Consider the following 56314-nt stretch of genomic DNA (forward strand, 5'->3'; position numbering starts at 1 on the left):
CTGGTTTAGGGTGGCACCTGCCTTGAGCCGAACAGCAGGCTGGCGGGGCAAGCATTCTTTGAGGCTGCCGGGGGACATCGCCTGGCCCTTGTATTCAATAAGAGGAGGACACCCGCATGACCACCCTGACCCGTGCCGACTGGGAACAACGCGCCAAGGATCTGAAGATCGAAGGCCGTGCTTACATCAATGGCGAATACACCGCCGCAGCCTCCGGTGACACCTTCGAATGCATCAGCCCGGTCGACGGCCGTCTGCTGGGCAAGGTAGCCAGCTGTGACGCCGCCGACGCCCAGCGCGCCGTGGAAAACGCCCGCGCTACCTTCAATTCCGGTGTCTGGTCGCGCCTGGCGCCGGCCAAGCGCAAGTCGGCCATGATCCGTTTCGCCGCGCTGCTCAAGGAAAATGCCGAAGAGCTGGCGCTGCTTGAAACCCTGGACATGGGCAAGCCAATCAGCGATTCCCTCAATGTTGACGTGGCCGGCGCAGCCAATGCCCTGAGCTGGAGCGGCGAGGCCATCGACAAGATCTACGACGAAGTTGCAGCAACGCCACACAATCAGCTGGGCCTGGTGACCCGCGAGCCTGTCGGCGTCGTGGCGGCCATTGTGCCGTGGAACTTCCCGCTGATGATGGCCTGCTGGAAGCTGGGGCCAGCGCTGTCCACCGGTAACTCGGTGATCCTCAAACCGTCCGAAAAGTCTCCGCTGACTGCCATCCGTATCGCTGCACTGGCGGTGGAAGCCGGTATTCCAAAAGGCGTGTTCAACGTGCTGCCGGGCTATGGCCATACCGTGGGCAATGCGCTGGCGTTGCACATGGACGTCGACACCCTGGTGTTCACCGGCTCTACCAAGATCGCCAAGCAGCTGTTGATCCGCTCCGGCGAATCGAATATGAAGCGCGTATGGCTGGAGGCTGGCGGCAAGAGCCCGAACATCGTGTTTGCCGACGCCCCGGACCTGCAGGCCGCCGCCGAATCTGCCGCTGGCGCCATTGCCTTCAACCAGGGTGAGGTCTGCACTGCCGGTTCGCGTCTGCTCGTGGAGCGCTCCATCAAAGACAAATTCCTGCCGCTGGTGATCGAAGCCCTCAAAGGCTGGAAGCCAGGCAACCCGCTGGACCCGGCCACCAATGTGGGCGCCCTGGTGGACACCCAGCAGATGAATACCGTGCTGTCCTACATTGAAGCCGGCCACACCGACGGTGCCAAATTGGTGGCGGGCGGCAAGCGCACCCTGGAAGAAACCGGCGGTACCTACGTGGAGCCGACGATTTTCGACGGTGTGACCAACGCCATGAAAATCGCCCAGGAAGAGATCTTCGGTCCAGTCCTTTCGGTGATCACCTTCGACAGTGCCGAAGAAGCGGTCGCCATTGCCAACGACACCATCTACGGCCTGGCCGCAGCGGTGTGGACAGCGGATATCTCCAAGGCGCACCTGACTGCCAAGGCCCTGCGTGCTGGTAGCGTGTGGGTCAACCAGTACGACGGTGGCGATATGACCGCGCCGTTCGGTGGCTTCAAGCAGTCGGGCAATGGCCGCGACAAGTCGCTGCATGCGTTCGACAAGTACACCGAGCTGAAATCGACCTGGATCAAGCTGTAACTTTCAGGGCTCACCGCAGGTAAAAATGTGGGAGCGGGCTTGCTCGCGAATGCGGTGTATCAGTACCAGATGAGCTGGCTGATCCACCGCGTTCGCGAGCAAGCCCGCTCCCACACTGTTTTGTGTGTTCTTAAAGTTATCCACAGGAGCGTGGAAATGCGTTGGGCGACTTATTTCGCCGTGTTGGCCTCGGTCCTCAGTGTGGGCCTGGCCTTGGGCGTCAGCATGCCGCTGGTGTCTCTGCGTCTGGAAGGCTGGGGCTATGGCAGTTTTGCCATTGGCGTGATGGCCGCCATGCCCGCATTTGGTGTGTTGCTGGGGGCAAAGCTCTCCAGCCGCTTGGCTGCGTGGCTGGGCACTGCCAATCTGATGCGTTTGTGTCTGTGGGGTGGCGCGGTGTCCATCGGCTTGCTGGCGATTCTGCCCAGCTACCCGGTGTGGCTGGTGCTGCGCTTGATGATCGGGGTAATCCTGACCATCGTGTTTGTCCTGGGCGAAAGCTGGATCAACCAGTTGGTGGTGGAGCAGTGGCGCGGCAGGCTGGTGGCGTTGTATGGGTGCAGTTATGCCCTGAGCCAACTGTCGGGCCCGTTGCTGTTGGGGGTGATCGGCACCGACCATGACTATGGTTTCTGGGTTGGCGTGGCGTTGTTGGTGGTGGCACCGATTCTGTTGTTGGGCCGCTCCGGTGCGCCCACCGCCGATGCCTTCAGCGTCACGTTTGCTGATCTGTGGCGCTTCTGCCTGAGCCTGCCGGCGATTGCCTGGGCGGTAGCGCTCTTTGCGGCGTTCGAAGCGATGATTCTGACGCTGCTACCGGTGTATTGCCTGCAACAGGGCTTCAACGCCGAGGTCGCCTTGGCCATGGTCAGCACAGTGGTGGTCGGCGACGCGCTTTTGCAATTGCCCATTGGCGCACTGGCGGACTACCTGCCGCGACGCATGTTGTTCTTGGGGTGTGCCGTGCTGTTGCTGGTGTCGAGCCTGGCAATTCCACTGGTATTGCATACGCCGCTGATCTGGCCGGTGTGGGTATTGTTCGGCGCCAGTGCCGGCGGGTTGTTCACGCTGTCGTTGATCCTTATTGGAGAGCGTTACCGAGACGATGCGTTGGTGCGCGCCAATGCACATGTGGCGCAACTGTGGGGGATTGGCTGCTTGATCGGGCCGTTGGTGGCCGGTGCAGGTAGCCAGTGGGTCAGCGGGCATGCACTACCGTTTCTGATGGCGGCCGGTGCGTTGGGCTTGGTGGCGTTGTTGCTGCGCCAAGGCGCATTTGGGGCTGCACAGCCAGCCTGAGTTTGGAATACAGCCAGAAATGTGGGAGGTGTGGTTCTTAGAGCATGCGTTCCAGGCCTACGCTAGTGGCAAACCATGCGTTGAACCTGCGCCACCAGCTCCCCGGCTCGCGGTCCAGGGTGTGCAGTTGGCCGTCATCCTCGGTTACCCACACCACCTGGCCATCCTGCAATTTCGCCTCATAACTCAACGCCGGTGCCATGCCCTGCAACGCCAGGTTGCGCACATGCTCCGCCAGCTCCGGGCTGTCCACCAGTACGCCGACTTCGGTGTTCCACAGGACGGAGCGCGGGTCGAAGTTGAACGAACCGATAAACGACTTTTCCCGATCAAAGATCATGGCCTTGCTGTGCAGGCTGGAGTCCGAGCCGCGAAAGGTGCCGCGTCGAAACAGATGAGGGCCGCTGCCACCGCCGCCATCGCCCGGTTGGCGACGCAGCTCATAGAGTTTCACTCCATGTTCCAGCAACGCCTTGCGATACGGCGCGTAGCCACCGTGCACGGCCGGTACGTCGGTAGCCTCCAGGGAGTTGGTCAGCAGGCTCACCGACACCCCCGCGTCAGCGCGGCCCGTGAGGTACACCAGCCCCGGCTCTCCGGGCACGAAGTACGCCGAGACCATCATCAGCTCGCGGCTTACCCCTTCCAGCTGCGGCGCCAGTTGGGTGGTGAGCAGCAGCCTGGGGTCCGGCTCGGCCGTGGCCAGCACCTTGCTCGGTGCGTCCCACAAGGCCTGGTTCCAGGCCCAGATCAACTCGCGGCGCCAGATGTGCATGCGCGGTTGGGTCTGGTAGGTGCGCAAGCGGTTGTACAGCGCATGATTCTGCTGGCGCGATTCGGCCAGCGACGCTTGCAAGCGCTCGCGCACGGCGGTCAGGTCGCCTTTGGATGGGCTGATGGACACAAAGTCATCAATCGGCTTGCTCAGGGCACTGTTCCAGTACTGGTCAAAGCTGTGCCCGAGTTGCTCGGCCACCGGGCCCACGCTGAGCATGTCGATGTCGGTGAAGTTCAGGCTGGGCTCGGCGTCGAAATACTCATCCCCCAGGTTGCGCCCGCCCACGATGGCCACGCTGTTGTCTGCCAGCCACAGCTTGTTGTGCATGCGCCGATGTTGCAGCGACAGGTTGAACAAACGGCCCATGGCTCGGGTAACGCCGGTACTGCGGCCCAGGTGCAGCGGGTTGAACAGGCGGATTTCGATCTGGGGGTGGGCGGCAAGGGTGGCGATTATTTGATCGAGGCCGTCGCTGGTGGTGTCGTCCAGCAGGATGCGTACCCGCACGCCACGGTCGGCGGCCTTGAGCAGTTCATCCACCAGCATGCGCGTGCTGATGCCGTCGTGGACGATGTAGTACTGCAAGTCGAGGCTGGTCTGGGCGTTGCGGATCAGCTCGGCACGGGCCATGAAGGCCTCGCTGCTGTTGGGCAGCAGGCGAAAGCCGGAGCGACCCTGGTAGGGCGCGGCCTGGGCCTGGATCGAGCGGCCGAAGGACGATTGCGCAGCGGGCAGGGCGTCGCTGGGGATGCGCGGTGTACTCACCGTCGCGCAGCCGCCCAGCGCCAGGGCTCCCAACAGGAAAAACGGTAATAGCCGTTGCATCATCAAGGGAGTCGCTTCCAGATCAGGGCGGTTGTCGGCATATGACGGCTATTTCCCGCGAAAGGTCAGTCCAGCGTGTCGGCCAGTATCTTGATGGCGGCGGCACCGACCTTGCGCACGGCTTCTTCAATCTGTGGGGTTGGCTTGGCAGCGTAGTTCATGCGCAGGCAATTACGGTACTTGCCCGAAGCAGAAAAGATGCTGCCCACCGCCACCTGGACCCCTTGCCCCACCAAGACCCGATTGAGCTTAAGCGTGTCAAAGCCTTCGGGCAGCTCGATCCAGAGCATAAAGCTGCCTTGGGGCCGACTGGCGCGGGTGCCCGCCGGGAAATAGCGGCTGACCCAATCAAGCATCAGGTCGCGATTGCGTTGGTATTGGGTGCGCATCCGCCGCAAATGCGGTTCGAAGTGCCCGCCTTTGAGAAATTCGGCAATCGCAATCTGCGGCTGCGTGGCGGTGGAGCCGGTGCTGATGTATTTCATGTGCAGCACGCGTTCAAGGTAACGGCCCGGTGCAACCCAGCCAATGCGCAGGCCCGGCGCAAGCGTTTTCGAGAACGAACTGCACAGCAGCACACGGCCGTCTTCGTCAAAGGACTTGATGGTGCGCGGGCGTGGGTAGCTGTAGGCCAATTCGCCATACACATCGTCTTCAATGACTGCCACGTCAAAGCGCTGGGCCAGGGTGAGCAGCGCCCGCTTGCGCGCCTCCGGCATGATGTAGCCCAAGGGGTTGTTGCAGTTGGGGGTCAGTTGGATGACCTTGATGGGCCACTGTTCCAGCGCCAGTTCCAACGCTTCGAGGCTGATACCGGTGATGGGGTCGGTGGGGATTTCCAGGGCCTTCATGCCCAGGCCCTTGAGGGTCTGCATGGCCCCGTGAAAGCTGGGGGAGTCTACTGCGACGATATCGCCGGGATCGCAGATGGCATGGATGCTGGCGGACAGCGCCTCATGGCAGCCCGTGGTGATCACGATGTCTTCGGCGGTCAGTTGGCAGCCGGAATCCAGTGACAGTCGGGCGATTTGTTCGCGTAATTCCATACAGCCGAGGATGTTGTCGTAATACAGACCGGGCAGGTCCTGGCGGCGGCTCACACGGGCCAGGCTGCGCAGCAGGGGTTTGAGGGTGGGTGACAGCACATCCGGCATGCCGCGCCCCATCTGTATGACATCTTTGCGCGGCACCGCGCGAATCAGCTCCAGCACCTGGTCCCATTGGGAGATTTCCACCGGTCGCTGCGCCGGGCGACCCACTTCCGGCAAGGCCGGCAACTCACGGCCCACGGGCACGAAGTAGCCGGATTTGGGCTTGGGCATCGCCAGGCCGTTGTCTTCCAGCAACCGATACGCCTGCTGCACGGTACTCAGGCTGACCCCATGCTCGACGCTGAGCGCCCGTACCGAAGGCAGTCGGTCGCCAGGGCGATAGAAGCCTTGTTCGATGCGGGTGCCCAGCAAGTCGGCGAGGTTGACGTATAGGGTCATGGCGGCCACTCCCAGGGGACCAGTACAGATAGGTGGAAAATACAGGATTCAGCCATCCAAAGGCAGTATCTGTATGGATTTAATAAAAGTAGGGTGAATCTGTAATGGTTTGCCCGGCGGGCCCATTCTTGTCACTCAAGGCAACACGCCACTGAGGGGCAGCAAAATGAAGGGCATGAGCGATGTGCGGCTGGCGGTATACCGCCAGGAACTGGAAGTACGGCAGGAGCGCGCAGTCTCTGCGCCGACCGATAGCCGCTGGGGGCTGTTCTGGCGCCGTCGCCACACGCGCAAAGCCTTGTTGGAGCTGACCTGCGAACAGCTTAAGGATGTGGGGCTGACCGCTGAAGAGGCGCGCCAGGAAGGGTCGAAACCCTTCTGGCGCAGCTGATTCATACCAGTTCTTTGAGTCGGTGCCAGAGCATCCCCAGCGCCAGCAACGGCGAGCGCAAGTGCTTGCCGCCGGGGAAGGTGATGTGCGGCACCTGGGCAAACAGGTCGAAGCGCCCCTGTTGCTGGCCGCTGATGGCCTCGGCCAGCAGCTTGCCCGCCAGGTGTGTGGCGTTGAGGCCGTGGCCTGCGTAGGCCTGGGCGTAGTACACGTTGGAGTGGTCGGCCAGTCGGCCAATCTGCGGCAGCCGGTTGGCGCCGATGCCGATCATGCCGCCCCACTGGTAGTCGAGCTTCACGTCGGCCAATTGCGGGAAAACCTTGAGCATCTTGGGCCGCATATAGGCGCCGATGTCCTGGGGATCACGCCCGGAGTAATGGCACGCACCGCCGAACAGCAGGCGCTTGTCTGCAGACAGCCGGAAGTAATCCACCGTTACCCGCTGGTCACACACTGCCATGTTCTGCGGCAACAGGCTGGCTGCCTGGGCGTGGCTCAACGGCTCGGTGGCGATGATGTAGCTGCCGGCGGGCAGCACCTTGCCGCCCAGTTGTGGGTTGAGGCCATTGAGGTAGGCGTTGCAGGCCAGTACCAATGTCTTGGCACGCACACTGCCTTTGGCGGTATGCACCTTGACCTCGGGGCCATAGTCGATGCGGGTGACTTCGGACTGCTCGAACAGCTTCACGCCCAGTTGCTGCGCGACGGCCGCTTCGCCGAGGGCCAGGTTGAGCGGATGCAGGTGGCCGGACCCCATGTCGATCATGCCGCCCACGTAGCGCTCGGAGCCGATCACGCTGCTCATCTCACCCGCTTGCAACAGGCGCACCTCATGGCGATAGCCGAGGCTGCGCAATTCTTCGGCGTCTTCGGCCAGGCCTTGCAGGTCGCGGGGCTTGTTGGCGAGGTCGCAGTAGCCCCAGGTCAAGTCGCAGGGGATCTGGAAGCGCTCGACGCGCTCGCGCACAATCTCAACGGCTTCCAGGCCCATCAGCTTCATCTGGCGCACGCCGTCGGTGCCGATGACGTTGGCGAACTGGTCCAGCCCATGGCCGACGCCGCGAATCAACTGGCCGCCATTGCGCCCGCTGGCGCCCCAGCCGACCTTGCGGGCCTCCAGCAACACCACGCTAAAGCCGCGCTCAGCCAGCTCCAAAGCCGTATTGAGCCCCGAATACCCGCCGCCAATCACGCACACATCGGCAATCACTTCGCCGCTCAACACCGGGTAATCGGGTTGCGGCACGCTGCTGGCGGCGTAGTAGGAAGTGGTGTGCCGGGCGCTGGCAGTCATGGGGAGCATCCCTGTTTGGAAAATTTGACGCAGGATACAGCGGTCGGACGAAGCTGTCTCACCGGGGGCTTTTGCGGCAGAATCCACGCCTATTCGCCGTTCGGTACCTGTGTCGATGAGTTGCAACAGCCAGAAAATCAGCACACTGCGCAGGCAGATCCCTTCGTTCGAGTGTGTTCCCGGCTGCCACGACTGCTGTGGGCCGGTGACCACCTCGCCCGAGGAAATGTCGCGCCTGCCGCGCAAGACCGCCGCCGAACAGGACGCAGCCATGGACGAGCTGAACTGTGTGCACCTGGGGCCCAACGGCTGCACCGTGTATGACGAGCGGCCGTTGATCTGCCGGTTGTTCGGTACCACCAAGACCTTGCCATGCCCCAATGGGCGCCGCCCGGTGGAGCTGATTCACCCGCGGGTGGAGAAGCAGATCCATGAGTACATGGCCAGTACCCGGCAGGTATTGGTCTAACAGGTGTACTCGGTTTAAATGTGGGAGCGGACTTGCTCCCACATTTGACCGCGTTGTGCCCTCAGTCCGGGATCGGGAGGTTCAGGCTCTCTTTCACCTCTTCCATCACGATATAGCTCTTGGATTCGCGCACATGGGGCAGCTTTAGCAGAATGTCGCCGAGCAATTTGCGGTACGACGCCATCTCCGAAATACGCGCTTTGACCAGGTAATCGAAATCCCCCGACACCAGGTGGCACTCCAGCACATGGGGTAACTTCAGCACCGCGCGGCGGAACTCCTCGAAGGTGTCGCCAGACTTGTAATCCAGGCTGATCTCGACAAATACCAGCAAACTCCCCTTCAAATGCTGGGGATTGAGCCGTGCGTTGTAGCCCATGATGATCCCCTCGCGCTCCAGCCGACGCACGCGCTCGGTGCACGGCGTGGTCGACAGCCCGACCTTTTCGCCCAACTCCGTGAACGAAATTCGCCCGTCGGTTTGCAGGATGCGCAGGATGTTACGGTCGATCTTGTCCAGCTCCCGCTTGGTCTGGGTGTTGGTACGCATAGGGGATACGCCTCTGTGAAAAGGGTTTTTGCCGAGAATTGTCGCCAAATATAGGCACTTATATAGTGAAATGCACTGGCAATAGTTTTTTACACTGCGCCCATCATTGCTCGAATAACACACGTCAGCGGTCAAGCCCGCGATGAGGATCTAAAAATGCGCGTTCTGGTATTGGGTAGCGGTGTCATTGGGGTGACCAGTGCCTACTATTTGGCGCGGGCCGGGTTTGAAGTGGTCGTGGTGGACCGTCAGCCTGCCGCTGCCATGGAAACCAGTTTCGCCAACGCAGGGCAGGTGTCCCCAGGCTACGCTTCGCCTTGGGCCGCGCCGGGCGTGCCGCTCAAGGCCATCAAGTGGCTGCTGCAACGCCATGCGCCATTGGCCATCAAGGCCACCGCCGATATCGATCAATACCTGTGGATGGCGCAGATGCTGCGCAACTGCACCGCCAGCCGCTATGCCGTGAACAAAGAGCGCATGGTGCGCCTGTCCGAATACAGCCGCGACTGTCTCGACGAACTGCGCGCCGAGACCGGCATTGCCTATGAAGGCCGCAGCCTCGGGACGACCCAGCTGTTCCGCACCCAGGCCCAGCTTGATGGTGCCGCCAAGGATATCGCCGTGCTGAAAGAGTCCGGCGTGCCCTTTGAACTGCTCGACCGCGCCGGCATTGCCCGGGTTGAACCGGCCCTGGCCAGCGTCACCGATATCCTCGCCGGTGCCCTGCGCCTGCCGAATGACCAGACTGGCGACTGCCAGATGTTCACCACGCGCCTGGCCGACATGTGCAAGCAACTGGGCGTGGAGTTCCGTTTCGAGCAAGACATCCAGCGCCTCGACTACGCCGGTGAGCGCATCAATGGCGTATGGATCGACGGCACGCTGGAAACCGCCGACCGCTACGTGCTGGCCCTCGGCAGCTACTCGCCGAAGCTGCTCAAGCCGCTGGGGATCAAGGCGCCGGTGTACCCGCTCAAGGGTTACTCGCTGACCGTGCCGATCACCAACCCGGCAATGGCTCCAACCTCGACCATTCTCGACGAGACCTACAAGGTCGCGATCACCCGTTTCGACAACCGCATCCGCGTCGGCGGCATGGCTGAAATAGCCGGTTTTGACCTGTCGCTCAACCCGCGCCGACGCGAAACCCTGGAGATGATCGTCAACGACCTTTATCCTCAGGGCGGCGATTTGAGCGAGGCCACATTCTGGACCGGGTTACGCCCGACCACACCTGACGGCACGCCGATTGTCGGTGCCACCCCGTTCAAGAACCTGTTCCTGAACACCGGCCATGGCACCCTCGGTTGGACCATGGCCTGTGGCTCCGGTCGCTTGCTGGCCGACCTGATGGCGAAGAAAACGCCGCAGATCAGCGCCGCAGGCCTCGATATTTCCCGTTACGGCAACCCTCAGGAGTCTGCAAGACATGTCAATCCAGCGCCAGCTCACCAATGAGCGCATGAGCCAGATCGTAGTCCACAGCGGTACCGTGTATCTGGCAGGGCAAGTCGGCGACGACATGAGCGCCGGGATTGAACAACAGACCCGTGAAACCCTGGCCAATATCGAGCGATTGCTGGACCTGGCCGGCACCGACAAGAGCAGGTTGCTGTCGGTGACCATTTACCTCAAGGACATCGACGCCGACTTTGCCGGTATGAACGCGGTGTGGGACAAGTGGTTGCCCAAAGGCGTCGCTCCGGCCCGTGCCACGGTTGAAGCCAAGCTGTGCGAACCGCAAATCCTGGTAGAGCTGTCCGTGGTGGCTGCGCTGCCTTAAACAACGATCCTCTCCCGGTGCCGAGCTGTCTGTCGGTACCGGTTTTTTTCACCTTGCCGCCTAGAAGCCTGCCGCCATGCGTCCTGCCCGTGCCCTGATCGACCTCCAAGCCCTGCGCCACAACTACCAACTGGCCCGTGAAGTGACCGGGGCCAAGGCCCTTGCCGTGGTCAAGGCCGATGCCTATGGCCATGGGGCCGTGCGCGTGGCCCAGGCGTTGGAGGCTGAGGCTGACGGTTTTGCCGTGGCCTGTATCGAGGAAGCGCTGGAATTGCGCGCCGCCGGTATCCGTGCGCCCGTGCTGCTGTTGGAAGGTTTCTTTGAGGCCGACGAACTGCCGCTGATCATCGAGCATGATTTGTGGTGCGTAGTGCATTCGCTGTGGCAGTTGGAGGCCATCGAGCAGGCCAGGCTGAGCAAGCCGCTGACCGTCTGGCTCAAGCTCGATTCGGGCATGCACCGTGTTGGCCTGCATCCCAAGGATTACCAAGAGGCCTACCAGCGGCTGCTGGCCAGCGGCAAAGTGGCCAAGATCGTGTTGATGAGCCACTTCGCCCGCGCCGATGAACTCGATTGCGTACGTAGCGAGGAACAAGTGGCGGTATTCGAAGCGGCGCGCCAAGGCCTATCGGCCGAAGTGAGCCTGCGCAACTCGCCATCGGTGATGGGCTGGCCGAATGTGGCCAGCGACTGGGTACGGCCGGGCATCATGCTCTACGGCGCCACGCCGTTTGGCGAAGACCAGGCCGTGGCCGCGCGTTTGCAGCCGGTAATGACCCTGGAATCGAAAGTGATCTGCGTGCGTGAGCTGCCGGCCGGCGAGCCAGTGGGCTACGGCGCTAGGTTTATCACGCCCAAACCGATGCGCATTGGTGTGGTTGCCATGGGCTATGCCGACGGTTACCCACGCCATGCGCCAACTGGAACGCCGGTGCTGGTGGCCGGGCAGCGCAGCCAATTGCTCGGCCGCGTGTCCATGGACATGCTGTGCATCGACCTGACGGACGTGCCCCAGGCCGGTCTGGGCTCCACGGTGGAACTGTGGGGCAAAAACATCCTCGCCAGCGACATTGCCGTCGCCGCCGAAACCATCCCCTACCAGATCTTTTGCAACCTGCGCCGGGTGCCAAGGCTCTATTCCGGGGATTGATCCCCAGGTACGAACGCCGCAGCCTGGGATTTAGGCCCAAGTGTTGTAAATACTGAACGCTGTCGCCATGATAACGCTCAATTACAACAAAGCCTGAATCCTAGGAGGCTCCTGCATTGGACGTCGGCGAACGACTGCAATCCATCCGTAAACTGAAGGGTCTTTCCCAGCGTGAGCTCGCCAAGCGCGCGGGTGTCACCAACAGCACCATTTCGATGATCGAAAAAAACAGCGTCAGTCCCTCGATCAGCTCCTTGCGCAAGGTGCTGGGCGGCATCCCCATGTCCATGGTCGAGTTTTTTTCCGAGGAGATCCTCCAGGAAATACCGACGCAGATCGTCTATAAAGCCAATGAGCTGATCGACATCTCTGACGGCGCCGTCACCATGAAACTGGTAGGCCGAGCACACCCCAGCCGGGCGATTGCGTTTCTCAACGAAATCTACCCGCCGGGCGCCGACACCGGCGAAGAAATGCTCACCCACGAAGGCGAGGAAACCGGGATCCTGGTGGAAGGACGCCTGGAGTTGGTGGTCGGTCTTGAAACTTTTGTGCTCGAAGCTGGCGATAGCTACTACTTTGAAAGCACCAAGCCCCATCGTTTTCGCAACCCGTTCGATGTGCCGGCGCGACTAATCAGCGCAGCCACACCCGCGAACTTTTAAGAAAAGAGGCGCCCTGCCAGCGTTGCAGAGGCTCCCGTGGCTGTAACCGTGTGGCTGAATCTCCCTTTATTTAATAGGGTTGTTTCGGCCCGACGGGCTAACCGTTATACTTTCGCCGCCTGCGAAACCGTGGCCGCAGGCGTGAATAGCCACCATTGAGGGTGAACGCGTGAACCTAATTATGAAAATGCTGGCTGCACCAGCAATAGTATTGGCCCTGTCGGGCTGTGGGCAAAAAGCTGAGCCACCTGTCAGTAAAGCAAGCAGCGATGCTGTTGCCGAGCGTCTTGAGCCTGCTGGCAAGGTCTGTATCCAGGGTGAAGAATGTAAAGGCATGGAGGTTGCGGTGGCGGCCGGTGGTGGCGGGGCGAAAACCCCGGACGACATCATCGCCAAGCACTGCAACGCCTGCCACGGCTCCGGCCTGTTGGGTGCGCCTAAAATCGGCGACACCGCCGCCTGGAAAGAACGTGCCGACCACCAGGGCGGCCTCGACGGCATCCTGGCCAAGGCAATCACCGGCATCAACGCCATGCCGCCAAAAGGCACCTGTGCGGATTGCTCGGATGACGACCTCAAGGGCGCCATCAAGAAGATGTCCGGGCTCTAATCAGCCGATCTTCTCCAAAAATGCCGCTTACGAGCGGCTTTTTTGTGCCCATCAATTTTGTTTCAGTGCTGGCCATTGCAGCAAACACCCGCCACGCTCTGTCCAACCCCTAATCACGCAATGTTCAGGAGGCTCGGATGGTGCAGTTGTGTTCAATCGAACAAGCAGTTGACGACGTACTGGCACGCTTGCCCGCCCATATCCACATGGGTATGCCCCTGGGCCTGGGCAAGCCCAACCTGTTCGCCAATGCGTTGTACCGGCGTATCGCCAAGTTGCCGCAGCGGTCGCTGACGATCTACACCGCACTGAGCCTGGGCCGCCCGACCCTGGGTGACGGTTTGCAGAAGCGGTTTCTGGAGCCCTTTATCGAGCGGGTGTTTGGCGATTACCCCGAGCTGGATTTTCTCGCGGACCTGCACAAGGACGGCCTCCCCAAGAATATTCATGTGCAACAGTTCTTCATGCAGCCCGGCAGCCTGCTTCACAGCGCGTCGGCCCAGCAGGATTACGTGAGCAGCAACTACAGCCACGCCGCCCGCGATATCAACGCCGCCGGCTTGAACCTGGTGGCGCAGTTGGTGGCCAGCAGCAGCGAGCACCCGGACCGCCTGAGCCTGAGTTGCAACCCCGACATCACCGTCGACCTGCTGCCGATGATCGCCAAGCGCCGTGAGGCTGGGGAAACCATCCTGATCGTCGGCCAGGTTCACACCGATTTACCCTACATGCCCGGCGATTCCGAGTTGGGCATGGATGCCTTCGATTACCTGCTGGATGAAAAAGACAGCACCACGTTGTTCTCCACGCCGAATATGCCGGTGGGGTTCCAAGACCACTTTATCGGCCTGCATGCCAGTACCCTGGTGCGCGATGGCGGCACCTTGCAGATTGGCATCGGCTCCATGGGCGATGCGCTGACCGCTGCATTACTGGCCCGTCAGGCGGACAACGAGTCTTATCGTTTGCTGCTGACGGATCTGGATGTTTACCAATGGGCACCGCTGATCAGCCATGAAGGCGGCGTCGACCCGTTCGCCCGTGGCCTCTATGGCTGCAGCGAAATGTTCGTCAACGGCCTGTTGGTGCTGGCGGACGCGGGGATCGTGCGGCGTAAGGTTTATCCGGATGTCGCCACCCAGGAGCAGGCCAATGCGGGCCTGTTGGATGATGCAGCGCAGCCCGATGGTGTTTCGATCCACGGTGGCTTCTTCCTCGGCCCGCGCAGTTTTTACCAGCGCTTGCAGGAAATGACCCACGCCAAACGCCTTGAATTCAACATGACCCGCATCAGCTACATCAACGAGCTGTATGGCCAGGAAGAACTCAAGCGACTGCAACGCCAGGACGCGCGATTTATCAACAGCGCGATCATGGTGACCTTGCTGGGCGCGGGCGTGGCCGACCAGTTGGAAGACGGCCGAGTACTGAGCGGCGTAGGCGGGCAGTACAACTTCGTGGCCCAGGGGCATGCGCTGGAGGGCGCGCGGTCGATCCTGATCTTGCGCAGCTGGCGCGAATCGGCGGGAGAGGTGAGTTCCAATATCGTCTGGGACTATGGCCACTGCACCATTCCCCGGCACCTGCGGGATATCGTCATCACCGAGTACGGCATCGCCGATCTGCGTGGTCAGACGGATGCCAAGGTGATCGAGGCGCTGCTCAATATCACCGACTCACGTTTCCAGGCCGATTTGATCGAGCAGGCGCAAAAGGCTGGCAAGTTACCCAAAGACTTCCAGCTGGATCCGCGCTTTGCCGACAACACGCCGCAGCGGCTTCAAGGGATTCAGGCGCGGCATCCACGGTTATTCCCGGAATATCCGCTGGGCAGCGATTTCACCGATGAGGAACGAGATCTGTTGCGGGCGCTGAACTGGCTCAAAAGCAAATTCAAGCTGACGGAGATGTTGGAGTTGGGCAAGGCGGCGTTGGATGCGCCGGAGCCGGAGGCGTTTCCAGAGCATTTGAAGCGGATGGGGTTGGATCAACCAGAAGGCCTTAAGGAGGACCTGTATCAGCGGCTTTTGCTTGCTGGCTTGCAGGCCACCACACACTAACAAACACCACAAAACCAAATGTGGGAGCGGGCTTGCTCGCGAATGCGGAGTGTCAGTCAGCAGATTTACCGACTGATACACCGCATTCGCGAGCAAGCCCGCTCCCACATTTTGATCTGTGTTCGCAGCGAATTACTCGATGAAGGTCACAACGCCACCCGCCAGCGACTTCACCCGCGCCAACGACTCAACCCGATAACCCTGCGCATCCAACTCCGCACGACCACCCTGGAACGACTTCTCGATCACGATTCCCAAACCGGCAACGGTTGCACCGGCCTGCTTGATGATCGAAATCAGCGCCTGGGATGCCTTGCCGTTGGCCAAAAAGTCATCGATCACCAACACGCGGTCGCTGCTGGTCAGGTGACGCGGGGAAATTGCCACGGTGCTTTCAACCTTCTTGGTGAAGGAGTACACGGTCGCCGACAACAGGTTTTCCGTCAGGGTCAGGGATTGCTGCTTGCGTGCGAAGATCACCGGTACGCCCAGGTTCAGGCCGGTCATGATCGCCGGTGCAATGCCCGATGCTTCGATAGTGACGATCTTGGTGATGCCCGAGTCCTTGAACAGTGCCGCGAACTCGTCGCCGATCAGCTTCATCAGTGCCGGGTCGATCTGGTGGTTCAAAAAGGCGTCGACCTTGAGTACCTGATCGGAAAGCACGATGCCTTCTTCGCGAATTTTCTTGTGCAGTGCTTCCACGGAAAGCTTCCTCTGTTGGCGCAACGCGCGCCGAAAGTAGATTAAAAAGTAGTCGATTCTAGCGCTTTAACATCGCGCGTATGTCCGCCAGGGCGGTGTTGCCGCGAACGGCCTTCACCTCGGTCGGGGTGTCGTCATTGCCTTCCCAGGCCAGGTCGTCCGGCGGCAGTTCATCCAGGAACCGGCTGGGGGCACAATCGATGATTTCGCCGTACTGCTTGCGCTTGGCGGCAAAGGTGAAGGCCAACGTCTGACGTGCGCGGGTAATACCCACGTAGGCCAGGCGGCGCTCTTCTTCGATAGTGTCGGCTTCGATGCTGGAGCGATGCGGGAGGATTTCCTCCTCCATGCCCATGATGAACACGTAGGGGAATTCCAGGCCCTTGGACGCATGCAAGGTCATCATCTGCACCCCTTCGGCGCCGTCTTCCTCTTCCTGCTGGCGCTCAAGCATGTCGCGCAGCACCAGCTTGCCGATGGCGTCTTCGACGGTCATCTCGCCGTCTTCGTCTTTTTCCAGGGTGTTCTTCAGCGCTTCGATCAGGAACCAGACGTTGCCCATGCGGTAATCCGCAGCCTTGTCGCTGGAACTGTTGGTGCGCAGCCAGTTTTCATAGTCGATGTCCATGACCATGCTGCGCAGGGCGCTGATCGGGTCTTCGCCGGCGCATTGCTCGCGCACCTTGTCCATGAAGCGCTTGAAGCGCGACAGGCGATCGGTGAAACGGGTGTCCAGGTGCTCGCCCAGGCCGATTTCGTCGGTGGCGGCGTACATGGAAATTTTGCGTTCGGTGGCGTAGTTGCCGAGTTTTTCCAGGGTGGTGGAGCCGATTTCCCGGCGCGGCACGTTGATCACCCGCAAAAAGGCGTTGTCGTCGTCCGGGTTCACGATCAGCCGGAAGTAGGCCATCAGGTCTTTTACTTCCTGGCGTCCGAAAAAGCTGTTGCCGCCCGACAGGCGATACGGCACCTGGTGGTGCTGCAATTTCAGCTCGATCAGCTTGGCCTGGTAGTTGCCGCGATAGAGGATGGCGAAATCGCTGTAGGGCCGGTCGGTACGCAGGTGCAGGCTGAGGATCTCCACGGCCACGCGCTCGGCTTCGGCGTCTTCGTTGCGGCAGCGGATTACGCGGATCTCGTCGCCGTGGCCCATCTCGCTCCACAGCTGCTTTTCAAACTCGTGGGGGTTGTTGGAGATCAGCACGTTGGCGCACCGCAGGATACGGCTGGTGGAGCGGTAGTTCTGCTCCAGCATCACCACCTTCAAGGAGGGGTAGTCATCCTTGAGCAGCATCAGGTTTTCCGGGCGGGCGCCGCGCCAGGCGTAGATTGACTGGTCGTCGTCGCCCACCACGGTGAACTGATTGCGCGTGCCGATCAGCATCTTCACCAGCAGGTATTGGCTGGCGTTGGTGTCCTGGTATTCGTCCACCAGCAGGTAGCGCACCTTGTTCTGCCATTTTTCGAGGATGTCGGTGTGTTCCTCGAACAGTTTTACCGGCAGCAGGATCAGGTCGTCGAAGTCCACCGCGTTGAACGCCTTGAGCGTGCGCTGGTAGTGGGTGTAGACGATGGCAGCGGTCTGTTCCTTGGGGTTGCGTGCGTTTTCCAGGGCCTGGGGCGGCAGGATCAGGTCGTTTTTCCAGGCGCCGATCATGTTCTTGATCTCATCGACGCCGTCGTCGCCCGCGTATTCCTTTTGCATGATGTCGGTCATCAGGGCCTTGACGTCGGTCTCGTCGAAGATCGAGAAGCCCGGCTTGTAGCCCAGCCGCACATGCTCCTTGCGGATGATGTTCAGCCCCAGGTTGTGGAAGGTGCACACAGTGAGGCCACGGCCTTCGCCACCCTTGAGCAGGGTGCCGACGCGCTCTTTCATTTCCCGCGCTGCCTTGTTGGTAAAGGTCATGGCGACGATGTACTGGGCGCGGATGCCACAGTTCTGGATCAGGTGCGCGATCTTGCGGGTAATCACGCTGGTCTTGCCGGAGCCAGCGCCGGCGAGCACCAATAGAGGGCCGCCGACGTAGTTCACGGCTTCTTGCTGCCGGGGGTTGAGTCGGGACATACAGAATTCAGGAGTCGTTATTCAAAAGGGCGGGCATTTTAACAGGCTGGCAGGATTCTGCTCCCTCAGAACGACAGTGTGACGTACCACTCGATCTAAATTTGCCGGTTTTGATACTTTGCCGCAGGATGTACAGGCATTTACGACTAATGTTTGTAATTTGCGTATTTGATAACCCCTGTCATTGGTGATTATCAGGCCGCACGTCATAATGCCCGCCGCCAACGAAATCTTGCAGAGTCTAGGGAGCTAGCTTGTCTACGCCTGTCGAACCCTTGCGTTTGCTGCTACTGGCCGATGCGCCTGAGTGGGCAGCGTTATTGCGCGAGTGCCTGGCGCCGATGGGCGATGGGGCTGTGCTGATCAGCGCGCCAAATTGGGATTCGGTGAGTCGTTTGTTCGATGACGACCACAGCGCCGTGCTATTGACCACACCCAGCCTGCAACCCGGCCCAGGCCGTTGCAGCCTGCCGTGTGTGTTGCTGCTGGAGCAGGAACCCCTGGTTTCTCCCCTGGGTGTCAGTGATTGGCTGGTGCGGGAAGTATTGGACGCCGATACATTGCGCCGCTGCCTGCGTCACGTTCGTGAGCGTGGCCTGCTGGAAAACACCCTGCAACGCCTGGCCGAACAGGATCCTCTCACCGGCATCGCCAACCGCCAGGGTTTTCAGACCCTGCTGGCGGCTCGGCTGGCCGAGAACGAAGGGCGCGGTTTGGCCCTGGGGCACCTGGACCTCGACAACTTCCGTCATGCCAACGACGCCCTCGGCCATCAGGCCGGCGACCGGCTGATCCTGCAAGTGGTGTCACGGCTCAAGAGCCAACTCGAAGCCGGTGATCAACTGGCCCGCCTGGGCAGCGACGAGTTCGCCCTGTTGATCGACACCCGCCGGGCGCCTCAGCGCGCCGAGTGGATGGCTGAGCGCATCACCGAAGTCATGGCCGAACCCTACTGGGTGGATGGCGAAAGCCTGCTGATCGGCTGCAGCCTGGGGGTGGCCCATGCCCGCGCCCGCGCCGGTGCCGACCCGCTGATGTGGCATGCCCATATCGCCATGCAGCAGGCCAAGAGCACCCAGGGCTGCACCTTTCATATCTTCAACGAGCGCATCAACCGCAATGCCCGCAGCCTGGCCGACCTGGAAACCGAGCTGCGTCGCGCCTTGCGTCGTGATGAACTGGAGTTGCATTACCAGCCACGCCTGGACCTGGACGACGGGCGAATCGTCGGCCTGGAAGCCCTGGTGCGCTGGCGCCACGGCGAGCGTGGCCTGTTGCCGCCTAGTGAGTTTGTGCCGCTGGCCGAGCAGAGCGGATTGATCGTTCCGTTGGGTTACTGGGTGATCTCGCGTGCCTTGCGCGACATGCAGGCCTTGCGCGAACGCGGTCTGCCGCCGCTGCATATGGCGGTCAACCTGTCGTTTCGCCAGTTTCAAGACGGTCAATTGCTCTCGACCCTCAGCCGGCTGATTGCCGAGCGGGGCGTGGACGCACGCTGGCTGGAGTTCGAATTGACCGAAACCGCCGTGATGCGGCGCAGCGACTTGGTCAAGCAGACCATGGACGCACTGGGGCGCCTCGGGGTGCGGTTCTCCCTGGATGACTTCGGCACCGGGTTCTCATCGTTCGTGCACCTCAACAGCCTGCCGATTGCCTTGTTGAAGGTGGACAAGAGCTTTGTCGGCGGCATGGAAGGGCGCGAGGAGAACCGCAAGCTGGTGCACGCCATGATCAACCTGGCGCACAACCTGAACCTGGAAGTGGTGGCGGAGGGGGTGGAAACCCCCGAGCAACTGGCGTTGCTGAGGTTGTTTGGATGTGACCAGGCCCAGGGTTACCTGATCAGCAAGCCCTTGCCGCTACCGGAGTTGGTGGAATACCTCACCTTCGGTAAAGGCCAGCAGGCGCTGCTGGGTTGACCTGCAAACCCATTCAAATGTGGGAGCGGGCTTGCTCGCTCCCACAGTTTTTGACCGAACAAGGCCTTTATTCTGTCTGTGCGGCCTGAAATGAGGCTTGAACATCAGGCTCCTGCCGAATCATCCGCTTCATCTTCGTCTCAAACGCCCAGGTCAAACTTACCGCCGCACACGCCAGGCCCAGCGCCAAGCCCCACCACACACCGGTCGGCCCCCAGCCCAAGGTGAATGCCATTAGCCAGGCGGATGGCGCGCCGATCAGCCAGTAGCAGCCCAAACCCACGAGGAAGGTGGTCTTGGCGTCTTTCAGCCCGCGAATGCAACCCATGGCGATGGTCTGCACGCCGTCGAACAACTCAAACCACGCCGCCACGGCCAATAGGCTGACGGCCAGTACGATCACGTCGTGGAACGCCGGGTCGTCATGGTCCAGGAACAGTCCGATCAACGGGTCGGAAAACAACCACAGTACGACGGCGAATCCCAACATCACCAATGCACCAAAGCCGATGCCGACTCGCCCGGCCAGGCGCGCTTGCAACAGTTGCCCGGCACCGTAATGCTGGCCGATGCGCATGGTCACCGCGTAGGACATGCCCGCGGGCACCATGAACGCCACCGAGACGATCTGCAGGGCAATCTGATGCGCTGCCAATTGCGTGCTGCCCATGGTGCCCATGCACAACGCGGCAAAGGCGAACAGCCCGACTTCCACCGCATAGGTGCCGCCAATCGGCAGGCCCAGGCGCCAGAGTTCGCGCAGGTATTGGGTATTCAGGCGCAGCAGGCCAGTACTCAATGGGTAGGCAGCGTATGTGCGGTTGCTGCGGATGTACCACATCAGCGCCAACGCCATGCCGTTGGCGACAATGGCGGTGACCAGGCCGATGCCTACCAGGCCGAGCTTGGGCAGGCCGAACATGCCTTCGATCAAGGCGTGGTTGAGCAGGTAGTTGAGCACGGTGCCGCACAGGCTGATCACCATCACCGGGGTGGCCTTGCCGATGGCGCTGGTGAACCCGCGCAAGGCCATGAAGCTGAGGTAACCGGGCAGGGCGAACGGCAGGATCGTCAGGAACTGCCCTGCCGCGTGCACGTTGGTTTCGGTCTGCCCGAACATCAGCAGCAGTGGCTTGAGGTTCCACAGCAGCAAGCCGGCCGCCAGGGCCATCAGCCAGGCGAGCCACAGCCCGGCCTGGGTCAGGCGGGTGGCGCCTTCGATATCGCCCGCGCCGTGACGGATCGCTACCAGGGTGCCCACGGCGGCAATCACGCCGATGCAGAAGATCGATACGAACGAATAGCTGGCCGCGCCCAGGCCGCCACCGGCCAAGGCTTCGGGGCTCAGGCGCGCCATCATCAGCGTGTCGGTCAACACCATCAGCATGTGCGCCAACTGTGAGGCAATCAACGGCCCCGACAGCCGTAGGATGGCCCAGAGTTCGGTACGTGCCGGATGCTGCATGATCATCACGCTCAAAGAGTCAGAAGGTTGTGGAAGGGTTGATTCTCGGCGCTCTCAGCCCGTTGCACAAAGGGATAAAAGCGATGGTTCGCATGACTAAAACTCATGCCTGTTGAATCTGGTAGGGTGCGGCATTGCTCTGTGGGAGTTTTCCAGATGTCTCGTCGTCTTCCGCCGCTCTATGCCCTGCGTGCTTTTGAGGCGGCATCGCGGCACAACTCGTTCACCCGGGCGGCAGAAGAGCTGTCGATTACCCAAAGTGCCGTGAGCCGACATATCCGCACGCTTGAGGATCACTTCGCCTGCCGGCTGTTCCAGCGCAGCGGGCGCACCTTGCAGCTCACCGAGGCGGCGCGCCTGCTGCTGCCCGGCGTGCGCGAGGGTTTCGCCGCGCTGGAACGTGCCTGCCATACCTTGAACGCCGAAGATGACATCCTGCGCATGAAGGCGCCGTCTACCTTGACCATGCGTTGGCTGCTGGCGCGGCTCAGTCGGTTCCGGGCGTTGCAGCCGGGCAACGAAGTGCAACTGACCAGTGCGTGGATGAGCGTGGACGAAGTGGACTTCAACCAAGAGCCCTTCGACTGCGCGGTACTGTTGAGCTACGGACACTTCCCCGCCGATTGGGAGGCTTGCTACCTGTTTCCCGAGTTGTTGATTCCTGTGGGGGCGCCGAATTTGCTGGATGATGGCCCTTGGGACGCCGAGCGCCTGGCGACCGCCGAACTGCTGCATCCCACGCCTGATCGGCGGGACTGGCGCAACTGGCTGGAACGCATGGGGCTGTCATCGCGGATATCGCTCAAGGGTGGGCAGGTGTTCGATACGTTGGAACTGGGCATGATCGCTGCCGCCCGGGGCTACGGCGTGTCTATGGGCGATTTGCTGATGGTGGCCGAGGACGTGGCCCAAGGACGGCTGAGCCTGCCGTGGCCGACCGCTGTGGCCAGCGGGGAAAATTACTATCTGGTATGGCCGAAAACCCGTCCCGGCGGTGAGCGTTTGCGACGGTTGGCGGACTTTCTCCAGAGCGAGGTCAAGGCCATGGAACTGCCGCCCGTTGAACGCCTGTAATGGCGAGATACACATCGCCGTGCAATCGTTTGCGTCATACCCCTGCAATACGCTCAAGTATTGATCGCGCCCGCCGAAGTAGGTGTGTTGGAACCATCGTGCACCAACGCTTCCCACTAGATAATTTGCCGAGCAACGCTATGAGATCAGGATGATCCTGGCCTCGGCCAGGAGCTGTCATGTCTCAACCTCGCGCTCGGATTGCTTCCCAGCTAGGCCTCGCGTTAGCCGTGATTCTGGCTGTCGTGATCAGCGGCAGTACCGTGTTTGCCCTGCGTTCCCTCGATTCTGCCAACCTCGACACACGCGAGGAGCACCTGGCCAGCGAGGCACGTTTGCTCGCTGACCAACTCAATACCTTCCACAGCACCTTGCGCGAAAGTACCCAGCGTTTGAGTGGGCTGTTTGAAAAGCGCTTCGGCGCTGGCTTGAGTGTGCGAGCGGACCAGCCGGTGACCGTGGCGGGCGTACAAACGCCTGGGTTGTACCTGGGCGGCGATGTGGTGAACAACGATTTCGGTGAAGTCGATGAGTTCAAGGACACTTCCGGCGGCGTGGCCACCGTGTTTGTGCGCTCGGGCGAGGACTTCATCCGTATCAGCACTTCCTTGACCAAGCAGGATGGCAGCCGCGCCATCGGCACTGTGCTGGATCACCAGCACCCGGCCTATCAACGTTTGCTGGCCGGGCAGAGCTACGTCGGCCGAGCGGTGCTGTTCGAACGTTCCTACATGACCCAATACACACCGGTGCGCGATGCTGCCGGCAAGGTCATCGCGGTGTTGTTCGTCGGCTTCGACTACACCGACGCACAGAACGCCCAGTTCGATAACCTCAAGCGCTTCCGCATCGGCAAGACCGGCTCGCTGGCCCTGCTGGATGAGCAAAAGCGATGGCTGGTGCCGCCGGCTGGCGTGCAGGCGCTGGACCAAGCTGTCCCGGTGATGCTCGACCTGGCCAAGACGCCGGGTGCAGGGCATTTCTGGACGGATAAAAACGAAGACTTCTACAGCGTCGCAGTGCCATTCGACGGCGGCCCGTGGTCGGTTGTGGCGAGCATGCCGAAGGCGGAAATCCGTGAAGTCACCTGGGCCGTGGGTATTCGCCTGGTGATTGGCAGCGTGTTGGCAATGTTGTTTGCGGTCGGTGCTGCGGTGTGGCTGCTGCGAAGCAAGTTGCAGCCTCTGAGCGACCTGGTGCGCCAGGCCGAAGCCTTGGGCGCTGGTGATTTGAGCGCACGCTTGAACGTGTCCAGCCATGACGAGATCGGCCAGTTGGCGCGCAGCTTCAACCAGATGGGCGAAGCGTTGTCGACCATGGTTTCCCACATTCGCAAGGCGGCCGAAGAGGTCAACAGCCGCGCCCAGGCGTTGTCCGGTTTGTCCGGTGGTGCTTATGAAGGCATGGAGCAGCAGTCCGGCGAGATCACCAGCATGGCCGGCGCGGTGGAAGAATTCAGCGCCACGTCGCTGAACATTGCCGACAACATGGGCAATACCGAACGCCTGGCTCAGGAAAACGCCCAGCAAACGCGGATTGGTCGTACGTCGATGCAAGAGGCGTCGTCGTCTCTTGAACACATCGCCACGGCTTTGAACAGCACGGCCACGGTGATCAACACCTTGGGCCAGCGCTCCCAGGAAATCGGTGGGATCGTTGGCGTGATTACCTCGATTGCCGACCAGACCAACCTGCTGGCACTCAACGCCGCCATCGAAGCCGCTCGCGCCGGTGAGCAGGGCCGAGGGTTTGCCGTGGTCGCCGATGAAGTGCGCAACCTGGCGTCACGCACCCGAGAGGCTACCGACGAGATCTCCGGGATGATCCAGAGCATCCAGCAGGAAACCGGCAATGCCATCAGCACCATGGAGCATGGCAATGTGCTGATGCAGGAAGGCCTGTCGCGCAATGCCGACGTAGCTTCGGCCTTGGCGCGTATCGATGAGCAAAGCCGCTCGGCGGGGCAGCAGTTTGCCGCGATTACCACCGCGACTCAGGAGCAAAGCAGCACGGCGACCTTGCTGAGTAGTAATTTGCAGAGCATTGCGTTGGCCAACAGTGAGCAGCGTGAGGTGGTGTCGAATTTGGCGGTGACGGCCAAGGAGCTGGAGACCTTGGCGGCCGGCTTGCGCCATGAGGTAGACCGCTTCCGCTGACACCTCGCAATTCAAGTGTGGGAGAGGTTTGTGTGGGAGGGGGCAAGCCCCCTCCCACATTGGGTTCTGCACAAGGCTTAAGTTATTGCCGCTGGCCGATACTGCAGGGCCTCTTGCAGATGGTGGCGAGCGATTGCTTGCGTCTGCTCCAGGTCTGCCAGGGTCCGTGCCACCTTGAGCAAGCGGTGCGCCGCCCGTAGCGATAGCGTCAGCCGTTCGCAGGCAGTCTCCAGCCAGCCCTCATCGACTTTCGACAGCCTGCAATGCTCGCGTAACCCCGGCAAATCCAGGAACGCATTGGCACAGCCCTGGCGCTGCTGCTGACGTTCCCGGGCCTCAGCGACCTGCCTTGATGCACTCGCTGTATCGTCGCCGGCTTGAGGTGTTGGATTCAGCGCAGTGCTTTCCCGCGCAACCGTCAGGTGCAGGTCGATCCGGTCCAGCAACGGCCCGGAGAGTTTATTGCGATAACGCTGGATCTGCTCCGGCGTGCAACGACAACGCCCGGTGGTGTCACCCATGTAGCCGCACGGGCAGGGATTCATCGCCGCCACCAGTTGAAAACGCGCCGGGAAGCTCACCCGGTCGCGGGCGCGGGAGATCACGATATGGCCCGATTCCAAGGGCTCTCGCAGTACCTCCAGCACCTTGCGATCAAACTCGGGCAGTTCATCCAGAAACAACACGCCGTGGTGGGCCAGGGTAATTTCCCCTGGCTGCGGCTTCGACCCGCCGCCCACCAAGGCGGGCCCCGACGCCGAATGGTGCGGCTGGCGAAACGGTCGGTGTGGCCAATGGCTCAAGGGCGCCAGGCTGACGACCGATTGAATCGCCGCGACTTCCAGCGCTTCCTGCTCACTCAGTGGCGGCAGCAAGCCGGGCAGGCGGCTGGCGAGCAGCGTCTTGCCCGTTCCCGGAGGCCCGCTGAACAGCAGGTTGTGGTACATAACACCCAATTATGAACTGACACATCCAAACACAGGGTGTGCGCCGCAAAAGGCTTCATGTCAGCGAAAAAAATTCGCTATTTGCGAAAAAATATTTGACAGAGGAAGATGCATCGTAGATATTACGTCTGCGGTCGGTGACTTAATCTCGCTGCTGTAGGTACGAAGCCCTTGGGTAACGTGCCGTGGAGTTGAAAAACTCTACCCCTTTGTTTTCAGTAGTTGGGTCCGGTGTACGCCACGACTCTACGCTACGAGACATAGACGGCTTCGTCGAGAGCGACGAAGCCGGTGTCCCAGAGGGGGGAAAAGCATTGCTCAACCCGATTCACTTTTCTTGTTTAGTTATGTGCGAGAGACATGTACAGCCGTACGTGTCATAACTAATACAGGAGCTGTAAAAATGCAAAAAAGTGAAAGTAGTAACACCGCAGAGCAATGTCTGGTTAGTCCAGAAAAGAAGAAAAAGTGGAGCGTTGTAACGGTATTTGTGGCTTGTTTCAAAGCTGTTCGGTTCTTCGTGAATCTGTTCGCTTTGGTTGATAAATATGGGCCTAAGGTACTTGCTTTCTTTGGAATCGATCTCGAATAACCTACCCCCGCTGTAGTCACACACACATCACAGGTGCTCAGTCATGCTCAATAAAGCCCTGAAAATCATCAGAACCTTTCATGATGTATCACAATCTGAAATGTCTGGTCGTTTAGGGATATCTAACTCGTATCTTTCAGAAATCGAGTCTGGTAAGAAGCAGCCATCAATCGACATTCTCACTCGATACAGTGAATGCTTTGATATACCACTATCATCCATCCTGTTTTTTTCGGAAAACTTGGACAGCCCAAAGCCATCCGACAAGTTAAGATTGCATGTGGCCAAAAGGATTGTCTCAATACTTGAATGGAATCAAAACCGAAATGAGACCTCAACAAAGTTCGGCAAAAAAGCGAAGGTCTTTTAAGCTATACACAATCAATCAGTCTGCATTGTACAAAATCACTTCTCCTAAGAAGCTGTCGAATGCGCTTAACCGCAGCGAGCTTGAGATTGATGTCCTTCTAGGAAGTGATGAGAATTATCGTGAGTTCACTTTGTTGGAAGAGCTCAATCCGTTTTCGCACAAACGGAAAAAAGCCAGACTGGTCCAAACGCCCAATAAAGACTTGCGTTCAGTTCACGAACGTATCCTGAAGCTTCTGCAACGTATTGAGTACCCAGAATATGCTCATGCTGGTGTAAAGAAGCGTTCATATCGTTCCAACGCTCAAGCGCATCAGAAGTCAAAGGAAGTTGCGACCTTTGACTTAAGCAACTATTACGGTTCGGTGAAGGCGCACCATGTATACGACTTCTATTTGAAGCAGTTGCAATGTGTTCGAGACGTATCGGGAATTCTGACTAGGCTTTCAACGCATAGGAACTGTATCCCTACAGGCAGCCCGCTAAGCCCGCTGCTAGCCTTGCATAGCTCCCGCACCATGTTTGACAGCCTTGATTGTCTTGCAAAAAGGTACGGTTTAGTCTTTACATGTTACGTCGACGATCTGACATTTTCAGGGGATGCAATTCCGCCGTCGCTTGAGCGAGAGGTTGTCTCCATCGTTAGACGGAATGGGCATAGCATTAACAAGAAGAAAACAAGGATCTTCAGGGCGCACCAGGCGAAACATGTTACTGGAACGGTGATCATCAACGGAAATATTACCGTACCTCATGCGCGACTGGTCACTGTTCGTCGGCTCGAAGATGCAATCAATGGCAAAATGGATAGCTTTGGTTTTAGTGAAACTAAGCTAATGGAAAAATTGGCGGGCGTGCTCAATGAAGCGTCCTATCTTGATTCAAAGTTTCGATCCAAGGCGCTCGCTGCCCGGAGCAACCTTTCCAGCCCCAGCCCCAGCCCCAGCCCCAGCCCTAGTCCCGCCCCGCAGGTTGCTGACGCATCTATCTGACCTCTCATAGTGCGCCCATTTCGTAGTGGCGTGCTATCCGCCACTTGTACTCTCGCTTTCTCATACAGATTCAGCAATGAGTGATGTAACTGAATCGTTCAGTTGCGACTGCACCTGCAAGCGATTTCGCGAACAGCAAAATTCAGTAGATGATGAGAATTTATTTGGTCTCAATGTTTAACATCTGACTTTTCCGCGTTACTCTGTATTCACAGCGACAAGGTACAACCTCTTTTGTCGGACTGAAAATCCATCTGCACTCAGCCAGCAACAAGCCCTGGAAGGCATTTTGCTGCGTGCAATTTTGTAATATCTATTATATGTGCCAATAATATATTATATATTATGCATGCAATATATATTCAACTGTAATTAAGGTAAGGGCTAGGAAAACGAAAAGATGAAAATGAAAGAAAGCTTCCGCGATACATATAATGGTTTGAAGGTTAATGCCAGCAAAGATAAAGGATATGGGGTGTATCCCGTTATTTTGAAACGCATCCATGATCAATTGATGAATCTTCAAGAACACCATTCTCGTATCACAGTTGTCCGAATTGATTTGCATTTCCCTTGGAATCATAAAACCAACAATAAGTTAGAAAATCAATTGCTCAGTCGATTTATTAAAATGTGCAAAGCTGATCTTGGTTCGTTCGGTTGGGGGCAACACAAAAGGTTCATTCATGGTTGGGTTAAAGAAGTTGGCGAAGTAGCAAAGTCTCACTATCATTTATTCTTCGGCTTTCAGACTCTACAGCGCCTGCTGGGGAAGATTTCGGGTGACGGTCATACCGGCATGTGGAAAATGTTCGAAGACCGCTGGATCGAGCTCACAGGCGGCACAGTACACTTCGTTAAGAATCCACACTTCCTGAGCCGAGACGATAAGCGAAAGTTCGCAGATTGTTTCTACCATCTCAGTTACCTTGCCAAAATCAGGGATAAACATTTCGGTACTGGCGAAACGCATCGTCGATTTGGGTTTTCGAAACTGGCATCAAAACAGATGCCACCAACTGTGTTGGAAGAGTTAATGGCAGCTTGATTAACTTTTGGCTATTCAGGCTGCCTGTGAGTGCGCAGGGGCGGTTTTAACTTGGCGGTAATGCACTGCTGCACTGATCGATTAAGTCCCCCCAAAACCTCCTGTGCGGCTTTATGGGTGTTGTGCTCTATGTTGGCTTCATTTCACTGCATTTTTCATAAAGCTAAATCATCTGGTGTAAATGTCATGTCGAATGAACGATATGCTTTGATGTCACTTGGATTCATGCCCTGAATTTCATTCAATCGGCCAATATTCCTAATGGCTGCCACCACTGAATGATCATAAGGGGTATCTCCGCTCGACTTTGTTATTTCCGTCGATGTGATGGTTCCGTCGGCAGCCATACCGATTTGAACTGTGGCAGTCATGTTGCGCCGCGCACTTGGAGGACGAACCCAGCCCTCGGAGGCCCTGGCCTTAATCAAGCCACCAATACTCGCGGTTTCCAGATCGTAGATCACTTCAGGTCGAGCCTTGCCTAATGCAATGTTCGGCGGAAGCGCGATGCAGTTAACGAGGTATACGCCAATCCCAAATTCAAGCCGCATGCACTGAAAGTACATTTCACGACCCACATCGATATTGGCAGCGAACTCCCGATTAGGCTTCAACTCGCCGGCCTTCAATTGATTACCAACAACTGACCAAGATGCGGCTTGAATGGGCGCTAGGATGACAGTCACAGCCGTTTTCTTTCCGAAATCCAAGATGAAACTGGCATTACCGTTGTCCGCGACGATCTTATCAATACGACCGTGGTAGAGCAGAGGTTGAGAATATTTGATTTCTGCACGCGGTTGATTCGCCTGCCAGTCGTTGAAGATTTGGGTAGGGCCTATGGCCTTTGAAAAATTCCAACCCGTGGTTTCGACGACATTTAACAACCGTGTATTGAAGTAGCTCGACGCCCCATTATCGTAGTCAGCTTGAGCCACGAATGAGACCGACAGCAACGTGACCATCAGCGAATATTTCATCTGCGCTCCTGTTACGGACGGGAAAGGGCTTGGGCGCGCAGACGTTTCAAAGTCGAGGGAATCCCGGCTAGGAACAAGATTAACGCCACTAGTAGCATCACAGAGCCCACTAGGACACCAATGCCAAGCGCCTGTCGGAAATTCCAGACATACCCAAGCTCCATGGCAAGGATTCCGACCATGCTGGCCAACGGCATGCTTGATGTTGCGATGAACATTGCGATGTAAAGCTTCATATCGATTCCTTGATCGAGGCGCTCAACCCAGTGTTGGCGCTCCCGTGAACAAAATATCTGAAAATCAGATATCCGGAAACCAGATATACGTTGTTGGGCTGCTCACCATCGGTCAGCCACATGCCTAAAGCAATTTACAGAACTGAATACAGCGTCTTCTTGGCCCTGCTGAAAAATCGAAGAATTGCTGCCGGACTCACGCAGGTGCAATGTTCAACCGCTTTGGGGCGTCCGCAATCCTTCATGAGCGATGTGGAGCGTGGGGTCCGTCGACTGGACATAATTCAGATATGCGACCTGTGCGCTGTGCTTGGATGTGACGTCGTTGAGTTGATCAAAGATTTGAAAAACGGCATCCAAGCGCTGTAGCGATTAGGTTGGTATTAGTAAGGCCTGAAAGTCGCTCTCACCTAAAATGCGGATCTTTTGACCTTTTGAAATTAACTGCTCGGCTTTGATGTGCTTTGAGCTCTTGTTTTTGCCGGCTAGCCGAGTGATATCCTGATCCCCAACTACCAATAATGTGGTTTGTTTGGTCACGCCGGAACCAATCTCGCATCCGCCCGCTGCTGCCAAGGCGGACGCATCTTGGCGTGGGATGGATAGTGCTCCGGTGAACACCACTACGTTACCAGCCAAGATTCCATCCGGATTGACCGTAAGCGTATCTAGATGGCTTAGCGTTGATAGCGGGATGTTGACGAGCGAGCACCATTCAGCAGCCGTAGACCCCGTGTGAGCGATTGCGCGAAGTAGTATTTCCCCTGCCGCCTTTGCATCTTCCAAGGCATCATGGTGTTCAAAATTAATGTCGAAGGTGGAGGCAAGATTTTTGAGCCCATATCCCGACCGTGAAAACTCCGCCCACGCTCTGCGGGCGACCTTTGCGGTATCAAGCCAAGAACAATCGAAATGCGCTAAACCAGCATTCTGACAAGCGCGCAGTGTTGCAGTACGATCAAACGGCATATGACTGGCCACGATTTGACCCGTCACGAATGGCAAAATCTGGCTATAAACATCAGCCCAAGAGGGAGCCGACGCGATCGTCGCTTCGTCAATTCCATGTACGGATACGTTCATAGGGTGAAAGTAGTCGTTAGGGTTGACTAGGGAGCTCCACGTATCGTGAAGTTTCCCGTCTCGAAATACGGCGATTCCAACCTGACAAATGCTTGCAAGGTTGGGGTTGGCTGTCTCAACGTCAATCACAGTGAAGTCCATTTCTTTCTCCGGAAGCAGTCGATCAAAAAGACGTGAACCAGAGTGGAACGTATCAACAGTGAAAGACGCTTGCAAACTGATAGCAGTTCCAACTGATCTTCCTGACTTCCAGTATCACCCATCAAAGGATGACCCAAATGCCAGGTAATGCAGAAGCCAACATCGTAACCGCTGACGTACTGACCTTGCTGTTGTACAACCAGTATGCGTTATCAGCAGCACTGGAAGAGGTTGCAGTGTGGGCAAAGTCAACTGGTGCGCTCGAAACACATAGCAACGCCATCGGGGCGCTGAATGCCCTCGACGAAAATGCTTCAGCAATCACTGCCGGGATTCTCAAGTTGAGACGTTAACTGCTATCAAAGGAGTCTACTTTTTTAGTAGTCCGACGGAACGTCGTTTGCGCCTATCAAAAACCTATTGCGGATAGCTATATGATCGATTTATCATAGGTCTATCAAATAAAACTATAAAGGATAAAAAATTGAAAGCACATCTGTACCTGCGTGCCAGCACCAAAGACCAAGATGCCTTGCGGGCGAAAGCTAGCTTGGATGCATTCGTAAATGAAAAAGGCCTTGTCATTGCAGGCGTGTATTCTGAAAACATCAGTGGAACAAAGCTAGACCGTCCAGAATTAATGCGGTTGCTGGACGCAGCACAACCCGGTGAATGCATTGTATGTGAAAGCGTTGATCGTCTAAGCCGTCTGTCCCAGTCAGACTGGGAAACTTTGAAAGCCAAGATCAAAGCAAAGGGTTTACGCGTTGTGATAGCAGATTTGCCTACAAGTCATATGTTGATTGAAGACATGGGGATGACTGGTCAGATAATGGACGTTATCAACAGCATGCTGCTGGACCTCATGGCGACGATGGCTCGTCTTGACCAGGAAAAACGTGTTGAGCGAATCAAGCAAGGATTGCAAAACAAACGTCTAGTAGACCCAAACTGGACACCAAAGGGAAAAAGCAAGAACGTTGAAAAGTGGGCAAAAGTAAAAATGCTAATGGCTAAGCACCCAACAATGTCAGCAGAAGATATTGCCAAACTTGCAGAAGTTGGCGTTGCAACAGTTTACCGAATCAAGCGTGAGGCCTAGTCTCCCCCGCAGGCCCGGATGGGTTAGATTTAGGTACCATCCACGGTTCCATGCGGCGAAGATCAGTTCAGACATTCGGCACCCTCTAGGTATCTCCTTTGTCTCCACCCCAAAATTGTTTTTCAAAAATCTTCAATAACTTTTGATTAGCGGCCTCATTATCTGCCGCACTGAACCGAAACTTATGCACGTCAATATCACCCTGCACATTACTCTTGTACGTTGCCATCGATTCATCTGATAACGCTTCTTTCAGCATTCTATCTGGCTTGGTTATAAACTTTGTCGCTTGCATGTCATTTTGACGGATGCCGGCACGCAGTATTTCAATGGAAAAAGGTACAAATAGCGGGTCTTGTCCATGATCTGCCATATAGATAAACTTAGGCAACTCTCCCACCATCACAGTGTATTGAGTCCGGATGTCATCGTGTTTAATCCGGACTGCTATTCCAAGCCGCTGGACCTGCTGGTTCGCTAAATATCGTCCTTCATATGAAATCAAATCAAGCTTCTTGAAAAATTCAAACTTGTCGGTTATATACTCAGATGAAAGGTCGGCTTTGCATTTGTCAAGCTCAAATACCATTTTTGAGATATCTCCCTCTACACTTGCGGCCGTTTCTGCCAGTGTTCTCGAGGGGTAGGATTGCAACAGTGCAGAAACATCGACGAGCTTAAGTCTTGCTGATTCAATCCGGCCATCGAGTTCACTAATACGCTTACGCAACACTTGTGCGTTGTCTTTGATCAGTGATGCCATATTAAGTTTGGCAAGCATTTCTTGGAAAACAATCTCACTTTCATCTAATCGAACTGATCGGTTAATGCACGCACCCTTCGCAGACTTTGAACAGCGAATATATTTTCGTCCTTTCGGTGGTTTTCCTTTATTAACTAGATGCATTGGTGATTTGCAATATGCGCAAACTGCAATTTTTGCCCAGACATTAAAGTTGGAGGACGTCTTCGCTGCCTTTGACACATTTCTCGATTTGCGGCTATCCAAGGCAGCATAGTACAGTTCTTCATCGATCACTGGCGGGTAGAAACCTTTGATGGGCTCGCCAGAAGTGCGGCGCTGACCGTCTGTCCAAATATTTGGCTGATACTCTCCAAGTACCGATCTGTTTACCAGTATCTTGCCAATTGAGCTATTCCCCCATAGCCCAGACTTGTTCCTATTTTCAGAGCCAAATACTGGCACACCTTCACTATTGAATAACTTTACAATCGCTCGTTGTCCATATCCTTGAATCGTCAGGTCGAACACCCTTTTGACAACGCTGGCACGGTCAGGAATTACCTTGTAGGCCTCGCCATCAAATGCTAACCATTGCGGGCACGCAGCACCAAGGGGGACACCCTCTGCGCGCGCCATAGCTTGTTTCTGCCGCCATGCGTCCGAAACCCTTTGCCCTTTTATCGAGGATTCGGAATGAGCGCGGGACATATGGAATATAGACATGACCAACTGCATCGTTTCGGCAGACTTTTTGTAGACAGTGCCATCGCCGAACGTAACGACAATAATTCCGCTATTCAAAAGGTCCAGAAAACGCGGTAATGCCTCTGTGACCTGTTCTCGACTTAGGCGGTCAAGTGACTCAACCAGCAAGTAAGAGCCAGGAGCAATCACGCCTTCTTTCACGTAGTCGTAAAATCGGCCAAGACTGCTTGAAACCCGATTCACGTTACTTCCTCTGTATGCGCTTACACCCGCATCCAAGAATGCGTAGTTACTGTCTTTTACGAGCTCCAAATTATGTTTATCTGCGTATTCGATAGCCGCTTTGTATTGGCGTCGACGACTGTCCCCTTTTGCCTGCTCTGGCGTTGAAAAACGGACATAACTGTAGGCTTTCGGTCTGTTGGACATTGGTCAAATACTGAAGAATTTTGGTGGGTGTATTGTAATACAACATTAGCAGGTTGTGGGCGCCCGCCGCCGCGATCAGCAGCGCACGCTTGGCGCCAAGCTGGCCCTGTACTTCACTCAGGTCCGGATAGGGCTTGTTCAAGTACAGCAAACCATCGGACTGATAGGGTTCGATGGGCTGATGCCCATTGAGGTGCGCCACCACCTGTAGCAAGTGGTCCGCTGCAATCACCTTCAACCCTGATGCCAGGCAGGCTTCCTCGGCATTCGCCCGGGGCACTATCACGGTGCGCCCGGCCTTGCGCGCAGCCAGGGCCGCCGGCAACACGCCTTTGACCGCGCGCACGTCCCCCGACAAGGCCAGTTCACCCAGGCATTCCACGTCATCGAGCATCAACGTGGGCACCTGCATGCTGGCCGCCAATATCCCCAGGGCAATTGCCAAATCAAAACGCCCGCCATCCTTGGGCAGGTCGGCGGGCGCCAGGTTGAGGGTGATGCGGCGGGCGGGGTATTGCAGTGCAGAGTTGAGGATGGCGCTGCGTACGCGGTCCTTGCTTTCCTTGACCGCCGTTTCAGGCAGCCCCACCAAGGTCAGGGACGGCAGACCATTGGCCATGTGCACTTCGACGGTGACGGCAGGGGCTTGGACGCCGACCTGGGCGCGGCTGTGGACAATGGCGAGGGACATGGGGGTTCCTTGAAAAGAGGCCGCTTCCTGCGGTTTTTTCAAGGGTAGGCGAGACGGGGGAAAGCGCGGCGTAGAGGTTTTACAGAACGTATCCACAGGACCGCATGGGGCAAATGTGGGAGGGAGCAAGCCCTCTCCCACATTGACTGCGTTTATTCAGCAGAGGGGGGCGTGAGTCGCGCTTCCAGCTCGGCGACTTTCGCTTCCAGGCTTTCTAGCCGTGCTCGCGTGCGCGCCAACACCACCATCTGGCTATCAAACTCTTCACGGCTGACCAGGTCGAGTTTGCTGAAACCGCTTTGCAGCAGCGCCTTGAACTGGCTTTCGATTTCATTGCGGGGCAGCGGGGTGTCGCCGCTGAACAGGCGAGAGGCGTGGCCGCTCAGGGCGTCGAGGAGGTCTTTGGGCGCGAGCATGGGAAATATTCCGGAAAACTGTTGGGCGGCAGTGTATCACGCAGCGTCTATAGTCTTTTTCACGACCGCCAGCGCACGCTTTTCGCGCAATGGGCCCGACACCAGCGCACTGTTTTTGTGCGCATTGCGGTCGCCAAAAAGCCTCGCGGGTGGGCAAAGGCGAGCAAAGGACTGATTTCAGTGATTTTTACGGAGATGGCAAGGTTTCTGCTTAGACGATCATGACCCATGCACTGATGCAGTCGCTGTGACGAATGCAGTGCGCCGACGGATCAGGGGTACAGGTTTCGTCACCAGTGGTTCGCTGGCGTCGCAACGGCACTGCCTTTGCGACGACGCGTTACAAAGCCAGGCACTGCGCTTAGACTTGAGACGGGTTTGTTTTCCTGGGGCAAGTCCACCAATTCGGGAGAGAGTTTTCATGAAGCTAGTCACTGCCATCATCAAGCCGTTCAAGTTGGACGATGTACGCGAGTCGTTGTCCGAGATCGGCGTGCAGGGCATTACCGTTACTGAGGTCAAAGGCTTCGGTCGGCAGAAGGGTCACACCGAGCTGTATCGCGGCGCGGAATATGTAGTCGATTTCCTGCCGAAGGTGAAGATTGATGTCGCCATTGACGACAAGGATCTTGATCGGGTTATCGAGGCGATAACCAAGGCCGCCAACACCGGCAAGATTGGTGACGGCAAGATCTTCGTGGTCAATCTGGAACAGGCTATTCGCATCCGTACCGGCGAAACCGATACCGACGCAATCTAAGCCGCCAAACCCCAACGCCCCAGGAGAAAACAATATGACTCTGCGTAAATTCGCAGGGCTCGGAGCCCTGTTGTCCATCGTAATGCCAAGCCTGGCCATGGCGGCAGACGAAGTGGCTGCTCCAGTCCTCAACTCCGGCGACACCGCCTGGATGCTGACCGCCACCGCCTTGGTGCTGTTCATGACCATCCCTGGCCTGGCGCTGTTCTACGGCGGCATGGTCCGCTCCAAAAATATTCTGTCGGTGATGATGCAGTGCTTCGCCATCACTGGCCTGATCAGCATCCTGTGGGTGGTCTACGGCTACAGCATCGCGTTCGATACGACCGGGATGGAGCAGGGTGTCGTCAACTTCAACTCCTTCTTTGGCGGCATGGGCAAGGCGTTCCTGGCGGGCGTGACCCCAGCCAGCATCACCGGCCCTGCGGCGCTGTTCCCGGAAGCCGTGTTCATCACCTTCCAGATGACCTTCGCCATCATTACCCCAGCGCTGATCGTCGGTGCTTTCGCCGAGCGCATGAAGTTCTCCGCGATGCTGATCTTCATGGCTATCTGGTTCACCCTGGTCTATGCGCCGATCGCGCACATGGTCTGGAGCGGTAACGGTGGCCTGATGTGGGACTGGGGCGTACTGGACTTCGCTGGCGGCACCGTGGTGCACATCAACGCCGGTGTGGCTGGCCTGGTGGCGTGCATCGTGCTCGGCAAGCGTAAAGGCTTCCCGACCACCCCAATGGCACCGCACAACCTGGGTTACACCCTGATCGGCGCGGCCATGCTGTGGATCGGCTGGTTCGGCTTCAACGCCGGCTCCGCTGCCGCCGCCAACGGCACTGCCGGTATGGCGATGCTGGTAACCCAAATCGCGACCGCTGCTGCGGCACTGGGCTGGATGTTCGCCGAGTGGATCACCCACGGTAAGCCAAGCGCCCTGGGCATTGCCTCCGGTGTGGTGGCTGGCCTGGTAGCAATCACCCCAGCTGCTGGAACCGTAGGCCCAATGGGCGCCCTGGTGATCGGCCTGGTCGCCGGTGTGATCTGCTTCTTCTGCGCCACCAGCCTCAAGCGCAAGCTGGGCTACGACGACTCCCTGGACGCATTCGGCGTGCACGGTATCGGCGGTATCGTCGGTGCGATCCTCACCGGTGTGTTCGCAGCCCCTGCCCTGGGCGGCTTCGGCACCGTAACTGACGTGGCTGCGCAGGTCTGGATCCAGTGCAAAGGCGTTGGTTTCACCGTGATCTACACGGCGGTGGTGACCTATATCATCCTCAAGGTACTCGACATGGTCATGGGCCTGCGGGTTACCGAGGAAGAGGAAGCCGTTGGCCTCGACCTGGCGCAACACAACGAACGCGGCTACAACTTGTAAGTACGCGTAAAAAAAATGCCCGGCTTGCCGGGCATTTTTTTGCCTGGTGTTTGTCTGTCCCAGAAAGCTGTAACGGTTTTTCCCAGGAGTTTGTGTTGGTATGCGCGGGGCACTTTTACCCCTGCGAATGTCTTACAGGCATGTAGGCGTATTCGACACTTTGTTTTTTCCCAGAGCGCGCTAGAATGCGCGCCGATGGGCGCAAAACTGTATTTATCCGGGCGAGCAGCGTGATCCTGGCGGTGCTCGTGAAGTCCTCGCCACCTTGCACGGTGATGGGGCATAAGCCACTGGTTATCCAGTGGATGTTGATTTTTTTCCAGCGGCCTTCGACAGTTGGCGAAGCTGGGCTATAACTAATCTGCTTTTCGCAAGTCATGAGGTAGAACATGAGCGACGATGATCTGGAAAACGACGAACTCGAAGTAGGTGACGAAGACGACACCGAAGAAGGTCTGGAGGCGGCAGCGGAAGACGTTGCTGACGACGACGGTGGCGATGATGCACCTGCTCCGACTGCCAAAGGCAAAGCCAAGGCTGCGGTGTCGGTAGACGAACTGCCAAGCGTTGAAGCCAAGAACAAAGAGCGCGATGCCCTGGCCCGTGCGATGGAAGAATTCCTCGCTAAAGGCGGCAAAGTGCAGGAAGTCGAGGCCAACGTGGTGGCAGATCCACCGAAGAAGCCGGATAACAAGTACGGCAGCCGACCTATCTGAGGTCCGTCACCTGCTTGTAAGAAAAAGCCCGCCGTCGCTGCGGGTTTTTTCATGCCTGGTGATTGGCTTGAGCCATATGGCGATTCAAATGTGGGAGGGGGCTTGCTCCCGATAGCGGTGTATCAGCTCACAAATATGCTGGCTGAACCACCGCAATCGGGAGCAAGCCCCCTCCCACATTTGGATTCTCAGTGTTGCTTCTGTCGTGTTATTGCCAGCTGCGGAGCAGTTCTGGCAACTGCGTCAGACTACGAATCTCTGCGTCGGGGCGCTTATCTGCGTCCCAAACCTTGCCGTTGGGGTTAAACCACACCGCCCGCAACCCCGCCTGCTGCGCCCCTGCAATGTCATCTCCCGGATGATCGCCCACATGCACTGCCGCACTGGCCTCCACCCCGCCACGTTGCAAGGCCTCCTGGAACAGTCGTGCGTCGGGCTTGGCAATGCCGATATCTTCGGCACGCAGGGCAAAGTGGAAGTAGTGCGCCAGGCCAACGCGCTGCACATCGGCGTTGCCGTTGGTGATTACACCCAGCAGAAAGTGCTGGCGCAGCGCTTGAAGCATGGGCTCTGCTTCGGGAAATGGAGTGAGTTGGTGTCGCGCATGAATGAAGGCCTCGAAGCACACATCCGCCATCTCCGTGGCTTCAGGCTGTGGATAACCCGCCTCTTCGAACGCATGCATCAACACGCGGTGACGCAGGAGGCTGATGCGGTGTTTCAGCTCGGGATTACGCTCCAGCACCTGCTGGCGCAGACCGGCGAAATGCTCCAACGGCAAGTCGCCGACTTTGGCGGCGTTAACCGTCAGCCACTCGCGCATCGACGCTTCGGCGCTGATGATGACGGGTACGTTGTCCCAGAGCGTGTCGTCCAGGTCGAAGGTGATCAGCTTGATACTCATGAGTCGCCGCCCTTGATGCGTTTGGCCCGTGGATGGGCGCTGTCGTACACCGTTGCCAGGTGTTGGAAGTCCAGATGGGTATAGATCTGAGTGGTCTTGATGTCGGAATGGCCGAGCAGTTCTTGCACGGCGCGAAGGTCCTGAGAAGACTCCAGCATATGGCTGGCAAAGGAGTGCCGCAGCATATGGGGGTGCAGGTTCTGGCCCAGTTCGCGCTCGCCGGCAGCCTTGACCCGCACCTGGATGGCCCGTGGGCCCAAGCGCCGGCCTTGCTGGCTGACAAACACCGCATCGTCGGCTGGGTTGGTCAACAGACGCAACGGCAACCACAGCTGTAAGGCTTCCCTGGCTTTCCTGCCCACCGGTAGCACGCGGGTCTTGCTACCTTTGCCGAGCACTTGCACCAAGCCGTCCGCCAGGTCCAGTTGATCGAGGTTCAAGCCGGTCAGCTCGGAAAGGCGCAGGCCCGACGAGTAGAACAGCTCCAGGATCGCCTGGTCACGATGGGCCAGGAAGTCGTCCTCGACGGCGCCATCCAGCAGTTGCAGGGCTCGATCGGTGTCCAGGGTCTTGGGCAGGCGCCGCTCGCCCTTGGGCGGTGACAGGCCGTTGGCTGGGTCGTGATCGCACAGGCCTTCACGGTTCAGGTAGTGATACAGGCCGCGTACCGCCGAGAGCAGACGCGACAGGCTGCGTGACGACTGACCCGCCTGGTGCAGGCGCGCGATCAGGCTGCGCAGGCTTTGGATATCCAGGGCCTTCCAACTGCTGATCTGTTGCTTTTCGCAATACGCCAGGACCTTGTTCAAGTCCCGCCGATAGGCTTCCAGGGTATGGGGCGACACCTGGCGCTCGTTGCGCAGGTGAGCGCAATAAGCGTCCAGTTGCCGTTCCATGGCTAGCGCACCGCGCGCAGGGCGGTGGTAAAGCGTGGCAGCACGCGGCCCAGCACTTCGGCGATGTAGGTCAAAAACAGTGTGCCGACCGAGCTTTTGTAGTGCGCAGGGTCGCGGCTGGCGATGGCCAGTACGCCATGCAGGCCCTGATGGCTGAGGGCAACCACGGCGGTAGAACCGATTTGCTTGCGTTGTTCGGCGCCAAACAGAAAGTCCAGCTCATGCTCGCGCAGGGTGCCGCTGATGCTCTTGCCTTCGGACAGCAAGCCGCCAATGGCAGTTTGCGCTTCGCTGCCGCTGACCCAGCGACCCACCGGCATCGGGTTGTCGCTGAACAGGATCAGGCTCACAAAGGGCACCTGGAAGTCCTGGCGCAGGCTGTCTTCCACGGCGATTACCGTTTCTTCCAGGCTGTTGGCGTCCATCAGGGCCAGGATCAGGCGACGGGTCTTATCGAACAGACGGTCGTTGTCGCGGGCCACGTCCATCAGGTGCGAGAGCTTGTGGCGCATTTCGATATTGCGCTCGCGCAGGATCTTCATCTGCCGCTCCACCAGCGACACGGTGTCGCCGCGCTGGTGGGGGATGCGCAGGGCCGGCAGCAGTTCTTCGTGTTCAACGAAGAAGTCCGGATTCGCCTCAAGGTACGCCGCGACGGCTGCGGCCTCCAGGCTGTCGCTCGGGGATGCTTGTGCGGGTACTTGAGGCTTATCGGTCATTAGCTGGGCTCACTCATAGACGGACCTGTCCTTCGTATACACGCGAGGCCGGCCCGGTCATCAGTACCGGGTGGCCAGGGCCTGCCCATTCGATGGACAAGCGTCCACCGGGCAGGTCGATCAACAGCGGCGAATCCATCCACCCCTGGCTGATCGCGGCCACGGCAGCGGCGCAAGCACCGGTACCGCAGGCCTGGGTCTCGCCGGCGCCGCGTTCCCACACGCGCAATTGCGCGCGGGTACGGTCGATCACCTGTAGGAAACCTACGTTGACCCGTGCCGGAAAGCGCGGGTGGTGTTCGATCTTCGGCCCCAATTCATGTACGGGCGCGTTATTGATGTCGGTGACCCGCAGCACCGCATGGGGGTTGCCCATGGACACGGCTGCAAGGTCGACGACCTGGCCGTCAACGTCAACTGCGTAGCTGGTGGCCTGCTCGGTGGCCTGGAACGGAATGTCCGCCGGCACCAGGCGTGGCGCGCCCATGTTGACGCTGATCTGGCCGTCGTTGCGGATATCCAGTTCGATCACGCCGCTTTTGGTCTCGACGCGGATCTGGCGCTTGGCGGTCAGGCGCTTGTCCAGCACAAAGCGGGCGAAGCAGCGCGCACCGTTACCGCACTGTTCCACTTCGGAACCGTCGGAGTTGAAGATCCGATAACGGAAATCCACCTCCGGGTTGCTCGGCGCCTCGACGATCAGCAGCTGGTCGAAACCAATACCGGTGTGCCGGTCGCCCCACTGTTTGGCGTGCTTGGGCAGGATGTGCGCGTGCTGGCTGACCAGGTCGAGGACCATGAAATCATTGCCCAGCCCGTGCATCTTGGTAAAACGCAGCAGCATGGCTTACTCCGGCAGCAGGCTTTCGCCAGCATACAACTCGGCTACCGTCTCGCGGCGACGCACTTCAAACGCTTGATCACCGTCCACCAGCACCTCGGCGGTACGGCCGCGGGTGTTGTAGTTGGAGCTCATGACAAACCCATAGGCACCGGCCGAATGCACGGCCAGCAGGTCGCCTTCTTCCAGGGCCAGCTGACGATCCTTGGCCAGGAAGTCGCCGGTCTCGCAGATCGGGCCGACGATGTCATAGGCGCGCGCTTCACCATCACGAGGCGTTACGGCGGTGACGTTCATCCAGGCCTGGTACAGCGCCGGGCGAATCAGGTCGTTCATCGCCGCGTCGACGATGGCGAAGTCCTTGTGCTCGGTGTGCTTGAGGTACTCGACCTGGGTCAGCAGCACACCTGCGTTGGCAACGATGTAGCGGCCCGGCTCGAACATCAGGGTGAGGTCGCGGCCTTCGATACGCTCGCGCACGGCCTGGATGTAGTCGGCAATCAGCGGCGGTTCTTCATCGCGATAGCGCACGCCCACGCCGCCACCGAGGTCGATGTGGTGCAGGTAGATGCCGCACTCGCCGAGGCGGTCGATCAACGCCAGCAGGCGGTCGAGGGCATCGAGGAACGGTGGCAGGCTGGTCAGTTGCGAGCCGATGTGGCAATCGACACCCAGCACTTCCAGGTTCGGCAGTTGAGCGGCGCGGATGTACACGTCCTCGGCGTCGGCAATGGCGATGCCGAACTTGTTCTCTTTGAGACCGGTGGAAATGTACGGGTGGGTGCCGGCGTCGACATCCGGGTTGACGCGCAGGGAGATCGGCGCGCGAACGCCCATCTCGGCGGCCACGACCTGCAGGCGTTCGAGCTCGTCGGTGGACTCGACGTTGAAGCAATGCACGCCGACTTCCAGGGCGCGACGCATGTCTTCACGGCTCTTGCCGACGCCGGAGAACACGATTTTGTCAGCCTGGCCGCCAGCGGCCAATACACGTTCCAGCTCGCCTCGGGACACGATGTCGAAACCGGCGCCCAAGCGCGCCAGGACATTGAGCACGCCCAGGTTGGAGTTGGCCTTGACCGCGTAGCACACCAGGTGTGGAACGCCGATCAGTGGGTCGGTGAAGGAGCGGTATTGGGCTTCGATGTGCGCGCGGGAGTACACGTAGGTCGGGGTACCAAAGCGCTCGGCGATCGCGGACAACGCCACGCCTTCCGCGAACAGCTCGCCGTCCCGGTAGTTAAAAGCGTCCATGGGGTTCCCTTAGTAGGTGTCGTGCTTATGCGCTTTTGCAGGTTTTTGCGACGATTGCGCCTGTTCATTCGGGTCTTTGCTGTCATCTGGCAGGTACAGCGGGCCTTTTTGTCCACAGGCACTAACGAGGCAAGCGACCGCGACGAGCGCAGCAAGGGAAGAGATCAGGCGCTTCATGGCGAAATCCTTGAATATGCATTAATTGCGCCCGAGTATACCGACCACCCGGCAGCTTGCCTATGCGCCGGAATACCCGTCCGGCGGGGCTTTGCCGAGATGGCCGTGAAGCGGACTACGCTGGCTGAGGATATTTCGTACCGTCAATCGCGATGAAATCGGTATCCTTTGCAATCGGCGGGGCTCGCCCGTATCGTGCGGCGCTTGAGCAAAACCAGACACTTTTGAGGTTGCCACAATGAGTTTGACCGAAGCCCGTTTTCACGACCTGGTGGATTCGACCCAGCAGGCGCTGGAAGATATTTTCGACGACAGCGGCCTGGACGTGGACCTGGAAAACTCGGCCGGCGTGCTGACCGTCAAGTTCGAAAGCGGCCAGCAGTTGATCTTCAGTCGCCAGGAGCCCCTGCGTCAGTTGTGGCTGGCGGCGCGTTCCGGTGGCGTTCACTTCGACTACGACGAAGAAAGCGGCAAATGGCAGTGCGACAAGAGCGAAGAGCTGCTGAGCGAAATGCTCGCGCGCCTGGTGAGCGAATACACTGGCGCCGACCTGGATTTCGACGAGATCTGATGGTGACCCAGTCTGCACCTGTACGCCCGCCCAAGCCGCTGTTCAGCAATGTCAGCCCGGCGGTGCCGTCACCTTGTATCAGTTTGTGTCGCCTGGACGAGCAGAAAGTCTGTCTCGGCTGCTTTCGCCATGTGGAAGACATCCGCGAATGGCGTTCGGCCGACGATGCGCGGCGCCGGGTGATCTGCGCCCAGGCCGAGGAGCGCAGGGGCCGCGCCTGAGGTCGTCTTGTTTATTTGTGACGCTGTGGTAGTGTCCGGCTACGCCTCAACTCATCGAGGCCAGTGAGAACCCCGCCTTTTTCTGGCGGGGTTTTGCTTTTTTGTGCAGAAAAAAGGAGTCTGCCTGAATCATGACCACCGCACCGTCCATCATCCTCACCCGTCTTGACGTGCAGCGTCTGGAGCAATTGATCGACCGCCTGGGCGATGAGTTTCCAGGCGTCGAAGCGTTGCAAGCCGAACTCGACCGCGCCGAAGACGTGGTTGGCCACGATGAAGTCCCGGCAGGTGTCGTGACCATGAACTCCAGCGTGCATTGCCGTGAAGAAAGCAGTGGCAAGGATTACCACCTGACCCTGGTCTACCCCAAGGACGCCAATGCGGACGAAGGCAAAATCTCGATCCTGGCGCCGGTGGGCAGCGCATTGCTCGGCCTGCAAGTGGGCCAGCACATCGACTGGCCAGCGCCCGGCGGCAAGACCCTCAAGCTGGAATTGCTCAGCGTTGAAGGCCAGCCCAAAGACGGCGGCGCCTTCCCCCTCTAGATCTGGCTCAGCGCCTCGTTGAGTGACAACTCAAGCTCGGCCTTGTAGCGCAGGTACAGGTTGCTCGGGCTTTGCACATCACCGAGCAGGCCCGACAGGTCCAGGTCGGTGATGTAGCAGCGGTAGCGTTCGGTTTCCCGGCGCTGCCCGACGATTTCCTGGGCTACCACGGCAAAGAGCTGGTCGCCAAACTCCAGTTCGCAAAACTCCCGCTGATTGCAGTACAGGGTAATGCCCACCTGGCCCGGTGCGGCTTTGCCGATAATCGCCTGTACGTCATAAAACGGCTTGTTCGCCGGGTTCTGTGGTGCTGGCCGGGGCTCGATACTGCGTGCGCGACCGTTGCCCGATGGGAGCAGTTGGTAATACAAGGTTTGCACCGCACCCAGCGGTTGTTGTTGGTCCAGCGGCGACAACGCTTCCCGGCGATAAATGATCGACTGCAAAAAGCGCTGCAATGGCGCGAGCAGGCTCTGCTCATCATGAAACGGCAGGCGCTGTTGCCACAGCGCGTTGAACTCATCCAACACATACAGCTCGGCAAAACCGTCGTTGACCCGGTAGAACACCTGCACGCAATCGGCCATGCCCATGGGCAGCAGCAAGGCCAGGTCGTGGTCTTCCAGGGCCATGGCGTCCAGGTGCAGTGGGCTGTAGATGGCTAATTCTTCGCACAGATAGGCGATCAGCGCGTCCTGGGTCGCGAGCGACACATGGGTGGCCTGGCCGGGCATCAATTCCATGACGTGATAGTGCTGCTGCACCTGCAACAGATAACGGTGGTTGGTCTGGCCCAACAGCAGGTTTTGCGCAGTGTCGAAGATCTCTTCCACGCGTTGGGCAATGAACTGCGCGCGGTTGTGACAGAAGCAGCGCACCCGCAGGCGCGGCAGGTGGTCCGGCGGCAGTTGGTTGAGGTAGTCACGCAGGCAATCGAGCAGGGCGTGGGGGCCGTCGTAGCGGCTGACCATCACCTCGTTCCAGCTATTGAGGGTGACCTGGTCCAGGGTGAGCACCAGGTTATCGCGCACACCGGCATAACTGAGCGAGTCGGTGCGCTCGGTAGTCATCAGGATGTTCAGGTCGCGGTGGTGCTTGAGTGGGTCGACGCCGACATTGATCAGCAGCAGCACCTCCTCGGGCACGGCCGAACGTAGCAAGCGCTCTTCATCGACACTGGCCAGGGGCAGGGCGATGGTCTGTTGCAGGCTGCCCAGCAGGTTGAACAGTTCGAATTCGGTCATGTCGCTGGCGCCCGGATGCAGGGCCAGGCGTGTGCTGCTGTCGATCACGCCGTTGCGGTGGCACCAGGTGAGCATTTCCAGCAGGTCGCGGCTGCGCTTGATCGGCGCGAAGTGTTCCGATTCCTGGGCCGTCAGGTTGCCGTTGTACAGGCCCCAATAGTACTGGCCGGGCTCCTTGCGGTTGGGCGACTGCACCAGGGTCAGGGTATCTTCGGCCAGGTCCGGGGCGATGCCGGGGTTGATGAACTCCACTTTGCCGGCCTTGCGCTCGAAGGCCGCGTACAGGCGTCGGCCCAGTACATTGAGGTCGCGCTTGTTGATCAGGCTGACGGTCTGCTCGGTGCGGGCGAACTGGGTCAGGAAGCGGTAGCTGTAGTTCAGCTCATTGACCAGGGCGCGGCGCTCGGACGCTACCTGGCGCACTTTCCATTGGCTGCGACTGTCCAGCAGGGCCAGTTGGCGCGCGTCCCACCCCCACTCATGGGCCAGGCGCTCCAACAGCAAGCGTTGCCAACGGGTGCTGCGCTGGCCGGCGCTGAGCTTGCGGTTGACCTTCAAATACAACGCGCGCCGGACCAGTTCCAGGCGTTCGGGCTCGTTGCGCGCCTTGAGGTATTCCTCGATGCGGCGGTACACCACGATGTACGGGTCCAGTTCGTCCAGGTCCATCTGGTTGGCAAATACCGCCTGTTTGAACCGCAGGCTCAGGCACTGCACGTTGGGGTGTTCACTGGCGTAGACCTCGGTCAGCAGCAGCTTGAGCACCGATTTGTAGGGCGACTCGATGCCCTTGAACAGTTGCCACAGCCCCGCACCGATGAATTCGCCGGGGGGAATGCGCGCCAGGTGGCCCAGGTCGAGGGTCTCATCGGCACGGATAAAACGCTTGGAGATCAGCGTGTGGGTGAATTCGGCGTAACGGCGTTCTTCATACACCGGCACCAACCACCAGATCGGCGTACGCCCGGCCAGCCAGATGGCGGTGCGGTAGAACTCATCCAGCAACAGGTAGTGCTGGGTCGTGCCGCAATCGTCCGAACTGAGCTGGGTGTCGCGTTCGCCAAGCACAAAGCGGGTCGGCTCGATCAGGAAAAAATGCGCCTCGGCGCCCATGGTCAGGGCCCAGGCTTCGAGTAATTGGCACTTCCTGCGCAGTTCGGCCAACTCGGTTTCGCCAAGGTCCGGCGCGTGGCACACCCATACATCCATGTCGCTCTGGTCAGCCTGGGCCAGGGTGCCGAGGCTGCCCATCAGAAACAGGCCGTGGATCGGGCAGGGCGGGTTGCCATGGCGCGGTTTGTAGGAGAACGAACGGGTCAGGCGCTGGGCTTCGGTGAGGGCCTGGGCGTCGGGTTCGAAGTTCGACAGGCCTGCCGGTGTACTGCCGGATACGTAGCCGGGCAGCAGAGGATGGTTGACGTGGAAAAACAGCGGCAACAGGGTCAACACGCTTTGCTGGCGCGGTGTCAGGCCTTCGAGTGCCCGGGCCATGCGGCCGTCATTGAGGGCCATGAAGCGTGCGCGCAGTTGGGCCAGCACCTTGCGGTCAATGCCTTCGTCCAGGTCAGGGCGGATTTCGTGGGTGCGGGTCATGTCGAACTCGGTGGCTCGCAGGGCCCGACGTGGGCGGCCGTGTTGGAGTTTACAGCCAGGAGCGTAGGAGGTTTAGAGGCAAATGGTTTTTGGCGCCAGAATTTTGTGTCTTGCACGGCAACGCCCTCGGAATCCGCAGGGGGCGGACTCCATGGGCGGTATCAGGTGTCAGGCGGCTTCTTTGGTGCTGGCAGTTGTAAGGATGGTCAGCAGGGTTTGTGCCTGCTCTGCAGCATCACGACCCAGGCTGGTCAGATAGCCTCCGTCCGGCTGGTCGATAAGCCCTTTGGCGTGTAGGCGTTTGGCAGCGGCAATAGCGGTGGGGGCGGCGGTCTGGTGGACTTTCAGACCTTCCTTGGTGCTATCGAGGGGGAAGAGTACAAGGATTTCCAGTTCGGCAACCAACTCAGGGGTATACGACATAAGGACTCCAGACTTTCTAAGAATTTATTAGAGGCTAGCAGGCCATAAGGTGAACGCACTTTGCCGAACTGTCCAGTGTGTAACCGCGTACTGGATTTATTGCTTTTCGGGCGGCAATGTCGGCAGGGCACGCAGCGCAGTTTCATACCATTCGGTATTGAACGCGCGGTCTTCTTCCAGCAGTGCATCGATCTCGACGGCCAGTACGTGGGCCATCAATTGCAGGATCTCTTCACGCTCATAACCGACCAGGGTCAGCTTGTTGAAGGTGGCCTTGGCGGCAGGCGGGTTTTCGCTTTCGATCTGGTTCTCGATGGCTTCGATCAAGGTGTTTTCGGCGAATTCTTCTTCGTCGTTGTCGATATCGGTCGGCTCGCTCATGGCAGGCTCCTTAAGGGAAGGGCGCCAGTCTACCCCCATTCAGGCAGGTGATGCTGCTGGTCAGGCGAGGGCTTCGGATCTATAACCTTTACAGCCAACCCCACACCCGGCCTGGAGGCAGTCGCAATGCTCAAGCTCTACGGATTTTCGGTCAGCAACTACTACAACATGGTCAAACTGGCGCTGATGGAGAAGGGACTGCCTTTCGAAGAGGTGCCTTTTTATGCCGGGCAAACGCCAGAAGCCCTCGCTGTGAGCCCGCGAGGCAAGGTGCCGGTGCTGGGGGTGAAGCAAGGCTTTATCAACGAAACCAGCGTGATCCTTGAATATATCGAGCAAACCCAGGAGGGTCCTTCGCTGCTGCCGGCTGATCCGTTCCAGCGTGCCCAGGTACTGGCGCTGTGCCGGGAGATTGAGCTGTACATCGAACTGCCCGCCCGTACCTGTTACGCCGAGGCGTTTTTCGGCATGCCGGTACCGCAGGCGATCAAGGATAAATCCAAGGCTGAGTTGCTGCTGGGTGTCGGGGCGTTGGGGCGGCATGGCAAATTCGCGCCCTATGTGGCGGGGGAGAGCTTTACGTTGGTGGATCTGTATTTCATGTACAGCATGAACCTCGCCTGTGGGGTGGGCGAGAAGTTGTTTGGCTTGGACTTGCTGGCTGAGATGCCGTCAGCCAAGGCGTTGCTGGAGACGCTGCATGCCATGCCCAATGCCCAGAAGGTCGCGGCGGACAGGGACGCGGCGATGCCGGCGTTTATGGCGATGATTGCTGCCAAGAAGTAGTCAGGGGTGGGGTAGATCAAAATGTGGGAGCTTGCTTGCGAAAGCGGAGTGTCAGTCGACGAATGTATCGACTGATATTCCGCTTTCGCGAGCAAGCCCGCTCCCACAGGTTTAACCGAGTTGTTGCGCAACCCTCGGTTTAGCGGCTGGCGAGCAAGGCCTGGCCGCGCACCACGGCTGCCTTGACCTGCGCCGGCGCAGTCCCGCCAACATGGTTACGTGCATTCACCGAGCCTTCCAGCGTCAGCACTGCGAACACGTCCTGCTCGATCTGGTCGCTGAACTGACGCAGTTCTTCCAAGCTCATTTCCGCCAGGTCCTTGCCGGTGTCCACGCCGTATTTGACGGCATGGCCGACGATTTCGTGGCAGTCACGGAACGGCAGGCCACGGCGCACCAGGTAGTCCGCCAGGTCGGTGGCGGTGGAGAACCCGCGCAGCGCCGCTTCACGCATGATCGCGTGCTTGGGCTTGATCGCCGGGATCATGTCGGCAAACGCGCGCAGCGAGTCGCGCAGGGTGTCGGCGGCGTCGAACAGCGGCTCTTTGTCTTCCTGGTTGTCCTTGTTGTAGGCCAGCGGTTGGCCTTTCATCAGGGTCAGCAGGCCCATCAGCGCGCCGAATACACGGCCGCTTTTGCCACGTACCAGCTCGGGCACGTCGGGGTTTTTCTTTTGCGGCATGATCGAGCTGCCGGTGCAGAAGCGGTCCGGCAGGTCGATGAACTGGAATTGCGCGCTGGTCCACAGCACCAGCTCTTCGGAGAAACGCGACAGGTGCATCATCGCGATGCTGGCGGCGGCGCAGAATTCGATGGCGAAGTCACGGTCGGACACGCCGTCCAGGGAGTTGCCGCCCACGGCGTCGAAGCCCAGCAACTGCGCGGTGTATTCGCGGTCGATCGGGTAGGTGGTGCCGGCCAGTGCGGCGCTGCCCAGGGGCATGCGGTTGGCGCGCTTGCGACAGTCCACCAGGCGCTCGTAGTCGCGGCTGAGCATTTCGAACCAGGCCAGCAGGTGGTGGCCGAAAGTCACAGGCTGCGCGGTCTGCAGGTGGGTGAAGCCGGGCATGATGGTGGCCGACTCACGCTCGGCCTGCTCCAGCAGGCCTTTTTGCAGGCGGGTGATTTCGGCCAGGATCAGGTCGATTTCGTCACGGATCCACAGGCGGATATCAGTGGCGACCTGGTCGTTACGGCTACGGCCAGTGTGCAGTTTCTTGCCGGTCACACCGATACGGTCGGTGAGGCGGGCCTCGATATTCATGTGCACGTCTTCCAGGTCGACGCGCCAGTCGAACGTACCGGCTTCGATCTCACCGCGGATGGTGGTCAGGCCGTCGATGATGCTGTCGCGCTCGGCATCGGTCAGCACGCCGACCTTGGCCAGCATCGTCGCGTGGGCGATGGAGCCCATGATGTCGTGGCGGTACAGGCGCTGGTCGAAAGTGACGGAGGCGGTGAAGCGGGCGACGAAGGCGTCGACGGGTTCACTGAAGCGGCCGCCCCAGGACTGGTTGGTCTTGTCGGTGCTCATGGATTCGCTCGTGATTGCTTAATAAAGAGGCTTGGAAGTGTGCCGGCGATAATAACAGGGTTGCCTGCGCAGGCGGTGCTGCGGGTCGTCGGCATTTTTATTTGTGCAAACGATGGCTAAGTGCCTTGCCGTCGATCGCGTCCGGGACGAGACTGGAGACAGAGGCTTATTGAAACGATATTTGACGATTGAGCAATGCCGTCTCGGTGAGCGTCTACAGTTGGACTGATAGTGTGTGAATGCACCAAAGTCGGGTGATGCGGTCAGAACCCAGACTATCCATTTGAAACGGGGGGTATTCGGATTGTGTATCAGCAAACCCTACGACGATGCCCGCAGGCAGCAGGTCTTGGGCGCTATTGAACAGGTCCGGGTAAATATGGGTGCCGCTGCCAGGGCACTTTTTGCCGCTCGCGCTAGTCTTAGCGTGGATCGCAGTGACGCAAGTCACCGCACCTGTCTACGCTATCCTTGTGCGAGACTCACGCAGGAATCCAGCGCAATATGAATGTCCTGATCGTTGATGACGAACCCCAAGCCCGCGAGCGACTGAGCCGTTTGGTCAATGAGCTTGAGGGTTATACAGTCCTTGAACCGAGCGCCACCAACGGCGAAGAGGCGTTGACGCTGATCGACAGCCTCAAGCCCGATGTGGTGTTGCTCGATATCCGCATGCCGGGCCTCGACGGCCTGCAGGTTGCGGCCCGCCTGAGCGAGCGAGAGTCACCACCGGCCGTGGTGTTTTGTGCGACCCAGGAAGAGTTTTCCACCGAGACCCTGGACGCCAGCGGTGCCAGCTTCGTAGCCAAGCCGGTGACGGGCGAAGCGCTGCTCAAGGCCCTCAAGAAGGCCGAGCGGCCCAACCGCATCCAGCTGGCCGCCCTTACCCAACCTGCTGCCCAAAGTGGCAACGGGCCGCGCAGTCATATCAGCGCCCGCACCCGCAAAGGCATCGAACTGATCCCGCTGAGCCAGGTGGTCTACTTCATTGCGGACCACAAGTACGTGACCCTGCGTCACGAAGCCGGCGAGGTGCTGCTCGATGAGCCGCTCAAGGCCCTTGAGGATGAATTTGGCGATCGCTTCGTGCGTATCCACCGCAATGCGCTGGTGGCCCGCGAGCGAATAGAGCGCCTGCAACGCACGCCCCTGGGGCACTTCCAGTTATTCCTCAAAGGGCTTAACGGCGATGCCTTGATCGTCAGCCGACGCCATGTGGCCGGTGTGCGCAAAATGATGCAGCAGCTTTAGCCCGAGCGCTTTTGCCGCACCTGCATTGCTTATCCCGGTGCGACGCGGCCAGGGAGGCCCCGCACTTGCTGATTCAAATCAAAGCGTATTTGGCTGAGCTGTTATTATCTGCCGTATCTATTCAGTACGGATTGATCCATGTCCTCTCGCGAAATCCGCATCGCCACCCGTAAAAGCGCCCTGGCCTTGTGGCAGGCCGAATACGTCAAAGCACGCCTTGAGCAGGCCCATCCGGGCCTTACGGTGTCCCTGGTGCCCATGGTCAGTCGCGGCGACAAGCTGCTGGACTCGCCGCTGTCGAAGATCGGCGGCAAGGGTTTGTTCGTCAAGGAACTGGAAACCGCACTGCTGGAAAACGAAGCCGACATCGCCGTGCATTCGATGAAAGACGTGCCCATGGACTTCCCCGAAGGCCTGGGCCTTTTTTGTATCTGCGAGCGCGAAGACCCTCGCGATGCCTTCGTTTCCAATACCTACGCTTCCCTGGATGATCTGCCCCTGGGCAGTATTGTCGGCACCTCCAGCCTGCGTCGCCAGGCTCAGCTACTGACTCGCCGACCCGACCTGCAGATCCGCTTCCTGCGCGGCAACGTCAACACCCGCTTGGCCAAGCTCGACGCCGGTGAGTATGACGCGATCATTCTCGCCGCGGCCGGCCTGATCCGCCTGGGCTTTGAAGACCGCATCACCTCGGCCATCAGTGTCGAGGACAGCTTGCCGGCAGGCGGACAGGGCGCGGTGGGCATCGAATGCCGCACCGCCGACACCGAGATCCAGGCCCTGCTCAAACCCCTCGACCACCACGACACTGAAGTGCGCGTCACGGCCGAACGTGCCCTGAACAAACACCTCAACGGCGGCTGCCAGGTTCCGATCGCGTGCTACGCCGTGCTGGAAGGTGAAAACCTGTGGCTGCGTGGCCTGGTGGGCGACCCCGACGGCGGCACCCTGTTGACCGCCGAAGTACGCGGGCCGCAGCGTGATGCCACGGCCCTGGGTATTCAGGTGGCCGAGGAACTGCTGGATAAGGGCGCGGGCGCTATCCTGCAGAAAGTCTATGGCGAGGCCGGCCCGCAGTGACCCAATGGCGAGTGCTGCTGACGCGGCCTGCCGAGGAGTCGGCGACCCTGGCGGCGTCGCTTTCACAGGCCGGTATTTTCAGCAGCAGTCTGCCGTTGTTGGACATCGAGCCGCTTCCAGTCACGCCTGGGCAGCAGGCGGTTTTTCATGACCTTGGCCGCTATTGCGCGGTGATCGTGGTGAGCAAGCCTGCCGCGCGCCTGGCGGTGCAGCAGTTGAACCAGGCCTGGCCGCATACGCCATGGTTCAGCGTCGGTGCCGCTACCGCGCAGGTATTGGCTGATCACGGCCTCACCGTTCACTATCCTTTCTCTGGCGATGACAGCGAGGCCTTGCTTCAATTGCCCGCGTTGCGCGAGGCTATCGCACGCCCCGGTGCGCGGGTGTTGATCCTGCGCGGCGAGGGCGGGCGCGAGCTGCTGGCTGAGCGTTTGCGTGAGCAAGGTGCTAGTGTCGACTACCTGGAGTTGTACCGTCGTTTCCTTCCGGCCTACGACGCCGGGGTGCTGATGCAACGCATCCAGTTGGAACGCCTGAACGGCCTGGTGGTCAGCAGTGGGCAGGGTTTTATGAACCTGCAGGCCTTGGCCGGCGCCGATTGGCCCCAGGTGGCGCAGTTGCCGTTGTTCGTGCCCAGCCCGCGAGTCCAGGAGATGGCGCAGGCTGCTGGTGCAGAAAAAGTTGTGGATTGTCGTGGTGCAAGTGCCACGGCTTTGTTAGTGGCGTTGCGTAGCACGACCTTTTAAGGAAGGCCGCCGCCACTCTCTGATACGCAAAGGACGGATACGTGAGCGAAACAGCCTTGCCTAAAGATGAAACCCAACCCGCACTCGATGCGCCGGTTGAGTCACCGGTCACCACGCCGCGCCGTGGCAATGGCCTGGCAATCGTCGCCTTGCTGCTGGGCGCTGCCGGGGTCGCCGCTGGCGGGTGGGGGATCTGGCAGGTCCGCGCCCTGCAAGCGAGCAGCCAGCAGCAACTGGGCCAGGTGCGGACGCTGGATGACCAAGCCCAGTCCCTCAAGCAGAGCCAGCAGCAACTGGCGGCACGCCTGGCCCAGTTGCCGGGAGCCGATGAGCTGGAGGAGCGCCGCCGGCTGGTCGCCCAACTGCAAGGTGATCAACAACGCCTGAGCCAGCGCCTGGAGACCGTGCTGGGTGCCAGTCGCCAGGACTGGCGCTTGGCTGAAGCCGAGCACCTGATTCGTTTGGCGAGCCTGCGCCTGTCTGCGCTGCAAGATATCAATAGCGCCCAGTCGCTGGTGCAGGGGGCCGACGAGATTCTTCGCGAGCAAAGCGACCCAGGCTCCTACGCCGCCCGCGAGCAATTGGCCAAGAGTCTGGCCGCGCTGCGCAGCACCGAGCAGCCGGACCGTACTGGCCTGTACCTGCAATTGGCCGCGCTGCGTGACCAGGTGGTGCAGCTGGCAGCCATCGCGCCTGAGTACCAGTTGACCGAGCCCGCGTCACAAGGACGCCCGACCACGGATACCGACAGCCGCTGGAGCCAGTGGTGGGAGCAGATTTCCCGATACTTCCGGATTGACTTCAACCCTGACGACAACATCCGTCCGCTGCTGGCTGGCCAAGGCCTGAACCAGGTGCGCCTGGCCCTGAGCCTGGCCCTGGAGCAGGCGCAATGGGCCGCGCTCAATGGTGAGTCGGCGGTGTATAGCCGCTCCCTTGGCGAAGCGCGCAGTGTGTTGCAGGACAACTTCAACCAGGACAACCCGCAGAGCAAGGCGATGCTGGCACGTATTGCCGAGCTTGAGCCCAAGGCCGTGTCCGTGGTGACGCCGGACCTGGCCGCGAGCCTGGCGGCCGTGCAGGCGTACCTGGAGCGTCGGCATCTCTCTGCCGATGAAGCCAAGGCGGCGGCCACGCCGGCCAAGCAGGAGTAGAACCGATGAAGCGTTTCTATGTGATCCTGGTGCTGGTGATTGCAATCGCGCTGGCACTGGCCGTGGGCATTTCGAAACACACAGGCTACGTGCTGATTACCTACCCCCATGTGCTGCACTACGAGTCGAGCCTGTGGGCGACGTTGGTGGCGGTGTTTGCCATCGGCCTGGCGATCTACCTGGTTCGCGTGCTGCTGAGCCTGGTGACCGCGTCGGGTGGCGTGGTCAACCCGTGGTCGCGGCGCAACCGCAGCCGCCGTGTTCAGATCGCTATCGAGCAGGGCCAGATGGACCTCGCCGAAGGCCGCTGGGCCAGCGCCGAGCGCCATCTGCACCGTGCTGCCGAGGCGGAGCGCCAGCCACTGCTGTACTACCTCGGTGCGGCCAGGGCGGCCAATGAGCAGGGGCGCTATGAAGAGTCCGATGGTTTGCTTGAGCGAGCACTGGAGCGTCAGCCTCAGGCCGAACTGGCCATCGCCTTGAGCCATGCGCAGCTGCAGTTGGACCGCGGCGATACCGACGGCGCGCTGACCACCTTGCAGGCCATGCACGAGCGCCATCCCCATAACGCTCAGGTGTTGCGTCAGTTGCAGCGCCTGCATCAACAGCGGGGCGACTGGTCGTCAGTGATTCGCCTGTTGCCGGAGTTGCGCAAGGACAAGGTGCTGCCTGCCAGCGAACTGGCTGAGCTGGAACGCCGTGCCTGGGGTGAAAACCTGAGCCTGGCGGCCCAGCGCGAAGAGCAGGGCGAAGCAAGCCTGCAGTCCCTGGAGCGGGCCTGGCAGCAACTCACTTCCGCCCAGCGCCAGGAACCGCAACTGGTGCTGGCCTATGCCGAGCAACTGCGTCAGTTGGGTGCCGATGCCAAGGCCGAGGAGGCGCTACGTGGTGCGATCAAGCGCGATTACGACAGCCACCTCATCCGTCTCTACGGCCTGCTGCGCGGTGCTGATCCGGCGCGGCAATTGAAATTTGCCGAAGGTTGGCTCAAGGACCATCCCGCCGATGCCAGCCTGCTGCTGACGTTGGGTCGGTTGTGCCTGCAAAACAGCTTGTGGGGCAAGGCGCGGGACTATCTGGAAAGCAGCCTGCATGTACAGCGCAACCCTGAGGCCTGTGCCGAGTTGGCGCGTCTGCTTGCCCAGTTGGGCGACACTGAGCGCAGCAACCAGTTGTTCCAGGAGGGGCTGGGGTTGTTGGATAGCCGCTTGCTGGCTTCGCCTCTGCCTATTCCTGCTCGGGTTTGAGGTAGGAAAGTGTCCGAGGGTAGGTTCAGAAGTGTCTGACCATTACTCCTCTTGGGCCCCTATGGATAAGGGGCCCGGCGGCTTTTTCGGCAGAGTCCTACGTTCCTTTTCGTGAAGTCTTCCAGTTTCTGATGGGATGTCCTTACGTTGTCGCGGAAATGTCTGGTCCAGTGCTTATTGAAAGGAGTCAGGCCTTTCCTCTACCGTAGCGGCCTATCTTTCGCGATGCGGATAAAGCATGTCTTTGGCCCCTTCACGCTCATTATTTTTCCTTGCGTTCATGGCGGGTGCGCTTACGTTGGGAGCGTCTTTTTATCTTGAATTCGGCGCCTCTTTGCGCCCGTGTTTCCTGTGCCAGCTGCAACGGATCTTGCTGGCGGCCTTTGCGCTGATCAATCTGCTCGGCGCCCTCCACAACCCTCGCAATTGGGCCGCCTACGTCTATGGGCTGGCGAGCATGGCCTGCGCCGCGCTCGGCGCCATTACGGCCGTACGCCAGGTGCTGCTGCAAAATGTCGCGCCTGACCAGGTAGGTGACTGCTGGCCCAGCCTGCACTACATGATCGAAAACCTGTCGTTCTGGCAGGCGTTGCAATTGACCCTCAAAGGGACTGTCGACTGCGCGGAACTCAACTGGACCTTGTTTGACCTAAGCTTGCCTGAGTGGAGCCTGTTGTTCTTCGTGGGGATGTTGATCCTTGGCATCCTGCAGTTTTCGCGGCTGCTGTTGAGCAGGCATTTTCGCCCGACAAGCCACTAAACACAGGGCAAGATTTGTAGGACGGGATTAAACACTTGTATGAACTTTCTCTCCTGCGTACCTTGAAGCCATAGGCATGCGGGCATAATCTGGCCCGCACATGTCGTCGAAACCGTTTGTCAGACGCGGCCTTGTCCGGCTGCCGCTTATCCTTGAAGTGTTGCGCGGGCACCAGGCGGCAGCGCCCCTATAGGGAAGAGAGATCATCATGCTGGAAAGTTGTCAGAATGCTCAGGAACGCTGGGGTGGGGTGCACAAGCTCATCGACAGATGGCTGCTGGAGCGCCACGAACTGATTCAGG

Annotated in this window: 55 protein-coding genes and 3 pseudogenes; 34 read left to right on the top strand and 24 right to left on the bottom strand. The window is 59.1% G+C overall.

Annotation, left to right across the window (positions count from 1 at the left end; translation table 11 throughout):
- The first annotated feature begins 116 nt into the window (after positions 1–116).
- Both DYL59_RS11715 and DYL59_RS11720 read left to right on the top strand, forming a co-directional pair.
- A complete protein-coding gene (locus DYL59_RS11715; protein ID WP_135289322.1) occupies positions 117–1610 on the top strand; it encodes an aldehyde dehydrogenase in 1494 nt (497 codons plus the stop codon).
- A 156-nt stretch (positions 1611–1766) separates the two neighbouring features.
- The gene (locus tag DYL59_RS11720; protein ID WP_135289323.1) at positions 1767–2909 is read left to right on the top strand and encodes an MFS transporter; all 1143 of its coding nucleotides are present in this window, start codon (positions 1767–1769) and stop codon (positions 2907–2909) included.
- A 37-nt stretch (positions 2910–2946) separates the two neighbouring features.
- Here the strand turns inward: DYL59_RS11720 and DYL59_RS11725 are convergent, their stop codons facing one another.
- Both DYL59_RS11725 and DYL59_RS11730 read right to left on the bottom strand, forming a co-directional pair.
- Positions 2947–4515 carry a phospholipase D family protein gene (locus DYL59_RS11725; RefSeq protein WP_135289368.1) on the bottom strand — a complete coding sequence of 523 codons (1569 nt, stop codon included), beginning with the start codon at positions 4513–4515 and terminating at the stop codon, positions 2947–2949.
- A gap of 62 nt (positions 4516–4577) precedes the next feature.
- Complete coding sequence (locus DYL59_RS11730) at positions 4578–6002, bottom strand: aminotransferase-like domain-containing protein (protein WP_135289324.1); 1425 nt, start codon at positions 6000–6002, stop codon at positions 4578–4580.
- Positions 6003–6168: 166 nt separating this feature from the next.
- Between DYL59_RS11730 and DYL59_RS11735 the strand changes: the two genes are divergently transcribed.
- Entirely contained in the window at positions 6169–6393 is a 225-nt protein-coding gene (locus DYL59_RS11735; protein ID WP_135289325.1) for a DUF1127 domain-containing protein, read from the top strand.
- 1 nt (position 6394) lies between these two features.
- On the opposite strand, the gene DYL59_RS11740 is transcribed toward DYL59_RS11735, so the two are convergent.
- Positions 6395–7687, bottom strand: coding sequence for an NAD(P)/FAD-dependent oxidoreductase (locus DYL59_RS11740; protein ID WP_135289326.1), 1293 nt, complete (start codon positions 7685–7687; stop codon positions 6395–6397).
- Positions 7688–7802: 115 nt separating this feature from the next.
- Here DYL59_RS11740 and DYL59_RS11745 point away from each other — a divergent pair, with 115 nt between their 5' ends.
- The gene (locus DYL59_RS11745; RefSeq protein ID WP_135289327.1) at positions 7803–8156 is read left to right on the top strand and encodes a YkgJ family cysteine cluster protein; all 354 of its coding nucleotides are present in this window, start codon (positions 7803–7805) and stop codon (positions 8154–8156) included.
- A gap of 61 nt (positions 8157–8217) precedes the next feature.
- On the opposite strand, the gene DYL59_RS11750 is transcribed toward DYL59_RS11745, so the two are convergent.
- The gene (locus DYL59_RS11750) at positions 8218–8706 is read right to left on the bottom strand and encodes an Lrp/AsnC ligand binding domain-containing protein (protein ID WP_003176896.1); all 489 of its coding nucleotides are present in this window, start codon (positions 8704–8706) and stop codon (positions 8218–8220) included.
- A 156-nt stretch (positions 8707–8862) separates the two neighbouring features.
- On the opposite strand from DYL59_RS11750, the gene dadA reads away from it, so the two are divergent.
- The 6 genes from dadA to DYL59_RS11780 all read left to right on the top strand — a co-directional run bounded on the left by dadA (position 8863) and on the right by DYL59_RS11780 (position 14974).
- Positions 8863–10164: a D-amino acid dehydrogenase gene (gene dadA / locus DYL59_RS11755; RefSeq protein ID WP_135289328.1), complete on the top strand. Its 1302-nt coding sequence runs from the start codon at positions 8863–8865 to the stop codon at positions 10162–10164.
- On the top strand, positions 10136–10489 hold the full coding sequence (locus DYL59_RS11760; RefSeq protein ID WP_135289329.1) for a RidA family protein: 354 nt from the start codon (positions 10136–10138) through the stop codon (positions 10487–10489). Before dadA ends, DYL59_RS11760 begins: the two co-directional genes overlap by 29 nt.
- Positions 10490–10565: 76 nt before the next feature.
- Positions 10566–11639, top strand: a complete 1074-nt coding sequence (gene alr / locus DYL59_RS11765; protein ID WP_135289330.1) for an alanine racemase — start codon at positions 10566–10568, stop codon at positions 11637–11639.
- Between the two features lie 116 nt (positions 11640–11755).
- Positions 11756–12304, top strand: a complete 549-nt coding sequence (locus tag DYL59_RS11770) for a cupin domain-containing protein (protein ID WP_003176893.1) — start codon at positions 11756–11758, stop codon at positions 12302–12304.
- Between the two features lie 181 nt (positions 12305–12485).
- The gene (locus tag DYL59_RS11775; RefSeq protein WP_193557547.1) at positions 12486–12914 is read left to right on the top strand and encodes a c-type cytochrome; all 429 of its coding nucleotides are present in this window, start codon (positions 12486–12488) and stop codon (positions 12912–12914) included.
- Between the two features lie 137 nt (positions 12915–13051).
- The gene (locus DYL59_RS11780; protein ID WP_135289331.1) at positions 13052–14974 is read left to right on the top strand and encodes an acetyl-CoA hydrolase/transferase C-terminal domain-containing protein; all 1923 of its coding nucleotides are present in this window, start codon (positions 13052–13054) and stop codon (positions 14972–14974) included.
- A 132-nt stretch (positions 14975–15106) separates the two neighbouring features.
- Here DYL59_RS11780 and DYL59_RS11785 read toward each other — a convergent pair whose 3' ends face one another.
- Together DYL59_RS11785 and rep are read right to left on the bottom strand one after the other, a co-directional pair.
- Positions 15107–15679 (bottom strand): xanthine phosphoribosyltransferase, encoded by a 573-nt coding sequence (locus DYL59_RS11785; RefSeq protein WP_010207474.1) that lies wholly within the window; start codon positions 15677–15679, stop codon positions 15107–15109.
- A gap of 58 nt (positions 15680–15737) precedes the next feature.
- A complete protein-coding gene (rep, locus tag DYL59_RS11790; protein WP_135289332.1) occupies positions 15738–17747 on the bottom strand; it encodes a DNA helicase Rep in 2010 nt (669 codons plus the stop codon).
- Between the two features lie 254 nt (positions 17748–18001).
- Here rep and DYL59_RS11795 point away from each other — a divergent pair, with 254 nt between their 5' ends.
- On the top strand, positions 18002–19666 hold the full coding sequence (locus DYL59_RS11795; protein ID WP_135289333.1) for a putative bifunctional diguanylate cyclase/phosphodiesterase: 1665 nt from the start codon (positions 18002–18004) through the stop codon (positions 19664–19666).
- A gap of 67 nt (positions 19667–19733) precedes the next feature.
- On the opposite strand, the gene DYL59_RS11800 is transcribed toward DYL59_RS11795, so the two are convergent.
- On the bottom strand, positions 19734–21137 hold the full coding sequence (locus tag DYL59_RS11800; RefSeq protein ID WP_135289334.1) for a NorM family multidrug efflux MATE transporter: 1404 nt from the start codon (positions 21135–21137) through the stop codon (positions 19734–19736).
- 150 nt (positions 21138–21287) lie between these two features.
- Here DYL59_RS11800 and DYL59_RS11805 point away from each other — a divergent pair, with 150 nt between their 5' ends.
- Both DYL59_RS11805 and DYL59_RS11810 read left to right on the top strand, forming a co-directional pair.
- Positions 21288–22205: a LysR substrate-binding domain-containing protein gene (locus DYL59_RS11805; RefSeq protein WP_135289335.1), complete on the top strand. Its 918-nt coding sequence runs from the start codon at positions 21288–21290 to the stop codon at positions 22203–22205.
- A gap of 179 nt (positions 22206–22384) precedes the next feature.
- Positions 22385–24361: a methyl-accepting chemotaxis protein gene (locus DYL59_RS11810; protein ID WP_135289336.1), complete on the top strand. Its 1977-nt coding sequence runs from the start codon at positions 22385–22387 to the stop codon at positions 24359–24361.
- A 77-nt stretch (positions 24362–24438) separates the two neighbouring features.
- Here the strand turns inward: DYL59_RS11810 and DYL59_RS11815 are convergent.
- A pseudogene (locus tag DYL59_RS11815) lies at positions 24439–25302 on the bottom strand (YifB family Mg chelatase-like AAA ATPase); the annotation flags it as partial.
- A 409-nt stretch (positions 25303–25711) separates the two neighbouring features.
- Here DYL59_RS11815 and DYL59_RS11820 point away from each other — a divergent pair.
- The 4 genes from DYL59_RS11820 to DYL59_RS11835 all read left to right on the top strand — a co-directional run bounded on the left by DYL59_RS11820 (position 25712) and on the right by DYL59_RS11835 (position 28309).
- Positions 25712–25900: a hypothetical protein gene (locus DYL59_RS11820; RefSeq protein WP_135289337.1), complete on the top strand. Its 189-nt coding sequence runs from the start codon at positions 25712–25714 to the stop codon at positions 25898–25900.
- Between the two features lie 43 nt (positions 25901–25943).
- Entirely contained in the window at positions 25944–26270 is a 327-nt protein-coding gene (locus DYL59_RS11825; RefSeq protein WP_135289338.1) for a helix-turn-helix domain-containing protein, read from the top strand.
- Positions 26206–27261, top strand: coding sequence for a reverse transcriptase family protein (locus DYL59_RS11830; RefSeq protein ID WP_238340670.1), 1056 nt, complete (start codon positions 26206–26208; stop codon positions 27259–27261). The genes DYL59_RS11825 and DYL59_RS11830 overlap by 65 nt, the downstream gene beginning before the upstream one ends.
- Before the next feature lie 400 nt (positions 27262–27661).
- Positions 27662–28309: a YagK/YfjJ domain-containing protein gene (locus DYL59_RS11835; protein WP_135289340.1), complete on the top strand. Its 648-nt coding sequence runs from the start codon at positions 27662–27664 to the stop codon at positions 28307–28309.
- 155 nt (positions 28310–28464) lie between these two features.
- Here the strand turns inward: DYL59_RS11835 and DYL59_RS31630 are convergent.
- Both DYL59_RS31630 and DYL59_RS11845 read right to left on the bottom strand, forming a co-directional pair.
- Positions 28465–28743: pseudogene (locus DYL59_RS31630) on the bottom strand (energy transducer TonB); the annotation flags it as partial.
- Between the two features lie 557 nt (positions 28744–29300).
- Entirely contained in the window at positions 29301–29525 is a 225-nt protein-coding gene (locus tag DYL59_RS11845) for a hypothetical protein (RefSeq protein WP_135289342.1), read from the bottom strand.
- Between the two features lie 120 nt (positions 29526–29645).
- Between DYL59_RS11845 and DYL59_RS11850 the strand changes: the two genes are divergently transcribed.
- The gene (locus DYL59_RS11850; protein WP_135289343.1) at positions 29646–29894 is read left to right on the top strand and encodes a helix-turn-helix domain-containing protein; all 249 of its coding nucleotides are present in this window, start codon (positions 29646–29648) and stop codon (positions 29892–29894) included.
- 3 nt (positions 29895–29897) lie between these two features.
- Here DYL59_RS11850 and DYL59_RS11855 read toward each other — a convergent pair whose 3' ends face one another.
- The gene (locus DYL59_RS11855; protein WP_135289344.1) at positions 29898–30749 is read right to left on the bottom strand and encodes an exonuclease domain-containing protein; all 852 of its coding nucleotides are present in this window, start codon (positions 30747–30749) and stop codon (positions 29898–29900) included.
- Positions 30750–30886: 137 nt separating this feature from the next.
- On the opposite strand from DYL59_RS11855, the gene DYL59_RS11860 reads away from it, so the two are divergent.
- Both DYL59_RS11860 and DYL59_RS11865 read left to right on the top strand, forming a co-directional pair.
- Positions 30887–31102: a hypothetical protein gene (locus tag DYL59_RS11860; protein ID WP_135289345.1), complete on the top strand. Its 216-nt coding sequence runs from the start codon at positions 30887–30889 to the stop codon at positions 31100–31102.
- A 131-nt stretch (positions 31103–31233) separates the two neighbouring features.
- Positions 31234–31851 carry a recombinase family protein gene (locus DYL59_RS11865; protein ID WP_135289346.1) on the top strand — a complete coding sequence of 206 codons (618 nt, stop codon included), beginning with the start codon at positions 31234–31236 and terminating at the stop codon, positions 31849–31851.
- Positions 31852–31936: 85 nt separating this feature from the next.
- Here the strand turns inward: DYL59_RS11865 and DYL59_RS11870 are convergent, their stop codons facing one another.
- From DYL59_RS11870 to DYL59_RS11880, 3 genes and pseudogenes are all read right to left on the bottom strand, one after another.
- Positions 31937–33730, bottom strand: coding sequence for a recombinase family protein (locus DYL59_RS11870; RefSeq protein ID WP_135289347.1), 1794 nt, complete (start codon positions 33728–33730; stop codon positions 31937–31939).
- Between the two features lie 43 nt (positions 33731–33773).
- Positions 33774–34421, bottom strand: a pseudogene (locus DYL59_RS11875) (magnesium chelatase domain-containing protein); the annotation flags it as partial.
- Between the two features lie 152 nt (positions 34422–34573).
- Positions 34574–34837: an accessory factor UbiK family protein gene (locus tag DYL59_RS11880; protein WP_071488052.1), complete on the bottom strand. Its 264-nt coding sequence runs from the start codon at positions 34835–34837 to the stop codon at positions 34574–34576.
- A gap of 421 nt (positions 34838–35258) precedes the next feature.
- On the opposite strand from DYL59_RS11880, the gene glnK reads away from it, so the two are divergent.
- The 3 genes from glnK (at position 35259) to sutA (ending at position 37685) form a co-directional block, all read left to right on the top strand.
- A complete protein-coding gene (gene glnK / locus DYL59_RS11885) occupies positions 35259–35597 on the top strand; it encodes a P-II family nitrogen regulator (protein ID WP_002555808.1) in 339 nt (112 codons plus the stop codon).
- Positions 35598–35631: 34 nt separating this feature from the next.
- Positions 35632–36969 carry an ammonium transporter gene (locus tag DYL59_RS11890; RefSeq protein WP_135289348.1) on the top strand — a complete coding sequence of 446 codons (1338 nt, stop codon included), beginning with the start codon at positions 35632–35634 and terminating at the stop codon, positions 36967–36969.
- Between the two features lie 389 nt (positions 36970–37358).
- Positions 37359–37685: a transcriptional regulator SutA gene (sutA, locus tag DYL59_RS11895; protein ID WP_135289349.1), complete on the top strand. Its 327-nt coding sequence runs from the start codon at positions 37359–37361 to the stop codon at positions 37683–37685.
- 208 nt (positions 37686–37893) lie between these two features.
- Here the strand turns inward: sutA and DYL59_RS11900 are convergent, their stop codons facing one another.
- From DYL59_RS11900 to lptM, 6 genes are read right to left on the bottom strand one after another with little or no spacing between them, the layout of a single operon-like run.
- Complete coding sequence (locus DYL59_RS11900) at positions 37894–38589, bottom strand: HAD family hydrolase (protein WP_135289350.1); 696 nt, start codon at positions 38587–38589, stop codon at positions 37894–37896.
- Positions 38586–39485: a tyrosine recombinase XerC gene (xerC, locus tag DYL59_RS11905; protein WP_010207453.1), complete on the bottom strand. Its 900-nt coding sequence runs from the start codon at positions 39483–39485 to the stop codon at positions 38586–38588. The genes DYL59_RS11900 and xerC overlap by 4 nt, the downstream gene beginning before the upstream one ends.
- 2 nt (positions 39486–39487) lie before the next feature.
- On the bottom strand, positions 39488–40204 hold the full coding sequence (locus DYL59_RS11910; protein ID WP_135289351.1) for a DUF484 family protein: 717 nt from the start codon (positions 40202–40204) through the stop codon (positions 39488–39490).
- A 13-nt stretch (positions 40205–40217) separates the two neighbouring features.
- A complete protein-coding gene (gene dapF, locus DYL59_RS11915) occupies positions 40218–41048 on the bottom strand; it encodes a diaminopimelate epimerase (RefSeq protein WP_135289352.1) in 831 nt (276 codons plus the stop codon).
- 3 nt (positions 41049–41051) lie between these two features.
- A complete protein-coding gene (lysA, locus tag DYL59_RS11920) occupies positions 41052–42299 on the bottom strand; it encodes a diaminopimelate decarboxylase (RefSeq protein WP_135289353.1) in 1248 nt (415 codons plus the stop codon).
- Positions 42300–42308: 9 nt separating this feature from the next.
- The gene (gene lptM, locus DYL59_RS11925; RefSeq protein WP_017845169.1) at positions 42309–42476 is read right to left on the bottom strand and encodes an LPS translocon maturation chaperone LptM; all 168 of its coding nucleotides are present in this window, start codon (positions 42474–42476) and stop codon (positions 42309–42311) included.
- A gap of 238 nt (positions 42477–42714) precedes the next feature.
- Here lptM and cyaY point away from each other — a divergent pair, with 238 nt between their 5' ends.
- The 3 genes from cyaY to rnk all read left to right on the top strand — a co-directional run bounded on the left by cyaY (position 42715) and on the right by rnk (position 43813).
- Positions 42715–43047, top strand: a complete 333-nt coding sequence (gene cyaY, locus DYL59_RS11930) for an iron donor protein CyaY (protein WP_015886499.1) — start codon at positions 42715–42717, stop codon at positions 43045–43047.
- Between the two features lie 2 nt (positions 43048–43049).
- Entirely contained in the window at positions 43050–43268 is a 219-nt protein-coding gene (locus DYL59_RS11935) for a DUF1289 domain-containing protein (protein WP_135289370.1), read from the top strand.
- A 131-nt stretch (positions 43269–43399) separates the two neighbouring features.
- Positions 43400–43813, top strand: coding sequence for a nucleoside diphosphate kinase regulator (gene rnk / locus DYL59_RS11940; RefSeq protein WP_135289354.1), 414 nt, complete (start codon positions 43400–43402; stop codon positions 43811–43813).
- Here rnk and DYL59_RS11945 read toward each other — a convergent pair.
- The 3 genes from DYL59_RS11945 to DYL59_RS11955 form a co-directional block, all read right to left on the bottom strand.
- Entirely contained in the window at positions 43810–46650 is a 2841-nt protein-coding gene (locus tag DYL59_RS11945; RefSeq protein WP_135289355.1) for a class I adenylate cyclase, read from the bottom strand. The genes rnk and DYL59_RS11945 overlap by 4 nt on opposite strands.
- 168 nt (positions 46651–46818) lie before the next feature.
- Complete coding sequence (locus DYL59_RS11950; RefSeq protein ID WP_003195403.1) at positions 46819–47073, bottom strand: TIGR02647 family protein; 255 nt, start codon at positions 47071–47073, stop codon at positions 46819–46821.
- A gap of 96 nt (positions 47074–47169) precedes the next feature.
- The gene (locus DYL59_RS11955) at positions 47170–47454 is read right to left on the bottom strand and encodes a hypothetical protein (RefSeq protein ID WP_135289356.1); all 285 of its coding nucleotides are present in this window, start codon (positions 47452–47454) and stop codon (positions 47170–47172) included.
- Between the two features lie 126 nt (positions 47455–47580).
- On the opposite strand from DYL59_RS11955, the gene DYL59_RS11960 reads away from it, so the two are divergent.
- The gene (locus tag DYL59_RS11960; RefSeq protein ID WP_135289357.1) at positions 47581–48240 is read left to right on the top strand and encodes a glutathione S-transferase family protein; all 660 of its coding nucleotides are present in this window, start codon (positions 47581–47583) and stop codon (positions 48238–48240) included.
- 139 nt (positions 48241–48379) lie between these two features.
- On the opposite strand, the gene argH is transcribed toward DYL59_RS11960, so the two are convergent.
- Positions 48380–49774 carry an argininosuccinate lyase gene (gene argH, locus DYL59_RS11965; RefSeq protein ID WP_135289358.1) on the bottom strand — a complete coding sequence of 465 codons (1395 nt, stop codon included), beginning with the start codon at positions 49772–49774 and terminating at the stop codon, positions 48380–48382.
- A 504-nt stretch (positions 49775–50278) separates the two neighbouring features.
- Between argH and DYL59_RS11970 the strand changes: the two genes are divergently transcribed.
- From DYL59_RS11970 to DYL59_RS12000, 7 genes are all read left to right on the top strand, one after another.
- The gene (locus DYL59_RS11970) at positions 50279–51025 is read left to right on the top strand and encodes a LytR/AlgR family response regulator transcription factor (protein WP_135289359.1); all 747 of its coding nucleotides are present in this window, start codon (positions 50279–50281) and stop codon (positions 51023–51025) included.
- A 138-nt stretch (positions 51026–51163) separates the two neighbouring features.
- Positions 51164–52105, top strand: a complete 942-nt coding sequence (hemC, locus tag DYL59_RS11975; protein WP_135289360.1) for a hydroxymethylbilane synthase — start codon at positions 51164–51166, stop codon at positions 52103–52105.
- Positions 52102–52851, top strand: a complete 750-nt coding sequence (locus DYL59_RS11980) for a uroporphyrinogen-III synthase (RefSeq protein WP_135289361.1) — start codon at positions 52102–52104, stop codon at positions 52849–52851. Before hemC ends, DYL59_RS11980 begins: the two co-directional genes overlap by 4 nt.
- Positions 52852–52892: 41 nt before the next feature.
- Positions 52893–54005 carry a uroporphyrinogen-III C-methyltransferase gene (locus tag DYL59_RS11985; RefSeq protein ID WP_135289362.1) on the top strand — a complete coding sequence of 371 codons (1113 nt, stop codon included), beginning with the start codon at positions 52893–52895 and terminating at the stop codon, positions 54003–54005.
- Between the two features lie 5 nt (positions 54006–54010).
- Positions 54011–55252: a heme biosynthesis protein HemY gene (locus DYL59_RS11990; RefSeq protein WP_135289363.1), complete on the top strand. Its 1242-nt coding sequence runs from the start codon at positions 54011–54013 to the stop codon at positions 55250–55252.
- Positions 55253–55490: 238 nt separating this feature from the next.
- A complete protein-coding gene (locus DYL59_RS11995; protein ID WP_135289364.1) occupies positions 55491–56012 on the top strand; it encodes a disulfide bond formation protein B in 522 nt (173 codons plus the stop codon).
- A gap of 208 nt (positions 56013–56220) precedes the next feature.
- Positions 56221–56314, top strand: a 94-nt coding sequence (locus DYL59_RS12000; RefSeq protein ID WP_135289365.1) for an Rsd/AlgQ family anti-sigma factor, incomplete at its 3' end; no start/stop codon positions are given.

The organism is Pseudomonas kairouanensis (genome assembly GCF_004682055.1).
Lineage (GTDB): Bacteria > Pseudomonadota > Gammaproteobacteria > Pseudomonadales > Pseudomonadaceae > Aquipseudomonas > Aquipseudomonas kairouanensis.

Coding starts and splice junctions, on each gene's coding strand:
- DYL59_RS11715 (WP_135289322.1), top strand. CDS start 117: ATGACCACCCTGACCCGTGCCGACTGGGAACAACGCGCCAAGGATCTG.
- DYL59_RS11720 (WP_135289323.1), top strand. CDS start 1,767: ATGCGTTGGGCGACTTATTTCGCCGTGTTGGCCTCGGTCCTCAGTGTG.
- DYL59_RS11725 (WP_135289368.1), bottom strand. CDS start 4,515: ATGATGCAACGGCTATTACCGTTTTTCCTGTTGGGAGCCCTGGCGCTG.
- DYL59_RS11730 (WP_135289324.1), bottom strand. CDS start 6,002: ATGACCCTATACGTCAACCTCGCCGACTTGCTGGGCACCCGCATCGAA.
- DYL59_RS11735 (WP_135289325.1), top strand. CDS start 6,169: ATGAAGGGCATGAGCGATGTGCGGCTGGCGGTATACCGCCAGGAACTG.
- DYL59_RS11740 (WP_135289326.1), bottom strand. CDS start 7,687: ATGACTGCCAGCGCCCGGCACACCACTTCCTACTACGCCGCCAGCAGC.
- DYL59_RS11745 (WP_135289327.1), top strand. CDS start 7,803: ATGAGTTGCAACAGCCAGAAAATCAGCACACTGCGCAGGCAGATCCCT.
- DYL59_RS11750 (WP_003176896.1), bottom strand. CDS start 8,706: ATGCGTACCAACACCCAGACCAAGCGGGAGCTGGACAAGATCGACCGT.
- dadA (WP_135289328.1), top strand. CDS start 8,863: ATGCGCGTTCTGGTATTGGGTAGCGGTGTCATTGGGGTGACCAGTGCC.
- DYL59_RS11760 (WP_135289329.1), top strand. CDS start 10,136: ATGTCAATCCAGCGCCAGCTCACCAATGAGCGCATGAGCCAGATCGTA.
- alr (WP_135289330.1), top strand. CDS start 10,566: ATGCGTCCTGCCCGTGCCCTGATCGACCTCCAAGCCCTGCGCCACAAC.
- DYL59_RS11775 (WP_193557547.1), top strand. CDS start 12,486: ATGAAAATGCTGGCTGCACCAGCAATAGTATTGGCCCTGTCGGGCTGT.
- DYL59_RS11780 (WP_135289331.1), top strand. CDS start 13,052: ATGGTGCAGTTGTGTTCAATCGAACAAGCAGTTGACGACGTACTGGCA.
- rep (WP_135289332.1), bottom strand. CDS start 17,747: ATGTCCCGACTCAACCCCCGGCAGCAAGAAGCCGTGAACTACGTCGGC.
- DYL59_RS11800 (WP_135289334.1), bottom strand. CDS start 21,137: ATGATCATGCAGCATCCGGCACGTACCGAACTCTGGGCCATCCTACGG.
- DYL59_RS11805 (WP_135289335.1), top strand. CDS start 21,288: ATGTCTCGTCGTCTTCCGCCGCTCTATGCCCTGCGTGCTTTTGAGGCG.
- DYL59_RS11810 (WP_135289336.1), top strand. CDS start 22,385: ATGTCTCAACCTCGCGCTCGGATTGCTTCCCAGCTAGGCCTCGCGTTA.
- DYL59_RS11820 (WP_135289337.1), top strand. CDS start 25,712: ATGCAAAAAAGTGAAAGTAGTAACACCGCAGAGCAATGTCTGGTTAGT.
- DYL59_RS11825 (WP_135289338.1), top strand. CDS start 25,944: ATGCTCAATAAAGCCCTGAAAATCATCAGAACCTTTCATGATGTATCA.
- DYL59_RS11835 (WP_135289340.1), top strand. CDS start 27,662: ATGAAAATGAAAGAAAGCTTCCGCGATACATATAATGGTTTGAAGGTT.
- DYL59_RS11845 (WP_135289342.1), bottom strand. CDS start 29,525: ATGAAGCTTTACATCGCAATGTTCATCGCAACATCAAGCATGCCGTTG.
- DYL59_RS11850 (WP_135289343.1), top strand. CDS start 29,646: ATGCCTAAAGCAATTTACAGAACTGAATACAGCGTCTTCTTGGCCCTG.
- DYL59_RS11855 (WP_135289344.1), bottom strand. CDS start 30,749: ATGGACTTCACTGTGATTGACGTTGAGACAGCCAACCCCAACCTTGCA.
- DYL59_RS11860 (WP_135289345.1), top strand. CDS start 30,887: ATGCCAGGTAATGCAGAAGCCAACATCGTAACCGCTGACGTACTGACC.
- DYL59_RS11870 (WP_135289347.1), bottom strand. CDS start 33,730: ATGTCCAACAGACCGAAAGCCTACAGTTATGTCCGTTTTTCAACGCCA.
- DYL59_RS11880 (WP_071488052.1), bottom strand. CDS start 34,837: ATGCTCGCGCCCAAAGACCTCCTCGACGCCCTGAGCGGCCACGCCTCT.
- glnK (WP_002555808.1), top strand. CDS start 35,259: ATGAAGCTAGTCACTGCCATCATCAAGCCGTTCAAGTTGGACGATGTA.
- DYL59_RS11890 (WP_135289348.1), top strand. CDS start 35,632: ATGACTCTGCGTAAATTCGCAGGGCTCGGAGCCCTGTTGTCCATCGTA.
- sutA (WP_135289349.1), top strand. CDS start 37,359: ATGAGCGACGATGATCTGGAAAACGACGAACTCGAAGTAGGTGACGAA.
- DYL59_RS11900 (WP_135289350.1), bottom strand. CDS start 38,589: ATGAGTATCAAGCTGATCACCTTCGACCTGGACGACACGCTCTGGGAC.
- xerC (WP_010207453.1), bottom strand. CDS start 39,485: ATGGAACGGCAACTGGACGCTTATTGCGCTCACCTGCGCAACGAGCGC.
- DYL59_RS11910 (WP_135289351.1), bottom strand. CDS start 40,204: ATGACCGATAAGCCTCAAGTACCCGCACAAGCATCCCCGAGCGACAGC.
- dapF (WP_135289352.1), bottom strand. CDS start 41,048: ATGCTGCTGCGTTTTACCAAGATGCACGGGCTGGGCAATGATTTCATG.
- lysA (WP_135289353.1), bottom strand. CDS start 42,299: ATGGACGCTTTTAACTACCGGGACGGCGAGCTGTTCGCGGAAGGCGTG.
- lptM (WP_017845169.1), bottom strand. CDS start 42,476: ATGAAGCGCCTGATCTCTTCCCTTGCTGCGCTCGTCGCGGTCGCTTGC.
- cyaY (WP_015886499.1), top strand. CDS start 42,715: ATGAGTTTGACCGAAGCCCGTTTTCACGACCTGGTGGATTCGACCCAG.
- rnk (WP_135289354.1), top strand. CDS start 43,400: ATGACCACCGCACCGTCCATCATCCTCACCCGTCTTGACGTGCAGCGT.
- DYL59_RS11945 (WP_135289355.1), bottom strand. CDS start 46,650: ATGACCCGCACCCACGAAATCCGCCCTGACCTGGACGAAGGCATTGAC.
- DYL59_RS11950 (WP_003195403.1), bottom strand. CDS start 47,073: ATGTCGTATACCCCTGAGTTGGTTGCCGAACTGGAAATCCTTGTACTC.
- DYL59_RS11955 (WP_135289356.1), bottom strand. CDS start 47,454: ATGAGCGAGCCGACCGATATCGACAACGACGAAGAAGAATTCGCCGAA.
- DYL59_RS11960 (WP_135289357.1), top strand. CDS start 47,581: ATGCTCAAGCTCTACGGATTTTCGGTCAGCAACTACTACAACATGGTC.
- argH (WP_135289358.1), bottom strand. CDS start 49,774: ATGAGCACCGACAAGACCAACCAGTCCTGGGGCGGCCGCTTCAGTGAA.
- DYL59_RS11970 (WP_135289359.1), top strand. CDS start 50,279: ATGAATGTCCTGATCGTTGATGACGAACCCCAAGCCCGCGAGCGACTG.
- hemC (WP_135289360.1), top strand. CDS start 51,164: ATGTCCTCTCGCGAAATCCGCATCGCCACCCGTAAAAGCGCCCTGGCC.
- DYL59_RS11990 (WP_135289363.1), top strand. CDS start 54,011: ATGAAGCGTTTCTATGTGATCCTGGTGCTGGTGATTGCAATCGCGCTG.
- DYL59_RS11995 (WP_135289364.1), top strand. CDS start 55,491: ATGTCTTTGGCCCCTTCACGCTCATTATTTTTCCTTGCGTTCATGGCG.